The sequence below is a fragment of the Neoluteolibacter marinus genome (assembly GCF_014904755.1).
Taxonomy (GTDB): Bacteria; Verrucomicrobiota; Verrucomicrobiia; order Verrucomicrobiales; family Akkermansiaceae; genus Haloferula; species Haloferula marina.
The window spans coordinates 57,672-115,342 of the sequence record NZ_JACZFQ010000073.1 but is presented as its reverse complement, the minus strand read 5'-3'; the positions used below and the strand labels follow the sequence as shown (position 1 = coordinate 115,342).

Here is a 57,671-nt window from a genome sequence, read left to right as displayed (position 1 = left end):
CACGTCCGCCGGAAACAGCGCCCGTGGCACGTCGTAGGCCTTGGCGTCGCCGTCGGCATGAAGCCACCCATTCTCGGCGAGGTGGGCGCAAATATCATCTTCGAACTTCACCTCTTCATGAAGACTCATTCCTATTTCACGACTTGATTTTTTACTTGTCACATTCGACCGGCCAAGGTGGCGAACATTTGCCTTCCCCGGAATCTCACCTCAGCAGGCGAATAGACCGGGATTCTAGCGATCAAGGTAGATCGGGGTTTGTCCCCTGCCCGATTTCTTCCCAATCAGCGGGATGAAATCCGCCCACCCACGAACCGCAACACGAGCTGAAACCTGGACTCTAGCTCGGAGGATATCGATTGTGCTGGGGTACTCCATCCTGAGGTGCAACGGCAAATTCAGACTTAGCTCGTAACCTTTCGCCGGAATTCTAAAAGTCCAAATGGCACGGTCCTCGCCATTGTAGCCGGTGAGAACTGGTTGATCGAAAGTCTGCTCGGAGGCCGTTTCAGCGCCTAGGGTAGTCTTGAGTCCTATCCCCGGGATTGTAGCCTCAAATGCTGGCTTGAGGGCCTCTGTTAGCTTGACTTGATGCACCATGGCTCTGTCCGGCTGCACGGCGAGTATCTTGGCACCAGGCGACATATCAAGCGTAACGCCAAGCATCACCTGAACAAAGCGACAATCGGGATGCGCATGTGACTGAAACTGCAACTCTGCCTCTGCCAACCATCCGACGTTGTCATTTGCCTTCCTCAAGGCCCTTTTCTTGAAAAGACTCAGCCGGTTTTGCTTCGCGAGAAGGCGAATTTGGTCGCTAATCTCCAGAACTTTGCCCCGCTCGTGATTGGCATCGTGCAGCTCTCCTTCGTCGATCTCGAGCTGCTCTGAAAAAACGTCGTCACGTTGTTCGTCATCCGGCTGATCCATACCCCGAACTATTTCCAGTCTCCATGCAAAGTAAAGGCAGCCCATTGAGGCAAATTGGGAAAAATGCGACGAGTTTGAGCAATCGCGGAACGGAAGGCATCGGCCTTGGCCACGGGCTGAGGGCCGTGGAGCGCACCGTAGAACTGCTGCATCAACTCAGCGGTCGAGTCATCCGCGGCCTCCCACTGGCTGGCGAGCACGGATGATGCCCCAGAGTAGAGCAATGCTGGAATGAGCCCAAGCATCTCGTCGCCATCCCGGCGGCGGCTGCGGGCCGTGTGGCAGCCGGAAAGAGTGAATATGTCCGCATTCAATCGAGTCTGAAACAAATCACGAACAGTGAAAACGTTTCCGCCCCCCAACTGGAGCCCACTGTCCCAGCCCGATTCCGATTCTGTGGCATGACCGGCAAAATGCACTGCCCATGCGTCGGCGATAGCCTCACGAAAATCCTCGGGCGAAATTGCGTCTGCAATGAGTGGTGATGTCCCGAGAAGACTCCCGACGAAAGCTGCCTCTTGGTCCGCACGGAGCAGGCGAGGGAAACCTGCCCCTGGATTGGAACAGCCAACAGCAGCACTTTTCCCGCCTGGTTGCCCTTTCTGCCGCTGCCAGCAGACCATCAGAATGGCCGCGCTCGGAGCGAAACAGACTGCATTCCTCTCCGCCAAAGGCTGACCGTCGATGTGCAAGGCGTGAAGAGGCACGGAATGAAGCGGACCGTGGGGAATAAGCAACACGATGTCCCCCGGCTGAGTCCATTCGGCGAGTGGAGCGATCAGCGAAGCAAAGCGTCGGCACCACGCGGCGTCGCCGCCGGCCATCTTCAACCAAGTGGTCAGCGACGAACGTCCCGGTCCTTCAAAACATTGCTGTATGAACGATTCGACGTCATGGCACTTGGTCGAAACCTTTGCTATCCTCGGCAAGTCCCAGCCGCTGCAGCACGCAATGAGCTGGATAGATCCTGAAGTGTCCCCCTTGTTTCGGAGCCAGACGAAATGAATGGACAGCACTGCTCTTTGAGTGGCTTCGGGCCGAGTGCTTTGCTCCTTCAACGCCTGTTGCCACAGTGCCCAATCCACGCCCAGATTCTTACGAAGTGAAACGAAGGAAGCGGCTTCCGACGAACAGGCCGTCTCCTCTAACAAAAGCTCTTCTTCTTTCTGAAGTGTGCGAAGCTCTTGCCCCAAGAGCGTATTCTCCCTGTCCCTGACGTCTTTCTTAGAGCTCCCATTGAGATTGGAGGTCGACAGCGTGCTCTTCAATGCCGCTCTTTCACCCGCCCTCTTCTCTACTGCTGAATATTTGGCTTCCAGCACCAACCACTTCCTCAAGATACGCTTATCAAGGTTGACAGGTAGCAGTTGAAGCTTGCTTTGGTCTACCATCGAGGAAAGCAAACCCCTTGCCTTCAGTCGATCCAGCCATCGAAATGCTGCGGCTGGATCTGGCCTTACAACCAAGCATAATTTCAAATACTCGTCGTGGATGCTGACATTCTTACTCGCAAAATCGTCGAAACTCTTTTGGCGTTCACCTAAGACCGCCTCCATCCGCCCCTTGATCAGAAGGCATTCAATGGTCCCGGCCAATTCGTAATGTTGGAAAGCTTCGTCAAGGAGCTCATCTCGTCGCGTACCGGCAGCCAAATCCCCCGCTTCCCACGAGGCCGCGCCTGCGAGCCGCTCCATTCGGTGTTGCTCTCCCAGATGATCGAGCCGGAGAAAAAGACCCGCAGCCTCAACAAACCTCATTGAGGCTGCCTCGAAACTCTCCAAGGAGCGCATGCGCCGAGCAATCTGAAAAAGAACCAGACCCTGATGGCCAAGGGTGAAGGCGAGTTCAGACGCACGACCGGCTCTGCGAAAGCAACTCTCTGCTTCGGTGAAGTGTTTTCCAGTTTCTCCGATATCGTCATCCCGGAAGGCGACGATTCCTCGTCTTTGAGCAATGTTCCCGCGAAGAACGATCGTTTCGAGGTCGCGTCCGACCCCGGTCAAGTTTTCTGACTGCTGGAAAAGGTCCTCAACATTCCGACCGTCGGGCAAATGGATGGCGCTCCCAGATTGTGACAAGAACTCTGCCATATTCGCATAGCGCTGGGCCGCGGACTTCTTTAACCCGCATGCAATGTCATTGTTCGCCGCTTCCTCCCACAAGCGGAACCGTTCGCTTGATGCCGCCTGCACGGACCCCAGTTGAAACAATGCGTCGCCCAGCAGCGCACAAGGTTCAGCCCCACGCAGCAATGCCACGGCTTCCATCGCCGCACGCTCCGCATCTCCCAGCGCGCCACGTGAGGCCAAGGAATTGGCTTCGATCAGCAGCAGCGATGCCCGCTGTCCCGGTTCGAGGTCCGTGTTTCGTGAATCAGCTGAGATTTCAACCGCATCGGCAAAGTTGCCTCTAGCGAATTCCGCTTGGGAAAGCAGGATGCCAGAAGTTACGCTCGTGAGAGCACTCTCTATGGCGGGTCCCGCGGCGATCCTCTCCTCTAAGTCTCTTGCCTCCTCTGTATTGCCACGACGATAGTGCCAGAGATGGAGATCGCGCCAGGCGCCGTCGGCCTCCCCGCGATGTCCTGCCATTTCCCACGATTCGGCCGCAGCACGCAGATGCTCTGCACCCGCTTCAAATCCGTATTGCAACATCTTCCGGCCGGCTGCGGCTCGAACTTCCGCTTCTCCCGAAGCCATCCCAGCATCGAGATATTGATTCAGTGCATCGTCGAATCCAGCCAGAGCCATTCTTACTGCCGTGTCGTCGGGTTCTGCTTCTCGACCCATCGTCGCATCAAATTCCAGCTCGGCCAGCGCCAACGCGGCCCGAGCCGCGCTGGGAAGATCATGGTCAGTTCTAGCTTCGGCACGAATCCCTTCCAGAATCTCCCTCGCCTTCAGAATATCGCGCGAAGGTTCCTTCTGGACCTGTTCAGCCGCGCGGAGAAGCTCGCCCCGCGCCTCTGCAAAGAGGCCAGCCTCCCGAAAAAGTCGGGCAGCGTCCAGGAATCCACCAACAACCTCTGGCATTCGTGTGAGGGGCCGAACGAATAGAGCGATCTCCATGGCCAGAAGACGAATCTCCCAGTATTTCGCCATCGCTGTTGAATAGGCATCATCCAGCGCCTCGAGCTTCTGCATTTCGGACCTTACTTTCGCGCGTCCGTCCTCGCAGGGATGAAAGACCAACCATGCAAAGGCAGCCTGGGTCCTGAGAACCGCTTCCTCGGACCCGTCGCACCGAGTGGAGGCGGAGATTCCAAGGTCCGCAGCCTCTCGAAAGCGCCCCATCGCCATCAGTGATTGAACACCAATGATGGTCGCTTGCCCCAGCTCACCGTCTGCTAATTGCGCCTCCTTTGCCGCCTCGACCACCTCGGCGAGAAACCCCCTGCGATATAGGTCTTTGATCTCTTGAGGATTCACAGACGGCGCATGTAAGACTCCAAACGATCGGCGCCACGATTCATTTGGTGTCGGTGTCACATGGATTTTGGGGAGCCGAAATATGGCGCACGTCGATCTGCCCGGTGACGGCGGCGGAGATCAGGGCGGTGCGGCGTTCCTGGAGCAGGTCGATGGCGCGTTGGGCTTCGGCGGTGAGGGTGTCGAGCTTAGCAAGTTCTTGATTCAGGAAATCTGCAATCGCGGCCTGCTCGTCCAATGGGACGATCGGCAGGTCAACTTGCACAAAGTGTGAAAAGCGCAGGTCTTGGCCATCTCGGATCAGGTTTGCCGTGGATCGGAGTGCTTGGATGTACGCCGTGCTTTTGAACAAGTGAGCAAAGAACGGAGGGTGGACGTGCTTGATCGGCATCAGGACTACGTAATGAAACGTCACGGAACCCGCCAAGGTGCACCATTCGATCCCACCCTGAAAGCTTCTCAAGCTAATAATGAAGTCGTTTGGTTCCGCGTGCCTAAGGCTATCTTTGCCTTCAATGATCAGGACAACCTTTCGACCTTCCCGCTCCATGAATTCTGACTGAGGCAACATTCCATATTTTTGGGAGGCCGTAAGCTGCTGATCCGATTCGCGAGCAGGTTCGTTGCGAACCCGGAACAAGCGTCGGCTCTGCACCACCTCCCAATGCTCCGGCACGTTGCCGAGCCATTCGATGCCGGAAGGCTTCATGGGGGCGTCGGGGTTGAGGCCTTTGGTGACGGCGTGGGAGATGACAGCCTGCCGTTTTTCTTTCAGCAGTTCCATCAGCCGCCGCTGCTCCGCTACCAGTCCATCGATCTTCGCCGTCTCCCGGTCGAGGAAGGCGGCGATGGCGGTTTGTTCGGGTAGGGGCGGAAAGGCGAACCTAATTTTTCCCAATATGCTCCTACTGATCCGCTGCATAGTACTCCCCCTCCCGAGGTTATCAGTGTTTGCAAAGTGATGCTTTGAAGAAAGGAGATAGACGATAAACCGCCTATCGAATAACGGACCTGGCCGAAAGATGACGTTGTCAACGCAGGTCACGATCCTGCTTTCAAGATCCGGGACTATGCACGCTCTTCCGATTGGAAGGTTCAGTCTAGAGATCAAGATGTCACCGGGAAGCACTTCCGTGCAATTGAGGGCTTCAAAAGTAGCGGCAGTGATAAACCCCTGTCCTTGCTCCTTGTAAAATCCTGCTCCGACATTGCCTGATGTCAGATACCTAACACCCAAATCTGAAATGTCTTTGCTCTCAATCCAGTCACCATCAATGAAAATGGAATCTTCGGTCGAGGCCACAGATTGAAGGGAACGCTTTTCCCAATGCTCAGGCACCTCGCCGAGCCACTCGACGCCGCTGTCCTTGTATTTCGAGTACCGCGGGAAGCTCATTGCGACATTCCCTCGATCATGGTGACAATGCGATCGGTGCAGCCTTTGAGGTCAGCGTCGATCTCGGCCAGCGGGCGCGGCGGCTTGAAGACGTAGAAGTGGCGGTTGAAGGGGATCTCGTAGCCGACCTTGGTCTTGGACTCGTTGATCCAGGCGTCGGGGGCGTGGGGCAGGACCTCGCGCTCGAAATAGGCGTGCACGTCGTCCCGCAAGGGGACGTTCTCGGTGTCCCGCAGGCTGCTGTCAGCCACCGGCTTGCCCTTGGCCTTCCCTTTCTGGCCGAGCACGATCTTCCCCGCCTCGTCGCGCTGGGGACGCTCGACGGTGATGGTGCGGTAGCCGAAGTCCTCATTGGCAAAGATGCGGCTGATCGGCACGCCGTCACGGGTGACTTCCTCGAAGCTACCGAAGATCCGGGTGATGTCGTCGAGGTGCTCGGAACCGAGTTCCTTGCGCTTGCTGCCGAGGCTCTTGCGCATCTTTTGCCAGAAGCCGGAGGCGTCGATGAGCTGCACCTTGCCCTTCCTCGCCGCCGGCTTGCGGTTGCTGACGATCCAGACGTAGGTGCTGATGCCGGTGTTGTAGAACATGTCGGTGGGCAGGCCGATGATCGCCTCGACGAGGTCGTTCTCCAGCACGTGGCGGCGGATCTCGCTCTCGCCGGAGCCCGCGCCCCCGGTGAAGAGCGGCGAGCCATTGAGCACGATGCCGAAGCGGCTGCCGCCGTCCCGGGCGGGGCGCATTTTGGAAATGAGGTGGAGCAGGAACAGCAGCGAGCCATCGCTGACCCGTGGCAGCCCGGGACCGAAGCGGCCGTTGTAGCCCTGGTCGGTCGCCTCTTTGGTGATCTCCTTCTGGATCTTCTTCCACTCCACGCCGAAGGGCGGATTCGAGAGCATGTAGTCGAAGTGCTTCCCCGGCAGGCCATCGTCGGAAAGCGTGTTGCCCGCGACGATGTTCCCCACGTCCTGGCCCTTGATCAACATGTCGGCCTTGCAGATGGCGTAGGACTCGTCGTTCAGTTCCTGGCCGAACATGGTGAGCCGCGCGCCGGGATTGTGCTCGGAGAGGTATTCCTCCGCCGTGGAGAGCATCCCACCGGTGCCGGCGGTGGGGTCGTAGATGGTGCGCACCACCCCGGGCTTCGAGAGCGCCTCGTCGTCCTCAATGAAGAGCAGGTTGACCATCAGGCGGATCACCTCGCGCGGGGTGAAGTGCTCCCCGGCGGTCTCGTTGGAGATTTCGGCGAACTTGCGAATGAGTTCCTCGAAGACGTGGCCCATCGATTCGTTCGGCACCACGTCCGGATGCAGGTCGATGCCGGCGAACTTCTCGGTGATCAGGTAGAGGAGGCCGTTCTTGTGGAGCTTCTCGATCTGGGTGGCGAAGTCGAAGCGCTCGAAAATATCCCGCGCCGAAGCAGAGAACGCCTGGATGTAGGCATCGAGATTCTCCCGCAGATGGTCCTGATCGCCGAGCAGCGTCTTCAGGTCCAGCGGTGAGGTATTGTAGAAGCTCTGCCCGGACTTCCGCAGTAGGAAGGGCTCGGGATTCAACCCCGCGGCGGTCTTGGCTGCGAACTCGGCCAGTACGGACGCCTTCGTCGGCTCCAGCACACAGTCGAGCCGGCGGAGCACCGTGAAGGGCAAGATGACCTTGCCGTAGTCGGATTGGCGGTAGTCACCGCGCAAAAGATCGGCGACGGACCAGAGGAAGGTGGAGAGGGCTTGCGGGGTCATGAAAGTGGGCTCGTGACCGAGTGCCGGGTCACGTGGGAAGGATATTTGAGCCGCGAGCATCACGAAAAGGCGATTCCTCACTGATTCCAGGCACCCAATCGCCCGAGGAGCGACCAAATCAGGTGCAGCCGACCACCAGCAATCCGTTTGCGGGAGATCGGGAGGGCAATTGAAGAAATCCCTCCTATGGCATGTCGCCGACAAACGCCCGTTGCCTCGGGTTTGTGCACTGAAAGGGAAACGGGAGCATCCCCTTGCCCACGTGCCCATGTGGGAATCATGGTATCAATGGCCCTGAACAACAGCATCTGTAGGTTCACGGGCAACGCCATCATCATACGACCGAGATCCATCCCCGGCGAGGCGACCTTCAAAATCGATCCCTTTCCCGCGGATATGCAGATCAATGCCACCGGGTCTCAGAACAGGGAGAACCATGTGCTGATCCCTGACGGGAATCTGATACTGGAGACGAACCGCTGCATCAATTCCACGCCCCTATTCCCCGTCTTCGCGCATGATTAAACTGGAGAGGGATCTCAAACGAGCCACACGATGAAATCGGACCATTCCATGCGAGGCATTCAACCTGAGATCGATCAGGTTCTGATGAACGAGATCAGCAGGCACGATCGTCTCATCACGATGAGTTCGGTCGCGGCAGTTGCCGGGGGCTATCGAGGTCCCTATTGGCAGATTGACCGACGTCCCCAACCACTTCGCGGGCGTAGGTCCGCTCAACGTTTTGTGACTCTGCTGAGGAGAAAGGCGGTTACTCGCCTGAGGCTGCAAGGTTTGTCCTTCCGGCAGATCGGCCGAGAACTGGGAGTTTCTCAAGTCGCCGCATGGAAACTTTGGAAGCAGGTACTTCATGACGTTGCCGAAGTCGGGCGAAGGGAACGAACGGGATGGCAAAGGATCGCCGAAGCCCAGGCGCATCTCGAACACGGGGACACCAGTGCCATGGAACAGATTCTGCGAGAGGCCGCAGAGGTGCTTGGCCCTCGAGCCGTGGCCACATTGCTGAAACAGAAAGCCAGCACCGCGGGACAGGAGCGTCCCTAGCATGGTTAACGGATGTGGAGGAAAAACCCCTCGCCGGAGTGCAGGGAGGTTATTGGGAACGCGGTCGTCCGGTTCCGTTGCATGCAACGTATGGACGCCTTCGGCTAGACTACCCGCGTTGACTACCCGGGGCTCCTACCTGGGCGTTTTGGGACGCTGCAACTGGAGTCACCCGCGCGAGAATTGCCTACGTGCGCCTACGATCGCGGCTCAATTTGGCGAACTATGAGTCCCCTGCTCTAACCGCTGAGCTACAGGCCCCGGATCGCCTCGGAGGGCGACCACTTGTTGGACCCCGGGCAGGGAAATGGCAAGCCTCTAGCGGGTTGCTCCCTTGATTGCCCAAGCCCCACTTGCCCCACCTCCGCACGGCCTTGTCCCCGCTTTGGGGACTATGATCGAGAGGGACGGAACCGTAGATTCATCAAGGCTGGTCAAGGCATTCCTCGCAATTGCCCACAGCCGGCCGGCCGGTTCCTCGGCGGGCTCGACGCGATCTTATCGCGCGGGTCCGCCTGGTCCCCGGTCACGCGACAAAACCCGATCCCCGAAAATCTCCGGAATATGGGCCCGACCCAGCTTGCGGAGAGTCCTTGGAAACCCATGAACATCCCGCCCTGTCGATCCCGTCGACGTCATCGCCACGGCTTCGCCCTCGTCATCACGCTGTCACTGATGGTTCTCCTGACCTTGCTGGCAGTGGGGCTGCTTGGCTTGGCATCGATCGAATTGCGCTCCTCCCGCCACGGGGATGCGATGGCGACCGCCCGCACGAATGCCCGGCTGGCCTTGCAACTCGCCATCGGGGACCTCCAGAAACACGCCGGCCCCGACACGAGGATCAGTGCCACGTCCGGCAGCCTGGGTGAAGACCTTCCCCAGCCGCATCTCGCCGGAATCTGGAACTCGCGGGCGCTCGATCCGAATTCGCCGGATTCCGAATCCGACCAGACCGACGCTGCAAAGGCGGGAGACTTCCGGAAATGGCTGGTGTCCCACGGCGAACCGTCCGCCACCGAAGAACAGGACTTCGCCCGCTCGGCGGCACCCGACGGTCCGGTGCTACTGTCGAGGGAAACCACCGGGAACCCTGCGAGCGAGGTTCGCGCGAGCGCGGTGATGATCGACCGGCCGTCCCCGAAATCGACGGGAGGCAGCTTTTCTTACGTGGTCTTCGACGAAGGGGTGAAGGCCCGCGTCAATCTCGGCCACGCCACCCGCGAAGACAGCCTTGCCGCCCGCTCCTTTTCCCTGGGCGCCGGGCAAAGCCCGGGAACCGACCGCATCGACGGCCTTGAAACCCGGCCGCGGGAAGATTTCGACCTGAACACCAGCGAGGGCCGGTCGCTGGTCGCGCGGATGGTCAGCCTCGGCGAATCGGAGCTCGGCCACGAAATCAAGCCGCGTGGCACCGGACCGAGGTTCCACGACGTCACCGCCCATTCCACCGGACTGATGACGCGGGTCACCACCGGCGGTCTCAAGGAAGACATCAACCTCCTTGCCGGCATGGCTTCGTTGCCATCGACCTTCGACAGGAAAGGCATCTACCAGTCGACCTACGGCCTCAACGTGCCGTCGGACCCGGCTTGGAACCAGCTCCTCGAGTTCGCCGACCTCTATCAGCGGAACGACGCCCGGAGACGTCCTTACCTGACATCGAGTGACGGACTCCCGACCGTGCGCGCGACGGCACCCACCGACTGGAGCGCGGTGATTCCGAACGCCCGCGGCGCCGCCGAGCCCACGACCCGCACGCCCTCCGGACCGGTGCTGATGCCGGCCATCGCCAAGGTCCAGATGGTCTTCAGCCTGTTGGCACGGGATATCTACAACTATCCCCGCGGCCAATCCCCGACCGAGACCTCGTCCCAGCTTCACGGCCCGTGGGGCGACACGATGCGGGGATCCTCCTACGACTACCTCTTGCATCTCCTCTACACCCCGGTGGTCACGCTGCATAACCCGTACAACGTCGCGATCGAGTTCTCGAACCTGAAGGTGGAGTTCGTGAACCCCCCGTTCTCGCTGCAGATCTTCCGCAACGGCGTCGCCCAGTCCAGGGGCCTCGTTCCTCTCGGCCGGATGTTCGCACCCACCGAGCAAGGCGGCCAGACCAAGCGCTTCGGCATCACCCTGGCCGGCAAGAGCGCCTCCGGGGCCCCGACCGGCACGCCGATCCGGATGCTCCCGGGAGAGGTGAAGGTCTTCTCGCCCTACATCCCGCCCAACCTCACCTGGGCCTCCGAAGCCGGCAGCCAGGCGTATTTCTTCGACTGGCGGAACGAGAACGAAACCGAGGGCCGCAACGGCGGGGCCTTCGTCGATACCTCGCAGATCCGCGCGACGCCGGGCTGGCGCGGCGACGGCATCGGCTACGACCTCGACTGGTTCGCGCCATCCGGTTACCGGGTGACCGACTACGAGCGAGAGAATGGCAAGGATCACCATCGCGGCGGCTGCATCGCGCTCCGCCGCCAGGACCAAATCCACGTCGTCTTCGCCCCGCTTCCCGATCCGTCGCTGAGGGACAAGCGGTTCACGGTCGAGATGACCCTGGAGCGTTTCAACCGCGACCCCGCGGCCCGCACCACGGTGACCGACTTCGACTACGAAACCACAAACGGCCTCCAAACCACCCTGCTGGGGCCCAATGGCACCCTCCGCTACCCCAAGGATGGCACCGTCGGCACGATGCAGATGCACGACCATTCCACCACCCCGCTCAAGGACTACGTCAACCCCAAGCCCTTCGCCCTCTTCAGCGCCTACGCGAAAACCACCCACGGCGGCTTCGACAGTTCGCTAGACGACGGTTCCTACCCCGCGAAGCCCTGGGTCTTCCACAACCACACCGGGGTCGTGAGCACCCAGAAGGTGGTCAGTGACCACCCCTCCCATCACGCCCACGAAATCAACCTCACCGTCCTCCCCGGCCACACCGATGAGGTCATCGACATCCAGCCCGGAACGGATCGCGGCAACTTCATCACCGGCCACACCGTTTTCAACGGCCGCCGCTTCGGCACCCTTTTTGAAATCCCGCTCGGCCCCGCGCAGAGCCCGGTCTCCCTCAACGGGTCCAACCTCGCCGCGGGCTACTATCCGCCCCGTTTCACCGCGCCGATCGGCAGCTCCTACGCCCATCCGATGATGGCGAGTTCGGCCATCGTCGCGACGGGCACCAGCGGCACGCTGGTCGACCACTCCTATCTCCTCAACAGCGTGCTGTTCGACGGTTACTTCTGCTCGGGTCTCCAGACCCGTGGCGGAGCCTTCGGCGACGGTGAGACCACCGAATCGATTTCCCGTGACTTCTTTGAAAGTGCCGATCCGCTGATCGACCCGCGGCTCGTCGCCCACCTCGCCGACGGCGCGAACACGGAGGATGCGGTGGCGGATCTCACCGGCAGCAAGGGTTACCGCCACGCCGCCGCCTATCTGCTCGAGCAAGGTGCGTTCAACGTCAATTCCACCTCGGTCGAGGCCTGGAAGGCGATGCTCTCTTCGATGACCGGAGATCAAGCCGAGGTCTCCCAGATCCCCCTCGGCGGTTCCAATGCCGTTTCCGAATCCCTCGACGACCTCAAGGCAGCCGATGACGCCAAGGGTGCCCGCTTTTCCAGGTTCCGCCTGCCGAACAGCCAGCCCGAGGCCGGTGAACCCGACGCCTTCTGGCACGGCCCGCGCGACCTGACCGAGAAGGAACTGACGCGGCTCGCCGAGGAGATCGTGATCCAGGTCAGGGAGCGCGGTCCCTTCCTCTCGATGGGAGAATTCGTCAACCGCCAGCTCGGCAGCGCCGGCGAGAACACGCTGGCAGGAGCCCTGCAGGTCGCGATCGATCGCGCCGACCTCAACGAGGACGCCGAAATCGGCGGCTACGATATCGATAGTAGTCAACTCTCCGAACTGGAACTCACCAACCCCGACGCCCTGGCCGGTCCCAGCGCCCAGGGTGCCCCCGGCTACCTGACCCAAGCGGACATCCTCGGGGTCCTCGGAAATGCCGCCACGGTGCGCTCGGACACCTTCGTGATCCGCGCCTACGGGGATGCGCTTTCGAACGATGGCAGCGTCCAGGCCCGCGCCTGGTGCGAGGCCGTCGTGCAACGCTTCCCCGAATTCCTCGACGTCGCCGATAAGGCCACCACCGACCCGGGGGATCTCACCCGCGACGCGAACCGGACCTTCGGCCGTCGATTCGAAATCACCTCCTTCCGCTGGCTTTCGCCCGAGGAAATCTGAATGGTAGCCCAACCCATGATCCGACCATATCTCCTTTTGCTGCTCCTGGCGGGCAACCTTCACGCCGAAGGCACCACCGTGACCTGCCGCATCCTGTGCCTCAACCGGGCCAAGGATGCGCCCGAAAAGTTCGTCGCAAACGGCGCCGACGGAGCGATTGTCGATTGCCCGCTGCCGATCGACACCCCGTCCAATCCCGTGGTCCTGGCCGCCGACGGAGCGAAGCTCGGATTTTACGCGTCGGCCGGGGATCCTTCACCCGCAGTCACCGCGAAGATCCCTTCCGGCCTGTCCGACCTCCTGTTGATTTTCGTCCCCGGCGAGGAAGCCGGCGCCCCGCCCTATCGCGCGCTGGTGCTGGATCACTCGCCCAAGGGCTTTCCGGACGACGGGTGCCTGGTGGTGAATCTCTATCAGAAGGACATCCGCTTCGTCATCGGCGAGCACCGGGGCCTTCTCCCGGCGGGCAAGTCCTACCCGCTTGCCCGCCCGGCCAAGCGTGACGACTTCAACATGGCGGGGCTCGCCTTCCAGTTCCAAAGCGGAGAGAAGTGGCGCACGGCAGCCGAGACCATGGTGCGTTTCGCCGGCGGCCAGCGGCACCTCTTCGTCACCTTCGTCGACTCCAAGACGAAGCGGCCCCGGTTGAGGAGTTTCCGCGTCGCCCCCCGCTGATAGAGCGTCTCCCGGCAGGGCTGGGATGGGCGATTTCAAGGAGGCTGCGGAATTTGGCAACAAGGCGGCCAATCCCGCGCCCGGGGGTGTTTTCCCGCTTGTTCCAAGCGGCTTCCAGCGGACATTGAGGGCAACCCAAGCGCGTCGAACGCCACCCCCTTCGCGCAGCCGCTTGCCCGCGACGGACCAAGCAAACCTGTTCGCATAGACAAATCATGATCTTCCGGTCCGCCCAAACCGCCCTCCGCAACCCTTTCAAACTGGCCACGCTGATCTGGTGCAGCAGCCACCTGGCGGGAAATGCGCTGACCTACCATATCAGCTACCTCGAGGATGAGGGCAAGCGCGCCCAGATCACCCAGGTCATGGACGAGGCGGTGGCCGCCTACAACGCTACGAGCAACATCGACGTCGACATCAACGTCATCTACCACTCCGGCATTCCGACCGCCCAGGCCAACTACAACGGCGAGCTCGGCTTCGGCGGATCGATCAGCACCCAGGTCGCCATCCATGAAATCGCCCACTACCTCGGCAGCGGGACCACCACCCAGTGGGAAGACCGGTTCGGCGGTGGCAATGTCTGGAACGGCCCTGCCCTGAAGCGCTACGTCAAGCTCTTCGACGGCCCGCGTGCGGAGATCTACAAGTCGGGCGTCCACTACTACCCCTACGGCTTCAACTACGGCAACGAGGACAATCCCAACGCCCGCTACCGCATCGGCCGCATCCTGCGGGCAATGCGGATGGACATGGGCGGCCAGGACGGGGACGGCGACGGGATGCCCGACGAATGGGAACGCTACAAGTCCGGGACCACCGCGCTCAAGGTGGGCGGCGACACCGATGGCGACGGGATCTCCGACTTCGATGAATGGTGGACCGACAGCCACCCGATGTGGGCCTGTCCGGTCAAGGACGGCCACGTCTATCAGATCCGCTCGCGCCTCAGCCAAATGCTGATGGAAGCGGACAGCGGCAATCCCGCACCGGGCCAGGGCGCCAACGTGCGCCAGAACCCCGCCAACGGCAGCGACCTTCAGAAGTGGACCGCCAAATACGTTGAAGGCGGCTATTGGAAGTTCGTCAACGTCGCCAGCGGCAAGGCACTCGAGGTCATCGACTGGTCGATCGACGTCGGCGCCAACGTCGGCACCTGGGAGGAGTATCCGAACAACGCGAACCAGCAGTGGCGGATCTTTCCCGGTGCCAGTGGTGCCGCCTACTGGAAGATGGGCAATCGCAACGCCACCAACATGGTCATCGACGTCAACGGCGGCAACAACGCGACGGGACCGAACACCAACATCGGGCAGTACACCGACGACTTGAACGCCTTCAACCTGGAATGGATGTTCGACGACGTTACTCCCGGGGTGATGAGTGACGGGCTGGTCGCGAACTACAAGCTGGAGGGCAACCCGCGCGACTTCAGCGGCCGCAACTTCCACGGCACCACCAGCGGCGGCGTGAGCTACACCGCCGGCCGGGTCGACGGCCTGGCGGCCACTTTCAATGGCAGCAACGGCTCGATCCGCGTCCCGGCCATGGTGGAGCGGAACTTCTCCCTCGCCTGCTGGGTGAAGACCACCGCCACGGCCGGCGGCACGCAGTGGTACAACGGCATGGGCATCATCGACGGTGAGGTCCCCGGCGTGGCCAGGGACTTCGGCCTGGCCCTGGTCGGCAACAAGGCAGCCTTCGGTGTCGGTGCCGCCGACCTCACCCTCACGTCGTCCAACGCAATCAACGACGGGAATTGGCACCATCTCGCCGCGACCCTCAACACCGACACCGGGGCGATGAGCCTTTATGTTGATGGCATCCTCCGCGCATCCGGGACCGGTCCTGCAGGCGCTCGCAGCGCCCCCGCCTTCTTCCGTCTTGGCAGCATCAACGGCACCACGGGATTCCTCAACGGTTCCATCGACGAGGCGCGTCTCTACAACAAGGTCCTCGGTCCGCAGGAGATCTCCCGCCTCGCCAACACCGGGCAATCGCTCGTCGCCAGCTATGCCTTCGACGGCACCACCCGCGATGCCACGCTCTTCGGCAACCATGGCGACGGAATGGGTGTCACCTATGCTCCCGGCAAGGTCGGCAACCAGGCGGTCCAATTGAACGGCACCAGTAGTTTCGTAAAGCTCCCCGCGCCCGTCACCGCCGACTTCAGCGTCGCGTATTGGGTGAAAACCAGCGCCGTGGGAGGCAGCGGGCAATGGTATGCCGGCAAGTCGATGGTGGACGCCGATGTTCCCGGCGTCGCGAACGACTGGGGGATCTCCCTGGTCGGCAACCACGCCGCCTTCGGCGTCGGCAACACCGGTGCCGGCACCACCATCGAATCGACCACCAACATCAACGACGGCAACTGGCACCACGTCGTCGCCACCCGCGTGAATGCCACCGGCGCGATGAAGCTCTACGTCAACGGAGCCCTGCAGGGCAGCGCCACCGGGTCGACGTCCCTGCGCGATGCCCCGGGCGGCATCCGTGTCGGTAGTACGCTCTTCGGAGGTTCGTTCTTCGATGGCGCCATCGATGAACTGAAGATCTTCAACTACGCCGTGTCCGACAGCCAGGCCGCTGCTCTCGCCCAGCCACTGCCGGCACCGTGGGCAGCCGCGGACATCGGACAACCGGCGAGCGACGGCTACTCCGGATACTCGGCGGCCGGCGACGGGGTTTTCACGGTCACCGGCGGCGGCCTCGACATCGGCGGCACCAGCGACCAGTTCCAGTTCGTCAACTCGGTGCAAGCGGGTGACAAAACCCTGGTCGCCCGACTCACAGTCCTGCCCGTCAATGCTCGAGCCGGTTTGATGTTCCGCGAATCGACCGCCGCGGACTCGGCCTTCGTCGGCCTCGTCGTCGATCAATCCGCCGGCCTGCGGTTCATTCATCGCGACACGAGCGGCGGTACCTCCGGGCAAACCGGCAGCACGATTCCCATTGCCGTGCCGGTCTGGCTCAAGTTGGTCAGAGCCGGAGACTCTTTCACCGCCCTCTACTCGACCGGACCCACCGCGGACGGCGATTGGATCCCCCTCGGCTCCCACACGATCCAGCTCGCAGCGTCGCCCTTGGCCGGACTCGCCGTCACCTCGCGCATTGCCGGGCAGGTGGTCACGGCCAGTTTCACCGGCCTGAATGCCACTGAGACGTCTCCCGCGGCAATCTGGCGTCAGCAGGAGTTCGGCAGCATCCTCGCCACTGGCGATGCCGCCGACGACCAGGACCCGGACGGCGACACGCTGTCCAACATCATCGAACGGGCCCTCGGCACCGACCCGAATCTCCCCACCCCGCCGTCCGCCCGTCCTTCGGCCACCAGCGACGGCGGCTTCCTGGTGCTGACCTATACCCGCAGCCTCGCCGCCACCGACCTCACGGTCAGCGGATGGTGGTCGGAGAACCTCGGCGCGTGGTCGGATGCCGGCGTGACGGACGTGCTGATCTCCACCGACGGGTCCATTGAAACCCGCGCCGCCAAGGTTTCGCTCGACACCTTCGCGAACGGCCAGGGCTTCATGCGTCTCGACGTCCGCGAGTGATCGCGGGATGCTCCCGCCCATGGAGCCCGCCGACACCGGACGCCGCTACGACGCGATCGCGAAGTGGTGGCAGGAAAACACCCACGAGAACTACGGCATGCCCGGCCTCGAGCGCGCCCTGCGCTTCGCTCCCGCCCAGGGACACGCCCTCGATGTCGGCTGCGGCAGCCACGGGCGCTTCATCCGGCGACTGCTCGCCCATGGCTTCGAAGTCCACGGCGTGGACATTTCATCCCGGATGATCGAACTGGCCCGGCAACGCGACCCCGGTGCCACTTACCACGTCGCCGACATCTGCGACTGGACCCTGCCGCGACCGTTCGACTTCATCTCCGCCTGGGACAGCACCTTCCATCTGCCACTCCATTCACAAGAGCCGGTCCTGCAAAAACTGTGTGCCGGCCTGACACCCGGCGGCGTCCTGCTATTCACCTGCGGAGGAGGCGATGCGGGTGAGATCAGCGGCTCCTTCCAAGGTCACGATTTCGAATACAGCACCCTGGGCGTCGAAGCCTTTGTCCGCATCCTCGATGACTGCGGCTGCAACTGCCGCCACGTCGAATACGACCAGTATCCGGAGAACCACGTCGTCATCGTCGCGCAACGGAAATGAAACTCGACCGCCTCCTCGCGAAGCACGAGTCGATGGGCCGGACCCGGGCCCGGGCCGCGATCGTCTCCGGCACGGTCACGGTGGATGGCCGGGTCTCGCGCCGCATCGACCACGAGGTCGACCGTTTCATGCGGGTCGAATGGAGCGGCACGGTCATCCGTTCCGCCGAACGCAAAATCCACCTCATGCTGCACAAACCGGTCGGCGTGGTGAGTGCCACCTCCGATGCGGAACATCCGACGGTCATTGACCTGATTGACGATCCCGACCGGCACACCCTGCACCTGGTCGGCCGGCTCGACCGCAACACCTCCGGGCTGATGCTCCTGACCAACGACGGCCGCTGGTCGAAACAGCTCATGAACCCGGAGCGCAAGGTACCGAAGGTCTACCTGGTCGAAACCCGCGACCCGATCCCACCCGATGCGGTCGCCGCCTTCGCCGCAGGCTTCCACTTCCACACCGAGGACCTGGTGACCCGTCCCGTCTTGCTCGAAATTCTCGGCGAAAATTTGGCAAGGCTGACCCTCCACGAAGGTCGCTACCATCAGATCAAGCGGATGTTCCACCGCACCGGCAACCGGGTGGTGAAGCTGCACCGCGAACAGATCGGCCCCTTCAGGCTGCCTCCCGATCTCGGACCCGGCGAATGGCGCCACCTGGATCACGGGGAACTGTGATGGAGGCGGTGACTGCCTCCAGACACGCGAAGGGCGGCTCCCCGTGAGGAGAGCCGCCCGGTTTCCAACGAACTACAGTTGAAAACGGATTAGCGCAGGAAGGCCTCGTGGAGGCCGCCGTCGACCGTGACGACCTGGCCGGTGGTCTTGCTCAGGCGCTGCGACACGAGCAGGAAGTAGGCCTCCGCCTGGTCGGCCGGGGTGATCGGCGACTTGGTCAAAGTACGATCCGCATAGAACTGCGCCAGCTTGCTCACCAACGACTCGGTTTCCTCGTCCTCGGTGTAGGGGATGTCGTATTTCGCCAGCGAACCGATGACGCGGTCGCGCGGGAACATCGCGGAGCCCTGGACCACCGTTGCCGGGGCGACGCCGTTAACCCGGACCAGCGGGCTGAGTTCGATCGCCAGCTCGCGGACCAGGTGATTGGCGGCGGCCTTCGAGGTGTCGTAGGCCAGGCTGCCCTTCTTTGCCACCGCGGCGTTGGCGCTGGTGGTGAGCACCAGGTTGCCGCGCAGGCCCTGCTCCTTCCAGGTCTTGGCCGCCTCGTCGGCAACGAAGTAGGAACCGGTGACGTTGATGCCGAAGGTCAGCGCCCACTTGTCGTCCGGGATGTGGCCGGTGGTATCGCTCGGCACGAAGATGCCGGCGGTGACGCAGATGTGGTCGAAGCCACCGTAGGCCAGCGCGACCTGGTCGAGCATCGCGCGGATGCTGGCGCGGTCGGTGATGTTGGCGGCCAGCCCGATCGCCGGGCCGCAGCCGGAGATCCCGGAACCGGCGACGCCGATGCCAAGGCCATACTTGTCGGTGATCTCCTTGGCAGTGGCCTCGGCCGCATCCTGGTTCAGGTCGACGCAGACGATCTGCGCACCCTCCTTGACCAGGCGGTGGGCGGTTTCCTTGCCGATGCCGGAGCCGGCGCCGACGACCAGCACGATCTGGCGGGCGAGTTCCTTTTCGGCGGGCATCCGCTGCAGCTTCGCCTCCTCAAGCAGCCAGTATTCGATGTCGAAGGCCTCCTGCTGCGGCAGCGAGATGTATTCGTCGATCGCCTCGGCGCCGCGCATCACCTCGACCGCGCAGTTGTAAAACTCGGCGGTCACGCGGGATTCCGACTTGTCCTTGCCCCAAGCCACCATGCCGAGGCCCGGGATCAGGACGACCGTCGGATTCGGGTCACGCATCGCCGGGCTGTTGTCGTGCTTACAAGCGGCGTAGTAGGCGGCGTAGTCCTTGCGGTACTGCTCCAGGCCGGCGGCGAGCTTGGCCTTGAGCGCTGCGGCGTCCTCGGCCTGCGGGTTCCAGTCGACGTAGAGCGGCTTGATCTTGGTGCGCAGGAAGTGGTCCGGGCACGAGGTGCCGAGTTCCGCCAGGCGGGCGGCATCGGCGGAGTTGACGAAGCGAAGGATCTTCTCGTCGTCCTGGACCGTGCCGATGAAGCGCTTCTGTTGGGAAACCTGGCCGCGCAGCCAGGGCAGGATCGCGGCGAGCGTGGCATGGCGCTGCTCCTCGGGCAGCGTCTGGTATTTCGCACCGCCGAAGACCGTGGTGTCGCCGCCCTTGGCCTCGTATTTCTTCTCAATGTAGTCCGCCGCCTTCTCGATGAACTCGAGCGTGCGGGTGTAGCAGACCTTCTCGTCGTCGTCCCACGAGATGAAGCCGTGCTGGCCCATCATGATCGCCTTCACGTCGGGCTGGGCCTTGGCGATTTCCTGCATCGCCAGACCGAGTTCGAAGCCCGGGCGCATCCACGGCACGTAGGCCATTTCGCCGCCGAAGATCTCCTGGGTCAGCTTCTCGCAGTTCTTCGACGCGGCGATCGCGATGATCGCGTTCGGGTGCATGTGGTCGACGTGCTTGCCGGGCAGGAAGCTGTGCAGCGGGGTGTCGATCGACGAGGCGCGCGGGTTGAGGTTGAAGGTGGTGTGGAAATACATCGCCACCATGTCGTCCTCGGCCTGCGACTTGAGGCCCTTGTCGGGTCGCGCGGCGTAGAGGCCCTGCATGGCGATCAGCTTGTCCTGATAGAGCGAGGAGAAGTTCTCGCGCTGGCTGGTGCGCAGGTCACCTCCGGAACCCTTGACCCACAGAACTTCCGCTTCGCCACCGGTGAGCGGGTCCTTTTCCACGATCTTCGACGAGGTGTTGCCGCCGCCGGTGTTGGTGATGCGCTGGTCGGCACCGAGGATGTTGGAGCGATAGACGAGGCGACCGACGGGATCGAGCGTCGCGGCGTGCGCGTCGTCCCAGGAAAAATTCACGTGCTTGAAATCTTGGGCCATTGGGGTCTGAGGTTTGGGGTTGACGAGGCCGGGGTGTGCGGGACAAAACCCACGAAAGCAAGCAATTTCCAACATAAACCCACATGCTCGCCGCCGAACGACAACGCCAGATTCTCGACCGCGTCCGCCGCGATGGCAACGTCCGCACGGCTGAACTGGCCAAGGACCTCGCCGTCACCGAGGAGACCATCCGCCGCGATCTCGACTTCCTGGCCCGCCGCGGGCATGTCCGCCGCAGCCACGGCGGTGCCATGGATGCCAGCGCCCCGATCGGTGAACTCTCACAATCGGAGCGCGAGGGCCGCCACCTCGAACAGAAATTCGCGATTGCCCGCGATGCCGTCCGCCAGCTGGCTCCCGGCGAAACCATCCTGTTGGATGCGTCGACCACCGCGCTCCAGCTCGCCGGCCAGCTGCCCGAAAACCTGCCGCTGAAGGTCGTCACGTACTCGTTGGCTGTTGTCGAACGCCTGGCCGGGCGCGGCGACCTCGAGGTCATCCAGCTGGGAGGGACCTACGACCCGCGGGGCCGGCGCTTCTCCGGCATGCTCACCGAGTCCGCCCTGCGGCTGTTGAAGATCGACCGCTTCTTCTTCTCCGGTGCCGGGCTCGATCCCGTCCAGGGCGTCAGCGAACCCAACCCGGAACAGGCACGGCTCAAGCGGATGATGATCGAGCAGGCGGAGTGGTGCTGCGCCCTGATCGACCACTCGAAGCTGGGCGTGAAGGCGGACTATTTCTTCGCCACGCCGACCGACATCCAGATGATCATCACCGACTTCGAATCGAAGGCCTACGCAAAATCCTTGTTGAAGCATCGGCCCTACGAAATTCACTTCGCGCGCTGAACCCAAGTCCACCTCTCCATGCCCGTATTCCTTTCCATCGACCTCGGCGCCGGCAGCGGCCGGGTCATCGCCGGTATTTCCAACCAAGAGTCCTTCCGCCTCGAGGAAGTCCACCGCTTTGACAATCCTGGTACCGACCTGCCCGGAGGCTCCTTCTGGAACATCGTCGGCCTCTACCGCGACATCATCGACGGCCTGCGCCGGGCGGTTGAAGAGTATGGCAAGGACATCGTCGCCATCGGCATCGACACCTGGGGCTGCGACTTCGGGTTGATCGACGCCCACGGCCGCCTGCTCGGCATGCCCCATCAGTATCGCGACGCCCGTCACGAGGGCATGCCCGCGGTCATGCACCAGCGGATGGGCGAAGCGGAAATCTACGCCCAGACGGGTATCACCACGAATTTCTACAATTCTTCCCTCCACTTGCTGGCCGAGGAACAGCTCGGCTCCCCCGCCCTCGCGGCGGCCGACAAGCTGCTCTTCATTCCCGACCTGCTCGCCTACTGGCTGTGTGGCGTGCAGGCCGTCGAGCGCACCATCGCCTCGACCTCCCAACTCCTCGACGCGGCGACCGGCGACTGGGCTTGGGATGTCATCGGAGCACTCAAGCTCCCCGACAAGATGTTCGGCGGAATCGTCGCTCCAGGCACCGTCCTCGGTCCCATCCGCCAGGAGGTTGCCCGCGACATCGGCATGGAAGGGATCCCGGTGGTAGCCAGCGCCTCGCACGACACCGCCTCTGCCGTCGCCGGCATCCCGATGGAAGGCGACGATCCGCTCTGGCTCTCGTCCGGCACCTGGTCGATCATGGGCATCGAGACCCGCGAGCCGATCCGTTCGCCGGAAGCTTTCGCCGCCCGCTGCTGCAACGAGCTCGGCGTCGAGGGCAGCGTCCGCTTCCTCAAGAACATCGCCGGCCTGTGGCTGATCCAGGAGTGCAAGCGCCAGTGGTCGCTCGACGGGGACAAGCTGACCTTCGCAGAAATGGCAGCCCTTGCGGAGGCCGCGCCGAGCTTCTCGGCCTTCATCGATCCCGATGACCCGGTCTTCGCCGCGCCCGGCGAGATGCCGGCGAAGATCCAGGAATGGTGCCGCAAGACCGGCCAGGACGTTCCGCAGGACAAGGGCACCATCCTGCGGGTCGCCACCGAGTCGCTCGCGCTGAAATACCGGGTGGTCTTCGAGAACTTCTGCCGGCTCTCCGGCAAGCGCTTCACCCGGCTCCATGCCGGCGGTGGGGGCATCCAGAACGAATTCCTTGCGCAGGCCACGGCCGATGCCCTCGGCATCGAGGTCGTCGCCGGCCCGATCGAGGCGACCTCCTGCGGCAACCTGATCGTCCAGATGATCGCCGTCGGCCACGTTGCCGATCTGGCGGCAGGCCGCGAGCTGATCCGGACCTCCTTCGAATTCAATTCCTACCAGCCCCGGAACCACGAGTCCTGGGCCGGTGCCTTCGAACGCTTCCAGTCGGTCACCGGCAGCTGACCCGGGCTGATGGATTGACGCCCGGGCGGATCGCGGACCAGCGTTCCGGACCTTGCTGCTCTACCTGCACATTCCCTTCTGCCACCGCGTCTGCCCGTACTGCTCTTTCTACAAGCACACGCCGGGCGACACCCCGATCGGCGAGTTTGTCGACACGCTGCTGGTGGAAGCCCGCCAGCGGCTCGGCGGCTTGGAGGAGCCGCCCCGCACCCTGTATCTCGGCGGCGGGACGCCCTCGATGCTGTCGCCCACCCACCTCCGCAAGCTCTTCACCGGGCTGTCCGACATCCACGATCTCGGTCGCTTCGATGAGGTCACCCTGGAGGCCAACCCGGCCACCTTCGACGTCGCGAAAGCCCGGCTGTTCCGCGAACTCGGCGTCACCCGGGTTTCGCTCGGCATCCAGTCCTTCGCACCGCACGTCCTCAAGACGCTCGGCCGCGAGCACGATCCGGAGCAAGCCGCGGAGTCGGTCCGCGTCCTCCGCGAGGCGGAACTGCCGGCGGTGAACATCGACCTGATGTTTTCCATTCCCGGTCTCTCCCACGACGACTGGCGGGACACCCTCACCACGGCGATCTCGCTGCAGCCCGACCACATTTCCGCCTACAACCTCACCTACGAGGAAGACACCGCGTTTTTCGAAAGCCTCAACCGCGGCCAACTGGACCGCGACGAGGACCGCGACGCCACCCAGTTCCATCTCGCCCACGACTTGCTGACGGCGGCCGGCTACGAGCACTACGAGACCTCGAACTACGCCCGGCCCGGCTTCCGCTCCAGCCACAACCGCGGTTACTGGCGGGGCGAGGACTACCTCGGTCTCGGCCCCTCGGCCGTCTCCACCCTCGGCGGGACCCGCACCCGCAATATCCCCGACACCGCCGCCTATGTCCGAATGGTCAAAAGCCTGGGCAACGCGGTTTCCGAAAGCGAATCGCTCGATCCCGAGCAACGGCGGCTCGAGCGCCTCGCGCTGATGCTGAGAACGGATGAAGGCGTACCGCTTTCGCTGGTCCAGCTCCCCGACGCGACACGGCTGGTGGACCTCGGGCTTGCGGAAATCCGTGGCGAGCGCCTCGCCCTCACCGTGGCGGGTTCCGCGCTGGTGGACCCGATTGCGGCGGAGCTGGCCTGATTTCCCACCGCCGCCACGTGGATTCGCGGGATCTTTCCGATGTTCGGTGTTGGACGTCCGGCCGGCCTTGTTCACGTTCGCCGCGTGTCCGACGCCTACGATCTCGCCCGCTCCCTCCTGTTCCGCCTCGACGCTGAAACGGCGCACCACCTGAGCCTCCGCGGGCTCCGGATGGCGGAGAACTCGGGCTTGCTGAAGCTGCTCTTCCCGGCTCCCGAATGCATCGCCCCGGTCGAAGTGATGGGCCTCCGCTTTCCCAACCGCGTCGGTCTCGCCGCAGGACTCGACAAGGAGGGCAACACCATCGACGCCCTCGGCCGGCTGGGCTTCGGCTTCGTCGAGATCGGCACCATCACCCCGCGCCCCCAGGCCGGGAATCCCAAGCCGCGCCTGTTCCGGCTGGTCGAGCACGAGGCGATCATCAACCGCATGGGCTTCAACAACCCCGGGATCCAGGCCGGAGTCGAAAACGTCCGCCGATCGAAGGCCTTCGGCGGGGTCATCGGCTTCAACATCGGCAAGAACAAGGACACGCCCAACGAGAATGCCGCGGACGACTACCTCGCCTGCCTCAAGGCCGCCTACCCGGTCGCCGACTACATCGCCGTGAACCTTTCCTCGCCGAACACCCCCGGCCTGCGCGACCTGCAGGGCGAGGAGTCGTCGGCGCGCCTGCTCGAGCAGTTGAAGAAGGCGCAAGAGGCCCTGTCGAAGGAACATGGCAAGCACGTCCCCCTGCTCTTCAAGGTCGCCCCCGACCTCGACCCGCCGCATGTCGCCGCACTGGCAAGGGTCTTCCTCGAGGGCGGGCTCGACGGCCTGATCGCGACCAACACCACGCTCGACCGCGCCCCGGTGGCGGGACACCCGCGGGCCGGAGAGGCCGGCGGACTTTCCGGCCGCCCGCTGACCCAGCGCAGCACTGGGATCATCCGCGCCTTCGCCGGTGAGTTCGGCGGCCGCATCCCGATCATCGGGGTCGGGGGGATCAGCTCCGCCGGGGATGCCGTCAACAAGATCAACGCGGGCGCGAGCCTGGTACAGATCTACTCCTCCTTCATCTATCAGGGCCCACGCCTGGTCTCGGAATGCGTCCGCGCCCTCGACGGCATGCCGGTTGAATAAACGCTTCGCGGCCTGCGTCTCGCCCGGTGCCTTTCCGCTTGCGCGACCCGCATGCCGGCGGAAGTTGCCGCGCCAATCTGAATCAACCGAACCATGAAAACCACACTGACACTTCTCGCCCTTGGCTGCACCTTCCTCGGCACCAGCTGCCAGAATTACGGACCGAACGCCAACCGCGGGGCTGCCACCGGCGCCCTGATCGGAGCCGGGGCCGGAGCCATCATCGGCAACCAGTCCGGCCGCGCCCTTGAAGGCGCCGCGATTGGAGCCGCTGGCGGCGCTGTCGTCGGTGGGGCCTACGGAAATGCCCAGGACCAGGAGTACCGGGGCTACTGACGGGCAGCCACCCGCCACTTGATTTCAAATGCCGGACGGGCCATCACGGGCCCGCCGGCATTTTTTATCGGATGAAACCGGCATCTCGTGTCTCTTCCTGACCCACACTCCGCCGCTGCGACCATGCGATCATTGCAACTTCTCTTTGTCCCCCTGTTGACCCTGGCCCTCTCCTGCTTCGCACCGGCCCAGGAGGAAGCCATGCCGGGTTTCGCGGCCTTCGGCGAAAGTTCGAAGCCGGTCTCGGTCGCGACCTTGGTTCCAGAAAACACCTCCATCGCTCCCGGCAAGCCGTTCACCCTGGCGCTCAAGCTTGAACACCCCGATCCCTGGCACAGCTATTACCGGAACTCGGGGGGCATCGAGCAGTCGATCACTTTGGACTGGACCCTTCCCGACGGCTTCACGGCCGGCCCCATCCAGTGGCCGGTCCCGCACGTCATCGAGGGTGCTTTTGGCAAGAGCTTCAGCTACTCCGGCAGCCCGGTCCTGCTGGTGGAGATCACGCCCCCGTCCAGCCTGGCCGTCAACACGACCACCTCCCTAACGGCCAAGGCCGAGTGGCAGATTTGCACCGACAGCGGCTGCGAAAACGAATCCGCCGAGTTCAAGATCGAGCTCCCCGTCAAGTCGGCCGCCGAGCTCGATCCGTCCCAAGCCGATCTCTTTGCGACCGCCCGCGCCGGGCTGCCCAAGCCCGCCAGTGGTTGGCAGGTGCGGGCGGAGAGCGACGGCCCCGGGATCAAGCTCAGGCTCACCCCGCCCCATCCGCTGAAAATCCCCGCCGACCTGGATTTCATCCCGTCGGAGCCCTTCATTGCTTCTCTCAGTTCGGGCGGCACGATTGCCCTGGAGGGCGATGAATGGGTGCTGTCCCTGAAACGGGTCAAAGAAACGGTCATCGGCCCGGTCGAGCAGGGCTCCGCGTTTCACGGGATGCTCGTCTCCCACACGGTCATTGATGACAGCACCGGCGCCGAGGCCTTGCTGCTGCCGGAGGTGACCATCGAGCGCCCGGCGCCCCGCCCTCTCTCCCTCGCCGCCCTCCTGCCGATTCTCGGCGGCATGTTCATCGGCGGTCTCATCCTCAACCTGATGCCCTGCGTGTTCCCGGTGATCGGGCTCAAGATCATGGGCTTCGTCCAACAATCCGGCGAAGACCGGCGCAAGATCGTGCTGCACGGCCTCGCCTTCACGGCCGGCGTGTTGATCTCCTTCTGGGCCCTCAGCGGCCTGCTGTTCGCGCTGCGCTCCGCCGCCGGCCCCGGCCAGGAAATCGGCTGGGGCTATCAGCTCCAGAACCCCTGGACGGTTCTCGTCCTCATGCTGCTGATGTTCATTCTCGGCCTTGCGATGTACGGCGTGTTCGAGATCGGAGCCTCGGCCACCGGCGTGGGAGGAAAGCTCCAATCCAAACAAGGCGTCGGTGGTTCGTTCTTCTCCGGCATCCTCGCCACGGTCGTCGCCACCCCCTGCTCCGCGCCCTTCCTCGGTGCAGCCATCGGCGCGGCCATCGCGTTGCCACCGCTCCAGTTTTTCAGCGCCTTCACCGCCATGGCTCTCGGGCTTTCCCTGCCCTATCTCCTGCTCTCGTTGTTCCCTGCACTGGTCGACTACCTGCCGCGCCCCGGTGCATGGATGGAAAGCTTCAAGCAGGCCATGTCCTTCCTGCTCTTTGCCACCGCCGGATTCCTGCTGTGGGTCTACACCGGTCAGATCGGCCTGGAGAACATGCTCAATGTCGTGATCGGCCTGACCGCCGTTGCCATCGCCGCATGGGTGTTCGGACGCTGGCATTCGCCTGTCCGCAGCCGTCGCACCCGCACCATCGCGATTGCAACCTGCGTCGCCTTTGCCGCCGTTGGATTGAAACTTGCCATGCCGCCAGAGAAGTCCGGCCTCGTGTGGGAGAAATGGAGCGAGGACCGGGTGACCGAATTGTTGGAAGAAGGCACGCCGGTCTACGTCGACTTCACCGCCCAATGGTGCGCCACCTGCCAGCTCAACAAGAAGCGGGCCTACACCAAGGAAGTCGCCGACCTCATCGAGGCCCGCGGCATCGTTCTCCTCAAGGGAGACAAGACCAGCCCCGATCCTGCAATTGACGCCAAGCTCGAGGAACTCGGCCGCAGCGCCATCCCGGTCAATGTCCTCTATGTTCCAGGGAAGGACCCGCTCATCACCCCGGAGTTGCTCAGCCCCGACTACCTCAAGACGCTTTTCACCAACGAGGTGCCCATACCGGAAAAGGAATGAGCCCGGGAGGGGCGGGCGATTGAAGGAGACGTCACCACTCCTTGCTTCCCACTGGCACGATCCCCGCTCATGCTCGGCCGGTGAGCGAGCAACCAGTGCCAGTCAGCGAATTCCCCCGGATCGTCGTCGACGACCCTTGGCTGGAGCCCCACGCCGCCGAGATTTCGCGCCGCCTCGACCGCTTCGACGCGACGTTGGCAAGCATCGAAACGCGCCACGGCAGCCTCGCGGCCTACGCCAACGGGCACAAGCTCACCGGCATCCACCGCCAGGCCGACGGTCACTGGATCGTCCGCGAATGGCTGCCCAAGGCGAAGGCCGTCTCACTGGTCGGTGACTTCAACGGCTGGAACCGCGAGACCCACCCGCTCGCCCCCGCCAGCGGCGGCGTCTGGCAGCTGCGGCTCGACCCGGACACCCTCGCCCACGGCCAGCGGGTCAAACTCCATGTCACCGGTGCCGACGGCTCGGAACGGGACCGCATCCCCGCCTGCATCCTCCGCGTCGTGCAGGATCCCGAAAGCCACGACTTCTCCGGCCAGATCTGGGAACCCGGCACGGATTACCCGTGGCGGAACGACTTCGACCCGTCCTCGGTCAAGGTTCCGCTGATCTACGAGGCCCACGTCGGCATGTCGGGGGAGGAAGGCCGTGTGCACTCGTACCGCGAGTTCGCCAACGCCACCCTGCCCCGGATCAAGGAAGCCGGCTACAACGTCGTCCAGTTGATGGCAGTGCAGGAACATCCCTACTACGGGTCCTTCGGCTATCATGTCTCGTCGTTCTTCGCCCCGTCGTCCCGCTTCGGCACCCCGGAGGACCTCAAGTATCTTGTCGATACCGCCCATGGCCTCGGCCTCGCCGTCCTGCTCGACATCGTGCACTCCCACGCCGTGAAGAACCTCGCCGAGGGCCTCAACGACCTCGATGGCTCCGGCAACCTTTACTTCCACGCCGACAGCCGCGGCGAACACCCACAGTGGGATTCGAAGGTGTTCGACTACGGCCGCCCCGAAGTCCGGCAGTTCCTGCTCTCCAACATCCGCCATTGGCTCGAGGAGTTCCGCTTCGATGGCTTCCGCTTCGACGGCGTCACCTCCATGCTCTACTGGCACCGTGGTGCCTCATCGTTCGGCGACTACGGCAGCTACTTCGGTTCCGACGTCGACAATGACGCCATCCTCTACCTGCAGCTCGCCACCACCCTGGCGCAGCGCCTGAAACCCGGGGCACTTCTCATCGCCGAAGACATGTCCGGCATGCCCGGCCTCTGCCGGCCCGTCGATGAAGGCGGCGTCGGCTTCACCGGCCGCCTCGCCATGGGCATCCCCGACTTCTGGATCAAGCTACTCAAGCACTCCCGCGACGAGAATTGGGACATGGGAGAAATCTGGGGCACGCTCACCAACCGCCGCCACGGCGAGGCCAACATCGCCTACGCCGAATCCCACGACCAGGCCCTGGTCGGCGACAAGACCCTCGCCTTCTGGCTGATGGACGAGAAGATGTACTGGCACATGGGCAAGGACGACCCGGACCCGGTCGTCGAGCGCGGCATCGCCCTCCACAAGATCATCCGCCTCCTCACCTTCGCCCTCGGCGGCGAGGGCTGGTTGAACTTCATGGGCAACGAGTTCGGCCACCCTGAATGGCTCGATTTCCCGCGTGAAGGCAACGGCTGGTCCTATCACTACTGCCGCCGCCAGTGGTCGCTCGCCGACAACCCGGCGCTCAAGTACTGCTTCCTCGGAGCCTTCGACCGGGCGATGCTCGAGACCCTGAAAGCTCACGGCCTGCCCGCCTGCGAGCGCGCGGAACTGCTCAACCTCGACCACGTCAACAAGGTCATCTGCGCCCGCCGCGGCGAGTTGATCTTCGTCTTCAACCTCTCGATCAAGAGTTCCATCGCCGACTACCAGTTCCCGGTCCCCGCGTCCCCGCCGGCAAGCGGCAGGAAAAGGGCCTACCGCCTGATCCTCGACACCGACGCCGCCTGCTTCGGCGGCCACGACCGGCTCGACGCCACCATCAAGCATCCGGTGTCCAAGGACGGCAAGATCTCGATCTACACCCCGGCAAGGACCGCCATGGTCTTCGCGCCGGTCTGACTCAGAACCCTTCCGCCAGCCGCTTCTCGGAGACCTTGACCGCGGCACCCACATCGGGCGCAAACAGCGACAGGCGGAACTCCTCGAGCAACCAGCCGTAGTCCCAAAGCCGCGGATTCTCCGGTTCCTCGGCCCACGCGGCGTACCAGGGCTCCCAGTAGCAGCGCACGCGCTCCATCTTCTCCAGGTCCTTGACCAGCGGCAGGCTGGCGATCCGTCCCAACCGCGACCGGATTCCACGGAAATAGCGGTCATACCCCTTGATCCGCCCGAAGCCGCTGCGCCACACAAAACGCCGCCTCAGCAGCCAGCCCAGCTGCTCATCCAGGTCGGCGGCAATCCCGGCGTGGTTGCGGTCCCGCGAGTTGCCGTGGATCCAATCCCGGATCTCGCCGGTGACATCGAAGCAGGCACCCAACGAGGTCGAGATCGCTGCCGCCGCTTCGTACCAGCGCCCGCGCGCATCCTTGGCGGCGCTGGCAAAGTCATCCGGCCGGCCGATCCGCCGCGACCCCGCCGCACCTTCGCCCGCCAAGGCAATGAGGTCGTCCATCGGACAATCCAGACGTGGCAACTCGACCTTCGCCATCAATCCGAGCGGATACTTTTTCCGCAGGTAGGCGACCTGATCGGGCTGGGCCAACATCAACAAGCGCACCTGGCCGGCACGATGCGACTCGGCCGCTTCGAACGAATCGGAAAACGCCCTCACCCCGACCGCACTCCCCTCGTCGACCAAGGCCGGAAATGCCGGCCCCGCTTCGGTTTCGATCCGTTCCGGAACATCCCCATCGGTCCACGAGGTCATCCCGCTGCGCTCCCACTCGGCGTTCGCCGCCGCCTCGAAACGTTCCTTCACCACCGTCCCCAGCTGCGCGCGCAGACGCCCGACGTCCCGGCCGAAACCGATCTCGCGTTCGTCGTCGTCGCAAACCCAGACCTTCGTCACCAGTTCTTCGGGCAGCCGCCCGAGGTCGAAGTCGCCCGGCTTGATCCCGAATCCGGCGAAACCCGACAAATACTGCGCCAACCGTAGTTCCAGCGGACCGTCCGGCTCGTGGTCGCGCCATTCGCCGGCAAAACCGCGGGCCGCCTCGGCCACCGGCTGGCAGCCGCGGCGCAAATCCTTCGGCAAGGAGCGGATCATCCACTCCGTCCGCCATTCCAGGTCACCCGGCACCCCCCATCCCGGCAGCCACTCCGGCAGGCGCGGCAGCTGGTCGACGTGAACCCCGAGGGTGACGCCGTCGTCCCGCTCGCCGGGAGCAGCGTGGTAATAGAGCGCATACTCCTCGCCACCGTGGGCCAGCCAGTCCGGATAGCCGTCCAGGTCGAGGTCATCCAAGTCCTCCAGCACCACGTCGGATCGTCCGGCAATGATCCGTTCGCCGTTCGCGTCGTGCCACTTGTGGAAGGCCTTGGCGGTGCACATGCCATCCGGCAGCCGGCTTTCGAAAAACTCCAGCACCGCCTCCTCGCTCCACAACCCGCCCGGGCGCCGCAGCTTCTGCTCGATGCCCTCGATTTCCTCGCGCAGTTCCGCCAGCCGGGCCAGCGCCCGCGGCCGGCCTTTCAGGCCGCCCTGCAACAGCCCCTCGCGGACGAAGATCGTGCGCGCCGCCGCCGGGTCGATGCGGCCGAAGTGAACCCGCCGTCCGGCAACAATCGGCAGTCCGCCGCACAGCACCGTTTCCTTCGCGTAGACCGCCCCGTGGGCGACATCCCAATGGCCGCCGCCGTAGCGATGCGTGCACAAATGCGGTGCCACCTTCTCGACCCAGGCGGGGTCGATCCGTGCGATCCGCCGCGCCCACAGCCGGCTGGTGTCGACCAGCTCCATGGCCATCACCCACTCCCAGCGCTTGCCCCCGAACAGGCCCGAACCGGGAAACACCGCGAAGTGGCCGCCCGATGCGCTGCGATAAGCCCGTTCCTCGCGGTCCCAGAGACCGAACTGGCGCGGTGCTCCCGCCAGCAAGGCGCGGTGAAAGGCATCGTAGGGTGCCGACTTCTCGACGCTCTCAGCCAAGGCATTGACTTTCCAGCGCAGCTCCCTGGCGACCAGCTCCCGCAACTCGTCGTGGACGTTCGCCCACTCGGTCACCCGCCGGTAGTTGAGGAAGGCGCTGCCGCAGTATTTCCGCAGCTGGTTGCGCTGCCATCCCCTGCCCTTGCGGAAGCGCTGGACGTCGTGCCACAGCCGCAACATTCCGCGGAAATCGCTCTCGGGGTCCTTCCAGCGGGCGTGGGCGACGTCCGCTTCCTTGGTCTTCTCGGCGGGACGCTCGCGCGGGTCGTTCGACTCCAGCCCGGAAACCACCGGCAGGATCTCGGCGAGGCAATCCTCGTGCTTGGCCTCCAACAGCATCCTGGCCAGCCGGGGGTCGACCGGCATCCGCGCCATCGTCCGCCCGGATTCGGTGAGGTCCTTGTGCTTGTCGAGCGCCCCGACCTCGCGCAAAGTACGATAGCCCTCGGAGATTGCTTTGGGCGCCGGCGGATCGAGAAAGGGAAAACTCTCGATGTCCGGCAGGCCCAGCGACTTCATCCGCAGGATCACCCCGGCCAGCGAGCTCCGCCGGATCTCGGGATCGGTGAATTCCGGCCGCTCCGCGAGGTTCTCCTCGTCGTAAAGCCGCACGCAGACGCCCTCCCGCACCCGGCCGCAGCGGCCTTTCCGCTGGCGGGCGCTGGCTTGCGAGACTTCCTCGACCTGCAGCCGCTGCACCCCGCGCCCCGGGCTCCAGCGACTGACCCTGGCGAGACCGCTGTCAACCACGCTGACGATTCCCGGGATGGTCAGCGACGTTTCCGCGACGTTCGTTGCCAGGATGATCCGGCGCTTCGGGCCCGGCGTGAAAATCCGCTGCTGGTCGCCCAGTCCCAACCTCGCGAACAGGGGCAGGATCTCGGTGCTTCGGTAGTTCCTGCCTTCCAGCGAGTCGGCGCAGTCGCGGATCTCGCGCTCGCCAGGGAGGAACACCAGGACGTCCCCACGGGGATCGACGTCGGTTAACCAGTCGACCGCCCGCGGCACATGCCGGGACAGCTCCTCATCCTCGTCGGGCGGCAGGAAAAACTCCTCCACCGGGAAGGTCCGCCCCTCCGCCGTGATCACCGGGGCACCGTCGAAGAAGCTCGCGAAGGCCCCGGCGTCCAAGGTGGCCGAGGAAATGACCAGCTTCAGGTCCTTGCGCCGCTCCAGCAACCGCTTGAGGTAGCCGAGCAGGAAATCGATGTTCAGCGAACGCTCGTGGGCCTCGTCGAGAATCAGCGCATCGTACTGCTTCAAGTCGGGATCGCCCTGGGTTTCCGCCAGCAGGATGCCGTCGGTCATGAACTTGATCCGCGTCTGCCGCGAGGTTTTGTCCTCGAAGCGGACCTGGTAGCCGACGAAGTCGCCGATCTGCCCCTTCAGCTCTTCGGCCACCCGCCGGGCCACGCTGGCCGCCGCGATCCGCCGTGGCTGGGTGCAGCCGATCTTCCGGGTGCTGCCAGCCAGCGCCTCGGCGACCATCTTCGGAAGCTGCGTCGTCTTCCCCGAGCCCGTCTCGCTGACCACCACGACCACCGGATTGTCCCGGATCGCGGCCACGATCTCGCGCCGCATGCCGACCACCGGCAGGCTCTCGGGATAGTTCAAAGGCGGCAGCGCGTCCGTCATGGCGCGCGGGGAATAGCCCGGAGGGAGATCATCCTCAAGCACGGCGTTCCCGGGGCGTCCTCAGTACCGGACGCGGAAGTAACGCCGAGAGACGTCCGGTTTCCCCCGCAGGATCACACGCTCCCGCTCACCGTCGACCGCTTGGATAATCATTTCGATTTCCTCGTCGTCCTTCGCCGGCATCCAGAATTCCAGATCCGCGCTGGACTCGACCTCGAAGTCCGCGCTTCCCCCGATGGGGCGGAGATAGCTGAAGCTGTCAGCCGCGGCTCCGGATTCGGCGCGGATAGGTGGCTCGTTTTCCTGGATCCCGAGCTGGGCCAACAACCATCCCGGCAATCCGTTGCCAGCCCCGGCGAGACCGGCCGGAGCGACCGGGGATTCCGGTTCGATCCGGTCGGCCGGTGGCCATTCCTCCGTTCCCCAGCCGTAGCCGACCGACGGGGACACCCGGTACCGCAGGCGAAGGCGCGGCAGTGCCAGCGAGTCCGCAGGCAAATCGACCCACAGCGGGCCGTCCGTGGGAGGATGGACACGGCTTGCCCATCCGGCATGCCCGTCGCGCCAGCCGATGGCGGTCCAGATCCCCGGGCGCGTCTCCGCTTCCACCACCACCAGCACGTCCGGCGGAGGCTTCACCGCGGAATCGAGCTTGACCCGGCCGGCATCATGCGACGCGGTGGCAAAAGGTCGGGCGGGGTCCAAGCGGTTTGCCACGTAGTCGTCGAAATCCCCGGTCCCGTTCCCGTCGCGGTCTTCGTGGGGCGGCACGGCAGCCACGGATAGCCCTTGCAGCCAGCGCCACGTGCCGAAATCGCCCATGGCCGTGACCGGCCATTTCCGGATGGTACCGTCCGTGAGGGTGAAAACACTGTCCCGGAAGTGAACCACTTCGTGGAGGTTGCCATAGTAGGCGTTGTCGATGTCGGTGAAGAAGCGTGTCGCCCCGATCACTTTCCCGTCCTCCCTGTCCAGCAGGGTCAGGTCCCGCAAGTCATGGACGGTGACCACGCGCTCGCCGGTATCGACGGGGCCCATGTAGTCCATCAGGTTCCTGGCGAAGGGGACCTCCCACTTCATTTGCATTGTGGCTGTATCGTACAGCCGCAAATGGACGGGATTGGCGACCACCAGATCCGTGGCATCCGCGACCAGCACCCCGCTGGTTCCGGCAGGTACGGTCACGCGGCCCTTCCCGCCGATCCGGAACCCCTGGATCTTGCCCGCCGAGGGATTCGACCACCCGCCCTTTCTCCATCCTCCGGTGGCCGATACGAAGAGCGTGTCGCCGACAAAGGCCATGCCCGACCCAAACTCGCTGTTCTTCCCGCCGCCTTTGCGGAACGCGCGCTTGTAATCCGCCCAACGGTAGGCTTCCACCTGCGACCCGGCGGGTGCCCCCCGGTCGAGGCCAGGGGTGGCGATGGCAAAATAGGTCGGGTTCGAAGCGAGCACTTTCCCGAAATCAGGGAGCTTCTTGGTGTAGGGCAGCACCGCAAGCCGTGCGCCGCTGGAGATCGAGAAGATCTCAGCCGAACCGCTCTCGCCGCCGGCCGTGCGGGTGATCACGAGGAGCTTGTCGCCCTGAGCCGCGACGTTGATGCCGAAAACCCGGTACTGCGAGGGAGAGGGATCAGCGATGCTGCCGACAAGCTCCCCGGTGTCGGCGTCAAACACATCGACCCGTTGCCGCGTGTCTTGCGAAGTCCCCTGGATTGCTCCCGTGAAGGCGAGGATCTTGCCGTCGGACAGACGCATGCCCGCGTAGTTCGCGTTACTCTGGCCGCCGACGGGAGCCGAGGAAATCACCGTGGCTTGATGTGCGGGAGCCACCGGCACGCCCGACATCAGCGGAAGCCGGACGCCCCCGCCGAGGGGCGGTTCGCCGGAAGTCGAGATCTCCACGCTGAAGGCGACAACCGCCGGCGAAGGCGGACCACTCGTCGGCCGGATCCGGTAGGGCACCGTTCCAGCGCTTCCGTCCGATGGCAATGAAACGGCCGGCGTGATGATCCTCTGCGGCAGTTGGCCATACTCGGCCCGATCGAAGTAGCCCACGCGGACCCGAACGGGCACGTCGGTGACTTCCATCACACGGAACGAGAGAAACGAGCCGTCGTGTGCTTGCTCGGCCGATTGGTTGAGCAACTGGACTGCCGGCCGGCTCCGGTAGCTGGTCACGTGGTGAAACCACGTGCCGCGGGTATCCGCGGAATCCTCAAAAACGTCCTGCTTGCGAACGAGGATACCTCCCGTGCCCTCGACGGCGATCTGGTTCATGGCATCCGGCGCTTCGGCCAGGAATTCGTCGTGATCGATGCGGGCGCCGGTGGCCAGGTCATACGCGGCCGGATCGTATCCGCCCCCGTACCAGAAGGTGTCTCCCACCGCCCCCATGCCGTTCTCCGCGCGCCGCCGCCAGACCTGCTCGCGGGTCGTGAGGTCCATGGCGACCACGCTTTCCTCCGCGGAGAACAGGAGCAGGTCGCCCCGGATCGCCCGAGGAGACACACTCAGGAAATCCAATGACGTCACCTGCCACAGCGGGGCGAAGGTGGCGGGATCGAAAGCCCCGATCAGGCAGCCGGCTCCCACACCATGACTGTTCGTCTCTCCCTCCCAGGTCGCGATCAGGTGACGGCCGTCGCTGACGAACACCGGAGGGCGCCCCGGCGGGTGAGGCAGGTCGACAGGAAACAGCCTGCCTTCCACAGGGCCTCCGATCTCATAAAGCCGGTTCACCCGGGTGCCGGGGTAGCCCCCGAAGTCGTAGTTCATCAGGACCCTCCCTCCCCCCAGCAAGACGACATCCGAGATCCGGCCCGCCAGTTTCGGAAAGCGGCCCGATGAGAGGATGGCACCGTTTTGCCGGCTGACCCGGGAAAGGACAATCTCGGAGCCGTCCTCATGATACACGTCGATCGCCTCCGGGGTGGAAAGGAAGCGCGGGAACGGCGGATACCACTTTTCGGTCGGAATCCCGGGAATCGTCCCCAGCAGGCGGCCGCTGGAGTTTTCCCAGAGACAAACCTCGTCCGGCCCGCCGGAAGAAACGGAGCCGACACCGACGGTGACTTCCGGGTCCCTCATCCAGAGCTTCAGGTAGGACATCACCGGCTGGCCATCGGCCTGGAAGAACCTCACCGGCTGCAATTCCAAGCCGCTGGCCTCGATCACGATGCTGCCGCGCGTCACCGCCGGAAGGACAAGGCCGGCGGGCTCGGAAAAGATCAGCTCGATCGTCTCATTCGACTCCGGCACCCGGTCCTCCTGGATCTCCACCATCAAGGTGGCGGAACTCGCGCCGGCGGAAAAAGTCACCACCTCGTCGATGGGCTGGTAGTCATCCCCCGGGGTCGCGGTGCCCGCCCCGTGCCGGACCCGCACCGAAACGGGATCGGCAGCCGGACGATCGAGCTTCAGTTCCACCGACTGGTTCCCGCCACCGTCTTTCAGCCTGATGCCGGCAGGGATTTCCAGCACCGGCCGGGAGAGCGCGGGCGCGTAGAAGTCCACCACTCCCACCCCGTCCACCAGACATCCGCCTTCGACCGCCAGGAGCCCCCTGTAGCGGCTTCCCGATCGATCGGAGCGGTCCGCCCTGCCGCGGAATGCCATCTGCCAGGATCCGTCCGTCTCCTTGCGCCACATCTGCACCTCGGACCGGTTGGAGACCTGCGGGTCAGGGTACCCCTTGACCCAGAGTTCATCCCCGCGGGCTGAAATGGAGGTCGCTTCCTTGATCGCGCCTTCCACGCCGTCCCCGATGAAGAGGGACGCTCCAGTGTTCACGTCCATCGCCAGCACCTTGTGGGCGGTTCCAAGATAGAACTGGGTGTCCGCGCCGGAGGCTGCCATGAACGAAGAGGTCCACGCATCCCCTGTGCTCGCCGTCGCCTTCCTGACGTGGCTTCCTTCCTCGACCGAGAAGATCTCGTCGCGACCCTCCAGCCATTTGGATCCATGAAATGCCAGCCAGCCCTCGCCCGCCCCGGCGAACTTGAGGAAGCTGTAGCCACCCAGCGCAGTCGTATCCACGTTGAAGGGCGTGATCACCTGCCGCACGGCATCGAATCTCGCCAGCTTGGCGGCGCTGCCGGAGAGCGTTTCGGGGGCGACGGTGCAACCATGCTCGTCGCTGACGACGCGCATCCGAGAACCCGCCGGACTGGAATCGACCAGTTCCAGCGTATCCTCCCGCAGGACTTGGAACGCATCGGGAACCAAATCTCCATTCGCGTCCATGACGCCGTAGATGCATCCGCCAGCCACCCCGTGGGCCACGAAACCCGGCGGACACAGGACCGACGAAACCTCTCCGCGCCCCGGAACGGGGTGATGGAAGACTCTCATCCTCCGGTCGGCATCCGCGAACTTCGGGATGCGGTAAAAACCATCCCTCCCCTCACCGCCAAAGACCTGCTCCGCGTCCACCCGGACCGACCACTCCGGTGGATCGACCGGCGGCAATGCCGCGCCTCCCGGAGAGATCAGCAGGAAGAAGGCGGAAGCTGTTGATTTCGTCGCGGCGCTCCTGGCGGAAAAAATGGCAAGCATCGGTAATGTCGGTTCTCACGGCACCATCAACTCGGTCGCCCCACGACGAACCCCGAAAAGGGAATCTTCCGGAACGGAAGACATGTCTTCCCGAGTTGCCTGATGGATGTCGGTTTGGATGCACGGAAGACCAGCGGTTATGCGGGACGCTGTCGAGCCCGACCTTTCACCGAAATCGCGAGGGAACCCCCGCGCCGCGAGGCCATCGTGGCTACCTCCCCTCGTGCCGCTGCTTCCACCTCGTACGCAAGGCCGGCGGGGCGAGGTCGGGCTTGAACTTGAGCAGGAACCTTTCCTCCGCCTCGAGCGTGCCGACCAGCAGCAAGGTCCCGTCGGCTGGAAGCTCGGTCTCGGGTTCCAGGTTCACCAGCCGCTCGCCGTCCGTTTCCACCGCGATGATCGTGCATCCGGTCTCGCTGCGCACCGCGCAATCCATCAGGCGCCGGCCCTTCATCGAATCCGGCACCGGCGAGGGGAAAACGCACACGCCCTCGGCCAGCAGCAGGTTGTCGGTCTTGCGCAACAGGTTGAAGATCGTGTTCGCGCCCATCGAAGCCGACGACAGCACCAGGTCCGCTCCGGCGCGATGGAGGGTCCGGACATTCCGCTCCAAGGTGCAGCGCGAGATGATCTGCAGGTCCTCGCGCAGGCGACGGAAGAAGATCGTCAGGGAGATGTTCACGTCGTCGTCGTGGGTGGTGATGATCATCGTGGCCGCTTCGCGCGCTTTCGCGGCCTTCAGGGCGTCCATGTGGGTGGCGTCGCCGATCACCGCCTCGGGGTGCTCGCGGACCCGCTCGGCCAGCTTCTCGATGATCACCGGCTGCATCCCCGCTTCCTGCAGCGCCTCGCTGGCGATCCGCCCGACCCGGCCGCCCCCGACGATGATGACATGCCCGCGTTCCTCGCACTGGTGGCTGAAAGTCCGGTTGTAGCGGGCGATCTGTTCATCGGTCCCGGCCAGCACCAGCACCGACTGCCGGTCGATCCTGGTGTGGGCGTCCACGGTGGTCAGGCGCCCGTGATCCCATACACCGATCACACTCAGGCCCGTGCGGGGGCGGATCGCTGACTCCGCCAGGGTCAGCCCCTCGAGTTCGGTCCCCGCGGCATTGGCCTCGGCGATGAACAGGCTGCTCGCCTGGCCGATCACGTGGGCCGCGGCGTCCTTGCCTACCACCCGGCGTGCCAGCGCCTGGCCCATGGTCAATTCGGGTCGCAACACCAGCGTCGCACCCGCCAGCTCCAGCACGTCGCGGGCCGGATCCGATGACGCCGCGCCGACGATCGGCACCGTCTCGTTCAGCTCGCGGGCGGTGAAGGTGATGTTGGCATTGATCACATCGGATCGGGTCGCGACCAGCATCGCGGCATTGGCGACCCGCATCCGTTCGTAGGTCAGCGGATCGTCGAGCGCGCCGACTGCGACCCTCACCCCTTGTTCGTAGAGTTCCAGCGCCTCGGCGACATTCGGCGTGAGGATGACATAGGGATGCCCGTATTTCTCGAGCATTGGCACCAGGGCCACCGTGACCGGGTCATGGCAGGTGAAGATCACGTGGTTCCGGGTATTTTCCGGCAGTTCCCGCGGTGTGCGGGCGGAGGCCTGAGCCCGCATCCATGGCGAGTAGAAGAACTCGATGAAGGTGAACGGAAGGATCACCAACAGGAACATCACCCCGCTGATCAGTACCACCACCGAGAACATCCTTCCGATGTCGCCCTCGAAGGTGATGTCCCCGAAACCCAGCGTCGTCATCACCGTGAGCGTCCAGTAGAGGCCGGTCGCCCAGCTGTGCTTCTGCCCTTCCGCCTCCATCAGCACGTGGAACAGCACGCTGTAGATGGCTATCAGGGAAAACAGAACCACCAACAGGCGCAGCAAGGCCTTCAGGTTGGTGCGGCTGCTGCGATTCTCCAGAAAGGCGCTGAGAACGGCGACGAGGGATTTCATGAGGGGGCGGATTTCGCGAAGCTAACAGAGGGTAACCCGCATCGCATCCACCGACTACCCTGATTTCTCCGCACTCATCCAGGCGTAGAGCATCACCCACAGCGACAGCGCCAGGGAGAACAGCGGGATCTGCACCGGCTCCGGCAGGGTGTAGAGCACGATCACCACGGGAATCCACACGCCCCAGGTGGCGAACAAGGCGGGCACCACGTGGTCCCGGTAGTAGCCGGCGGTGAAAAATCCGCGGTTCATCCGGTAGCCGCGATTCTTCCAGTCATAGAGCCAGACCGTGACCGGCGCCGCGAACAAGGGGTTGTAAACGAACTGGTCGACCAGCACCTGCGGGATGACTACCGACGGAATGGCCTGGTCGCCAAACCATTCCGCCTGACGCCGGTAGAGCCAATCCACCACCAGCCCCATGCCGCCCCAGAACGGGATGGCAAAGAGCAGCTCGGTGAGATTCTTCCGCTCCGGCTTCCCTTTCTGGAACACCAGCAAGCGCAGCAGCTCCGGGACGAAGGCACCCGCCACAACCGCCGCCAGGGCGCTGTAGGCATAGCCCCACTCCGCTTTGATCTCCGCCAGCCGGTCCATCGCCGCACGGGTCGGTGGGTGCAGGTAGTAGCCGATCAGCAACGCGAGCATCATGCCCTGGAGCAGCAGGCCCGGCAGGATGTTCGCACGGGCGGCCCGCAGCCCGGCATGCCATGGCGCTTCGCGGCGTTCGTCCGGTTTTACCTTCTCCACCCGCCGGAAGCTGGACGCCGGGGAAAAAGTTCCAAGCCCGAACTTCCACGTCACCGGTCAGGGATCGGTCGCACCCGGGCCGTCATCGGCGGAGCCCGACGATGTGCCCAGGCCAGCCGCGACGATCAGCAGGATCGGCACGATCACCAGCATCAATCCGACGACGACGAATCCACCCGTCATGCTCGCAGACTCGTCCGGATCCCTCGCGTTCACCATTACGCGAAGACGGAGGCGTTGAATGAATCCGCGGCCTCAGCCGTCCTAACGGTATGATCTTCCACCGCGTCATTCCCCTCTTCCTGTCGGCGCTGTCCCCGTTGACGGCGGCGGAGTTTCCCATGGTCCCCGCGTCCGACCGCGTCCTCTCCGTTCCGGAGGTCAGGAACTTCTGGATTCGCTCCCTGAAGACCCAGCCGCTGCCGCCGAAACCAACCCGGCTCTACCCCGAAAAGGAGGCCGCCCGACAGCGGATGATCCAGGACCGGAGGATCCTGATCGAGGAAGTCCGCAGCGGGCGCCATGACATCGCCGCCAAGCTGGTGGCACTCAGCCACAACGTCGAGGCCTGGAACCGTCTCCGTGACGACAAGAAGGCGGAAGAAACCGAGCGCCGGCTTTACCGCCTCCGCGAGCATGTCGCCAAACTGGCGACCCTGGAGGCCCAGCGTGAGGCCGCCATCAAGGTCGGGGAATCCGCCGAGCGGATGGCCACGCTGTCCGATGAGATCCAGCGATTGAAAGCCATGCTGGCCGCGGTGGAGCCGAGCGGCTGACCGGCGCCCGCCTAATCGCTTGCGGGCAAGCGGAGATCGGCGGCCCGCTCGAAGAAGCGATCGAGGTCACCGTCGCAGTCCTTCAGCAGCTGCCGGAACACCGGGACCTGTTCCTGATAGGTGCTGAGCGAAACCAGGTCGGCATTGTTGATGTCCCGGGTCAGCCAGCCCTCCAGCCCCCGCCCGCCCCAGCGCCGGCGCAATTCACGGAAGCGATCCCGGAGATCCCCGAACAGCTCGGCTTTCCGTTTTCGCATGACCTCCTCCGCCATGCCTGAAGCGTAGAGCATCCGCAATGCGGCGCGGGTGTCGTCAATGCGCTGGTGGAACTCCGCCCGGCGCACCAACCGGGCTTCATAGTTCTCCAGGTCCTTCCGGCGGCCTTCGTGTTTCAACCAGCGCCGCACCCCCTCCTCGGCCACCGCATTCGCCAAGGACTCGTTGAAGGTAGTGTCGCCGCTGCGGAACAGGCGCCGGTGGGTGAGTTCGTGGAAGATCAATTCCGCGAGATCGATGTCCGACGCGCTGACAAAAGTGTTGAGCACGGGATCGTGGAACCAACCAAGCGTCGAATACGCGTCCACCCCGCCGACCTGGACGTCGAACCCCTCGGCCCGCAGCTTCGTGGCGAGCTTCTCTGCGTCCTCCTCCTTGAAGAACCCGCGGTAGTCGAGTCGGCCGAGCGTCGGATACCACCAGGACTTGGGCTCCAGCGAGAACTCCGGCGCCGCATACAGCACCCAGGTGACGTAATCCCTGCCGAGATCGGCATACTTCCCGTAGCTCTCGTCCCCGGGCAAGGTCAGGTGGTCGCTCGCGAACCGCCGGATCTCCTGGACGGATGTCAGCTGGCGCCTCAGGCCCTCGTCCGTCGCGGGATCCTCGACAATGGGCGGAATCGGGCGGCTCTTGCGGAGAATCTCCAGCTGCCCCCCGACCGCCTGCCGGTAAAAGGTCAGAGTCTGGCAGGAACATGCCAGCAGCGCGCAGGCAAGCGCCGGAATGAAGCGGATCGTCTTCATACCTTGCTGCTACTTCCACGCCTCCTTCCAAAGTCCCGGATGCCAGCGACCTTCATCCATTTCGATGATATCGAAGTCGGTCAGCAGGCGCCCGTCGTCCGGCAAGCCGTATTCCTTGATGGCCGCCGGAATGAAGACGTCGGTTTCGTCGTCGCGCCAGCCGCGCTTGCTCATGAAGCTGTTGAAAATGAGGATCTCCTCCGCATTGAGGCGACGCCCGTGGGAATAGCACCATTCGAGGACCTCCTCATTGCTGGCGCCGCCGAGAACCTGCCCTTTGACCTCCTCGTAGTTGACGCCCAGATAACGAACGGTCCGCCCGTCGAAGCCCTTGCCGAGCAATTCTTGATAGTCTTCCGGCAAGCGCTCTTCCGCATGGAGCCGGATCTTCGAACACATCCGGGCAAAGTAAAAGAGCCCGCCGGTCTTCTGGTAACAGCCTGAAATCCCTTCAATTCTCATGTTCTGACGACAAACTGCACCGAAGTCCGGCATCTGCCGAATCGAATTTTGCCCTACCCAAAATCACAAATCCCCTGCGGGTATCCGAATCGCCCGGCGAAAGACGGCCTGATACAAACGGGTAGCAGAACGACACCAACTCCATGAATTCCGACGAAAAAATGACCCTTCCAACCCAAGGACGCCGAAACTTTCTCAAGGCAATCGGCGGTGTCGGAGCCGCGATGTCCGGGATCCTCCATGCCCAGGACACCCCGTCGCGTCCATCCGGCGCCAAATACATGGGCGACTTCGCCGCGCCCAAGCTCGACAAGGTGAAAGTCGCCATCATCGGCGTGGGTGCCCGTGGCTCCGGTCACATTTCACAGCTCGCCGTGATCGAGGGCGTGGAAGTCGTCGGCATCTGCGACCTCGACGAGGGCCGGGTGAAGCGCTCCGTCGACAACGTCACCGCCAAGGGCCACCAGCCGAAATCCTACACCGGCGACGAGAACGCCTGGCGGAAAATGCTATCCGAGACCAAGCCCGATGCGGTGTTCATCGCCACCCCGTGGGAACTTCACGGTCCGCAGGCCGTCGCCGCGATGAAGTCCGGCGCGCACGCCTTCGTCGAGATCCCCATCGCGCTCACCGTCGAGGAGATGTGGGACATCGTGAACACCTCCGAGGCCACCGGCCGCCACTGCATGTTGATGGAGAACGTCAACTACGGCCGCGAGGAACTCCTCTACCTCAACATGGTTCGCCAGGGGGTGATCGGCGAGCTGCTGCACGGCGAAGCCGCCTACATCCACGAACTGCGCGGCCAGATGAACGGCGGCGACTCGACCGGCTCGTGGCGCACCTACCACTATGCCAAGCGCAACGGCAACCTCTACCCTTGCCACGGCCTCGGCCCGGTGGCGCAGTACATGAGCCTGGCGCGCGGCGAGGACAACTTCCGCCGCCTCGTTTCCTTCGGCTCGCCGGCCAAGGGCCGCCATCTCTTCGCCCAGAAGTCGACCAACCTCACCAAGCCGGAGTTCAAGACGCTCGATTACCAGTGCGCCGACATCAACACCTCGATCATCAAGACCCATCTCGGCCGCACCGTGCTGGTCCAGTGGGATGAAACCTCGCCGCGCCCATATTCCCGTCACAACCTGATCCAGGGCACGCTCGGCACGCTCAAGGGATTCCCGAACGGGATGGCGATCGAAGGAGTCACGAAGAACTACCATGCCTGGACCAGCAGCGAAGAGTTCGAGGAGATCGCCTCCAAATACGAACATCCGCTGTTCAAGCGCGTCGGCGAGATGGCCAGGAAGATGGGCGGCCACGGCGGGATGGATTTCCTGATGCTGTTCCGCATCATCGAATGCCTGCGCAACGGCGAGCCCCTCGACCAGAACGTCTACGAAGGCTGCTACTGGTCCTCGGTCGCTCCTCTCAGTGAAAAATCAGTGAAGGAAGACGGCATGCCCCAGGACTTCCCCGACTTCACCCGCGGTGGCTGGAAAACCACCAAGCCGCTGGCCGTGGTCTCCTGAAACTCCCCGCGGGATTTCCAATATGAGAGAGAAAAGGGCACGACCTTCCGGGGCCGTGTCCTTTTCATTTTCGTCAGGCCCGGCAACGCTCGAAATCGAGCCCGAACTTCGCCAGGTACTTCTTCAAGCGGTCGGCATCATTGGTCACCGCGCGCTTCTTGCGCGATATCGAGAAGAGCTCCCGCCCCGCCTCTGACAAGGTCCGCGAGCGCCGGCAAACGGCGACCACGTGGGCCAGCTGGACGCGATCGAAAGGATCGAGTTCAGCCTCAAGCAAGCCCTCCAGGTCGGCGCTCTCCGCGGCGACCTCCGGCGCGCCGGGCCGCTGCCAGCTTTCGCGCAAACGCTCGATCTCTTCCTCCACCTCCTCGGTCCGGATCCGCCCGCGCGGCGCCAGGGTCGCCATCCGCGTGACCGCGGCATTCAGGTCACGGAAGTTTCCCCGCCACGGCGTGTCCACCGCCTCGGCAAAGCGCAGGAATCTCTGCCGCGCCTCCTTGTTGAAACTCGCCTGCCGGCCGTGCGAGCGGCCGAAGCGCTCGAGTTCGAATTCCAGGTTCGGCGCGATGTCTTCCCGCCGCTCGCCCAACGACGGCAAGGAGAAGGTCCACAGGTGGATCCGCGCCAGCAGGTCTTCGCGGAACCGGCCCTCCGCCACCGACTCGCGCAAGTCGCGGTTGGTCCCGACGATCAACTGGAAATCGCTGCTCACCGGCCGGTCCGCCCCGACCGGCAGGAAGCTCTTGTCCTCGAGCGCACGCAGTAGCCTCGCCTGCTCGTCGAGACCGAGCTCGCCGATCTCATCGAGGAACAAGAGGCCGCCGTCGGCCTCGCGCATCAAGCCCGGCCGGTCCTTCTGGGCCCCGGTGAAGGAACCCTTCACATGCCCGAACAAGGCCGAGGCCGCGGTGTCTCCGGTGAGGGTCGCGCAGTTGACCTCGACGAAATTGCCCCGCATCCCGCCGCGCTGCCGGCGCAGCTCGTAGATCCGCCGCGCCAGGAGCGACTTGCCCGCCCCGGTCGGCCCGGTCAGCAGCACCGGCGCCTGCGAGCGCAGCGCGACCTGCTCGATCCGGTCGATCAGCCGGTTGAAGCCGGCATTGCGGGTCTTGATCCCGCTCTTGAGGAAGTCGGTGGTCTCCTCGGCCTCCTTCGCGAAGCGCGTACTAAGGGCATCGTATTTCGACAGGTCGAGGTCGATCAGCGCATAGCGGCCGGCGGGATCGGCCGCGCGCTTGGTCGTCCGCGGCGAGGTCTGGATCAGCTTGCCCGGCAGGTAGCCCGCCTCCACCAGGAGGAACAGCGAGATCTGCGCGATGTGGGTGCCGGTCGTGATGTGGACGAAATACTCCTCCCGCTCGGTGTCGACCGGATAGGCGCGGGCCCAGTCGTGCAAGGCCCCGTAGACCCGCTCGAGATCCCAGGGATCCTTGCCGAAATCCACCGTGTGCTCGCGCACTTCGGTTTCCGGCGAGATCTGCCGGATATCCTCCGCAACCCTCGTGCGCAGCTTTCCAAAGGGCAGCTCCGCGAGCAGCTCGAAGCGGTCGAACAATAGCTCCTCGTGCTGGAACAAGGACACGCTGGGCCGCCACCCCTCCCAGCGCCGGGGCTCAAAGCCACTGTCCAGCTTGGTTCCGAGCATGCCGATGACCACGCGCTTCATGGGCACCACTTCACTTTATCCCTTTGGATACTTCACGCTCTTTTTCGCTATTCTTGAACACCATCAACCCAGAAGTTTGAGCCTATCGAAAATCGCACCAAAAGTTTTTTATCACTCTCCACCCGCGAGTTACACCACCCAACACCATCGTCCAACCCCAGACTGGCACGCACCCTGCCATTACTCATCCCGTCCACACCAACGCAACGGACATTCACTCATGGCGAACAAGAACCTCTTCCAGTCCCACCGCGGTGCCCAGCTGCCCGCGGCCAACGTCCGCAACGACGCGGGTGCCCCGGCCTACGAGCTTTCGCCGCCGGCCACCCTCGCCCGGCTCGCGGCGACCGGATGCCTGACCCGCACCTTCTACGCTTCCGGCGAAGCCCAGCTCGACCGCGTGCTCGACCTCGCACAGCGGGTCGATCCCCGCTTCGTGGCCCAGACCGCCCTCTACGCCCGCCGCAAGGGCTACATGAAGGACATGCCCGCCCTGCTTTGCGCCGTGCTGGCCACCCGCGACCTCGACTTGCTGGCCGAGATCTTCCCCCAGGTCATCGACAACGGCAAGATGCTGCGGAACTTCGTCCAGATCCTGCGCTCCGGCGTTACCGGACGGAAGTCCCTCGGCTCCGCGCCCAAGCGGTTGGTCCGCCAGTGGCTCGAGCGGGCCGGCGAACGGCAGCTGCTCAACGCCTCGGTTGGCAACGATCCCTCGCTGGCGGACGTCGTGAAGATGGTCCACCCGCGCCCGGCCGATGCCTCCCGCGAGGCCTTCTACGCCTGGCTGGTCGGCAAGTCCTTCAACCCTGCCCGGCTGCCGGACCGCGTCCGCGCCTACGAGGTGTGGAAGGAAAGCCGCCGCGGCGAGGTGCCCGACGTGCCCTTCCAGATGCTCACCGCGCTCCCGCTCGGCGAGCGGGAATGGTCGGCGATCGCGGACCAGGCGAGCTGGCAGACCACCCGCATGAACCTCAACACCTTCGCCCGCCACGGAGTGTTCCGTGACCGTGCCCGGGTGAAGAAGCTCGCCGCGCGGCTAGCCGATCCCGAACAGGTCCGGCGCGCCCGGGTCTTCCCCTACCAGCTCCTGGCTGCCTACATGAATGCAGGCAAGGAGGTGCCGCGGGAACTCCGGGAAGCCCTCCAGGACGCGATGGAAACCGCCATCGGCCACGTCCCGGAAGTCGCCGGCAAGGTCGTGGTCTGTGCGGACGTCTCCGGATCGATGCACGCCCCGGTCACCGGCTACCGCAAGGGAGCTACTTCCGCGGTGCGCTGTGTCGATGTCGCCGGCCTGGTGGCTGCTGCCTTCCTGCGCAAGAACCGGCACGCCCGCGTCATCCCCTTCAAGGAGGACGTGGTCCGGCTGGAGCTCAACCCGCGGGACAGCGTCATGACCAACGCGACCAAGCTGGCCGGCCTGCCTCCGGGCGCAACCAATTGCTCGGCACCGCTGCGGCTGCTCAACGAGGAAAAGTCGACCCCCGACCTGGTGGTCTTCGTTTCCGACAACGAATCCTGGATCGATCCCAAGGCGCATCGCGGAACCGCGGTGATGGCCGAATGGGAACGGATCAAGAACCGCAACCCCAAGGCCCGGCTGGCCTGCATCGACATCGTGCCCAACACCACCGCCCAGGCCCCCGACCGCCGGGACATCCTCAACATCGGCGGCTTCAGTGACAGCGTCTTCGATCTCATCGCCGCCTTCGCGGCCGGAGCCGATGGCAGCGACCACTGGATTCGTGAAATCGAATCCCAACCACTTCGTGAAACCATCACCATGAAATGAAAGATCTGCCGGCACGGTGGATGCCAAGCGGGACTACAACGCACCAACTCGTTGGCCGGAAGGCCACCGTCCCGCCCCCACTCGCCATCGTGCCAGCAACCCCACCTCATCGCCGAATGCGGGAGAGATTCCATCAAACCGAAGGCAGGGGGTTCGACTCCCGCCTCCGCCACGCGCGGTGTGGAGCAACGGCAGCTCGTCGGTCATCCATCTCATCCACCCCTTGTCGGCACCCCTCTTCCGCGAATGCAGGAAGGACTACATTTAAGGCATTGGTCGTCGGTTCGAATCCGACCCCGCCCGTCGGGTAGCTCAGCCTGGTAGAGCAGTGAAAACGTCCTTCCATCCCTTGTCGCGGATTCCTTTCAAACGGAGCGCCGGCTTCAGCCGGCCCCACAGACTCCGGACTCGAAGCCAAGCCGGCTGAAGCCGGCGCTCCAACCCTCTTTCCGGCGAATGCCGGTGGAACTACATCATTGTTCATGACCAGGTCGCCGGTTCGAATCCGGCCCGGGCCGCTCCTGGCCCGGTAGCTCAGTGGTAGAGCAGGAACGTTTCACCAATCCTTGTCGCCGGTCCTTTCCAATCAACCATCCATCATCTCCCATCCACCATCTTTCCCATGACCATCCACAAAACCGACGAAGCCCTCGGCTTCCTCCCCCTCCCCAACGACGCCGGCAAGCCGATCACCGTGGTCGGGACCGACGCGATCCGCGACAACTTCGACGAGATGTGCCTCCAGCAGGCGCTCAACTCGCGGATGGCGCCCGGCGTCACCGACGTCGTGCTCAACCCCGACGGCCACGCCGGCTACGGCGCGCCGATCGGCTGCGTGATGGTCTCGCCCACCCACATCTACCCCGGCCCCGTCGGGGTCGACATCAAGTGCTCGATGTCGCTGCTGCAGATGGACATCCCCGAGGACGCGATCGTCGACAAGAAGACCCGCCGCGCGCTGATCAACGCGATCGTCGAGCGCACCCCGACCGGTGCCGGCCGCGGCCAGCGGACCGCCAGGAAGTCGCGCCGGGTCGACCGCGACCTCGGCGTGCTGGCAGTCACCGAGGGTGCCACTGCCCGCGTCTGCGAAGCCCTCGGCATCCCGCCCGAATGGGCCGACCGCTGCGAGGACTCGAGCCACCGCGGCCACGACGGGTCCTACGATACCCTTCGTAGCCGGCTCGAGTTCATCCTCGAGCAGGGACGGATCCGCAACTTCGCCGACAAGATCGGCCAGCTCGGTTCCTACGGCGGCGGCAACCACTTCGGCGAGTGCGAGATCACGCGCGTGACCGACCGGCCGTCGATGCGGCGGAATGCCGAGGTCTTCGGGCTCAAGGACGGCCACGTCTCCTTCCTCAGCCACTGCGGATCGCGCGGCTTCGGCAACCTGCTGGCGACCGGCCAGTTCAAGGACCTCGAGCGCAAGTTCGAGACCTGGAACACGCCCTACCCCGCCGGCGACAAGAAGCTGGTCTACGCGCCGCTCGGAACGCCGGAGGCCGACGCCTACATCGACGACATGTCGCTCGGCGCGAACTTCGCGACGGTCAACCACCTGTTGATCAACGCGCTGGTGCTTGAGGCCTTCCAGGAGATCCTCCCCGGAGCCACCGGCAAGCTCGTCTACTTCATCTCGCACAACATCGCGCGGGAAGAAGTGGTCGACGGCAAGAAGGCGTGGGTCCACCGCAAGGGCGCGACCCGGGCGATCCCCGGCGGGCACTTCTCGCTGGCCGGAACGCCCTTCGCCGAGAGCGGTCACCCGATCCTCCTGCCCGGCAACCCGCGCGACGGCTCGGTCGTGATGGTGGCCAAGAGCGGCGCCGAACGCACCGCTTGGTCGGTCAACCACGGCGCCGGCCGCCAGATGGGCCGCAAGCACGCGGCGCGGACGCTCGACCAGAAGGCGGTCGACGCCGAATTCGACGCCTCCGACATCCTCAGCAACTGCCGTCAGTATCCGATCGACGAGGCGCCCGATGCCTACAAGAACTTCCCCGAGGTTCTGCGCAGCGTCGAGTCGGCCGGACTGGCCGAAACGGTGGCCAAGCTGCAGGCCCGCTTCGTCATCAAGGACTCGGCGGCGGCGGACGATTGAAGGAAGTGCCGGGAGACCGGCCACCAGTGAAGATTGTTAGAATGAAATCACTCCAACTCGACGGTAGCGGTGGCGGTGGCCAGATGCTGCGCAGCGCCTTGTCACTGGCCATGCTGACCGGCCAGCCCTTCCGCATGACCCGGATCCGCGGCAAGCGCCCGAAGCCGGGCCTGATGCGCCAGCACCTGACCTGCGTCAAGGCGGCCTGCGAGATCAGCGGCGGCACCGCCGACGGCGCGGAGATCGGCTCCACCGAGCTGGTCTTCCGCGCCGGCACCCCGCGCGCCGGCGACTACCATTTCGCGATCGGCACCGCCGGCAGCACCGGCCTGCTGTTCCAGACCCTGTTGCCGGCACTGCTGGCGGCCGACGGGCCCAGCACCCTGCGCCTGGAAGGCGGCACCCACAATCCCCTCGCCCCGCCCTTCGAGTTCCTCGACCGGGTCTACCTCCCGGTCTTGCGCCGGATGGGGGCGGAGGTGGAGATCGAACTCCTCGCCAGCGGCTTCGCCCCCGCGGGCGGTGGCGCGATCGCATGCCGCATCCAGCCGCTCAAGGCCTGGCAGCCGCTGGACCTCGTCGAGCGCGGCGAGCGGACCGGTACTCGGATCCGGGTCCTGACCCGGCACCTGCCGCTGTCGATCGCCGGCCGGATGCTCGACTCAGCCCTCGAGTTGCTGCCCTGCAAAGACGCCACCGTGGAAAATCGCGAACCCGGGCCCGGCGCCGGCCTGTGCTGCCTGGTCGAAACGGAATTCGGCGATTTGCGGGAGATCACCAGCAGCTTCGGCGAGCGCGGGGTGACCGCCGAACGGCTCGGCCGCAACGCCGCCAAGCGGATGCAGGACTTCATCGGCTCCAGAGCCCCGGTCGGCCGCTGTCTTGCCGACCAGCTGCTGCTGCCCTTCGCCCTCGCGGGCCAAGGCCGCTTGCACACCATGGCCCTCGACGCCCACGTCCCGACCAACATCCACGTGATCGAGAAGTTCCTGCCGCTGCGCTTCACCATCGACAAGAGCGAGCGCGGGACCAACCGGATCGAAGTCGGGCCGCGCTGAGCGGGAGCGCTTGCACCCGCACCGGCGCTGGCCTTGGATCGCCGGGCGATGCTTCCCGGACTGATTTTCGATCTCGATGGCACCCTGGTCGATTCCCTGCCCGGAATCGCCGCCTCCCTCAACCGTGCCCTGGCGGCGCTCGGATTTCCGGGTCACGAGGAATCCGCCGTGCGCGGATTCATCGGAAATGGATCGCTCGAACTGGCCCGCCGGGCCCTGCCCGATGGCGCGGATCAAGCCGCGGCCGTCGAGGCCCTTTTCAAGGACGACTACGCCCTCACCTGGGCCTCCGGCACCTCCCCTTACCCCGGGATTCCGGAGTGTTTGAATGCGCTCCACGCCGCCGGTCATCCGCTCGCGGTGCTGTCCAACAAACCGCATCCCTTCACGGCCGAGATCGTCGCCCGATTGTTCCCAGGAATCCCCATTGATCCGGTGCTCGGCCAACGCCCGGAGATTCCCCGGAAACCCCACCCGGAAGCCGCGCTACAGATTGTCCGTCAATGGCAACGAACACCGGCACAGTGTTGCTTCATCGGCGATTCAACCGTCGATCTCGCGACGGCAAGAGCCGCCGGAATCCCCTCATTGGCAGTGACTTGGGGCTACCACGACGCAACGGATCTGCGCGCTGCGGAGCCGGCCTTCATGGTCGACTCAGTGGCCGCGCTCGCTACCATTCCGGCGCTCTCCTGAGCCCGCGACGGCTCGGCCATTACAATGCCCACACACGGGCAACCGGGGAGCATTTGACTGCAAGGGATGCCGCGATTTCCGCAAGAACAGGGTGGCCAAATCGCGACTTATGGTCCACCCTGCTAGGTGGATAAGGCGGATGAAACCGCCATCCATTCACCCCAAAACTAACAGGAGTATAAAATGCAAACTGCAAACGTGAACCTGCCCATTACGGTCACCGTCCGACATGAAGCCGTGACCGACTCGCTGCGCGAATACGCCCACAAGAAAATCGAAGGACTCCACCTCGATTACCCGCGCATCATTGAGGCCAAAGCGATTCTCGACGTCCAAAAAAACCGGCACATTGCCGAAATCATCCTCTTTTGTGCCAACCACATCACGATCGAGGCTCACACCGAAGGGCAGGACATGTACGCCGCCATCGACGAGACGATCGACAAGATCGCCCGCCGCATGCGCAAGCACAAGACGCGCCTCTTGAAAAAGAAGCGGCCGCACCGGAACGATTCGATCCGCCACCTGGACGAACGCTATTTCAACGAGGAGATCATCGATCACCCCGAGGAGTCCGAGCAGGATCCCGAGCCCTTCCTGGTCCATCCTGAGAAGTATCGCCTGCGGACCATGTACAAGGAGGACGCGGTGATGGAGCTTGAGCTCTCGGAACGTCCGTTCGTGCTCTACAAGAGCGCCCGCCGCGACTGCCTCACCATCCTCTATCGCCGCAAGGACGGCGAATACGGGGCGATCGACATCAAGGACTGACCTGACCGCCGGTCATTGCCACGCCCGCCCGGCCCCGCCGCGGCGGGCGTTTTCTTTTCGCCTAACGCCACATCTCGCAAGCGTGGGCGGCAAAGCCGGCCCCGAAGGCGGTCAGCCACCAGCGGCGGTCGCCGTTCGCACTGGCAAAGGCACGATCGAGCGCGAACAACACCGACGGGCTGCTCATGTTGCCATGATCCCTCAGTACCGCGCGCGTCTCCGGGAGGGCATGCGGGAGCACGGCTTCGAGTGCGTCGATGACATCCCTGCCTCCGGAGTGGGCGAGCACCCGTTCCGGTTCCGCCTTGCGCATGGCATAGAGCTCGGACACCGCAGCCGCAGCCAGTCCGGGCACCGCCTTGTCGAGCTGGTTGCGGAGTTTCCCGCCGGCATTGACGAAGCGAATCTTCTCGCGCTGTTCCGGCTTGTGAATCGTCGTGAAGTGGCCCGCCTGCCACTTTCCCGCTGCCGGGACATCCGACCAGATGGCCGCCGCTGCACCGTCGCCGAAAAGGCACAGCGAAACCAACACGCCGGGATCGTCGTCGGCATAGAATGCCGCCGAGCACACTTCGACCGCGACAGTGGCCACCCTGGCCCCGGGGTGGGCCGCCAGGAATCCGGCCGCCGAGCGCAACATCGGGATCGCCGCGCCGCAGCCGAGTCCGACGAGGTCTTGCAAGTAAGCGCTCCCTTTCAAACCGAGCCGCTCCGCCACATGGCTGGTGATCCCCGGACAAAGGTAACCGGTACAGGTGCAGATGAAGAGGGCATCGATGTCCTCCGGGCCCAATCCGGCCCGCTCCAACGCAGGCAGCAGCGCATCCGCAGCCAGCGAAGGGGCCTCCCGCTCGAACATCTCGTTCAATTCCTGGGCGTCTCTTCCCACCACCGGTGCGATCTCCGGCAAGCAGAAGCTCCGGGTCGCGATCCCGGACACCCCGTTGCCGAGAATCTTCTCCATCATCGCCCGCGAACGCGGCTTGAGCCGTGCGAAAGAAGGAGTTGCAACGAGTGCCTCCAAGCACTCTTGCTGGCGGTAGGAATGGGGAGGAACGGCGGTGGCAATGGATTCGAGGAACATCAGCGGACGAGGGCAAGGAGAGGGTGAAAGGGAAGCGCTCCGGACCGGGAAAGAAGCTCGATGAAGGCACCGCCCGCGCGACGAAGTATCACCGGATGCAGGGCTGCAGCCACTTTCAACCTGCGTTGGAAGCGCTCCCGCAGACCGCGGCGGATCTCCGACCTGCACTCCGGCCATGAACCGTCGCCCCGGCTCCAGCGCACCAGTGGCTCGATCGCAACCTCCGCCGACTGGAAAGCCATGCTCATGCCGTTGCCGGTGAACGGAGGAATGATGCACTCCGCGTCGCCGATCGTGCAAAGCCCGGGCTCCGCCACCTGCCGGCCGAGTTCAAAACCCGCCACCGCGGAAAACGACTCGTCGCGGCAGCAGGCCTGGCGCAGTCGCTGGACCAGCGCCGCGTTGCCAACTGCGGTCAGGTAGCGGTAGAGCAAGTCCACCCCACGGGCCCGCCGTGCGACATCCACTCTGAAAAGCCCGCAGGCGTTCACCTTGCCGTCTTCAATTCCCGCCAGCCCCAGATAGCCCCCGGAGCCGAGATGCATCTCCAGATCGGCATGCAGCTCCAGTCCTTCGAAATGGCACTTGAGACCGATCCACGATCCCGGCCGGGCAATCCGGCCCGCGGCCCAGACCATCCCGTCACGCGCTTCCCGGGCGATCCGTGAGCCTTCCTCGATCTCGCCGCCGAGCGCCAGAACCCGCTGCATCAGGCGCAGGTCGAGGCGCTGCCGTGAGATTCCCAGCGCCGGTACCGGCAAGGCACCGCGGAAAATCTCCCGCCCCTCGCGGAACCAGGCCACCGTATCGTGCTGGCGGGCGTCGTCGAGCGCACCCGCGATTCCCAGCGACTCCAGGGTCGTGCCTCCGACCCCCGAGATGAATTCACCGCAAACCCGGTGCCGCGGGTAGTGGCCCGCCTCATGGACCCTCACCGGAACCCCGCGCAGGCGTAGACCGGCGGCCAGGGACAAGCCTGCCAATCCTCCTCCCGCTATGATCACCGTTCCGCTCAAGCGCGGGAAGCTAGCACGCGCAGCCCGCCGCGCCACGAGGTTTCCTCGCGGACGTGCCACTCCCCGCGATCGAGCCCCAGCCGCTCCGGCAATTCACCGGGCAGGAACCCCGCCCGGATGCTGACCATCATGTCGTGCTTCGTCGCCCGGCCGACGAAAGGCAGGATGAAGCGGGCATCCATGACCGTTTGGGCCGTCCGGTAGGGCTCGTTGATGCAAATCACCTCGAACTTCCCCAACAAGTCCCGAAAGCGCTCCAGCTCGGGGTCTTCGAAATGATGGAGGAACAAGTTCGCCGCAAGGATGCCCCCCTCCGCCTCCGCGAGGCATTCGAAGACATCGCGTTGGTCCCAGATGATCCGCTCCGCCAATTTCGCCGGTCTCGGTGCGAGGTCGCACGCCCGCAGCGGGATCCCTTGATACTTCCGATCCAGCCGGTTCAGCAAGGTCCCCTCGCCCGCCCCAATCTCCAGCACGCCCTTCGCGCGGGCTGCGGGGAACACCCCGACCTGCCGCGCGATCCAGCGTTCGTTCCCCATCAGGAAATTGATCATCTTCAGGTCGACACGGCTGCGGACCACGTCCGGGTGGTCCGGTGGCAACTGATCGATCATTTCAGGCTCCACAACGCGCTGCATCGCGGTTAGAGCGTGGTTCCGGTTGTTCCGATGCGCAAGCTTGTCCCCCACTTCGCCAGATTTGCCGTCGCGATCGTTTGCCTGGCACTGTGTTCTTGCTTCGATGTCAGGGAGGAAATCTGGATTGCCCGGAACGGTTCCGGCCGGGCGGAGTTGACCTATCATGTGCCGTCGTCGGCGCTCCGCCTCGCGGGAGGCAGCGCCGGACTGGAAGACAGGATCCGCGCGCTCATTGCCTCCGAGCCAAAGCTGCGGACCGACCAGGTGGAAGTGACCGAGATCGGCGAAGACGCCTCGATCGTCGTGAGAATCTCCACGGATTCGATGCTTTCGCTGCTCGACCTGAAGGACAACGAGGAGTTCCAGTCATTACCGAAATCCGCCGGAGGCATCGCGGGCGAGATCAACTTCAAGTTGCGCGGGCTCGACGTCGACTTTACCCGCAGCGTCGATGTCGGCGGGGCGCTCGGGCTCGCGTCGCTGGCGGTCGGGGTCGAGGACCGGAAGAACCGCCACCTCACCTACATCATCCACCTGCCCAAGGCGCCCCGGGAAACCAATGCCACCTCGGTCCGTGACGGCGGCAAGACGCTCGTCTGGGAGGCCACCCTCGGCGAAGCGCTGCGCCGGCCCATCGTCACCCATTTCCGTGCCGCCATGCCGATCCCGTGGTTCGTCCACGCCGCGGCAGCCTTCGTCCTCGTCTGCCTCGCGGTGCTCGTACGGCGCCGCCTCAAGCGCGCGAAGCCATAGCCGCGGCGGACCAGTGGCGATGCGCCGTTTCCCGGCCCGCCTCGAAGAATTCCGGGAATTTGCCCCGATGAAGCAAGCGCGGCCACTCGTGCACCGTCTCGAGGAAGATCACCTGCTTCCCGGACTCCCCGGCGAGCCGGCGGCGGTGACCGAGCAACTCGCTGGCGGCAACCGTATGGCAGGCCCCCAGAACCGCGCCCGGCGACCGCCAACTCCCGTCCGCCGTCTCCGGGGCGTGGCGGATGCGGTGAACCAGGATGGTGTGGATGCCCGGGTCGTCGAGCCAATGCTCGAAGGGGGTCTCGTGGGCGACCCCGCCGTCGACGAATTCCTCGCCATCAATCCTTTGCGGCTTGAACAAAACCGGCATCGCGCAGCTCGCGATCATGAATTCGTTCAAAGGCCCGTGGTCACGGACCTCGCTGCGCTTGCGGGTCAGGTTGGCCACCGCCACCTCCAGTCGCGGTGCCTTCAGCTCCTCGATCCGCCTCGTGCCCAGATGCTTCGCCAGGTAGCGGCGAATCCTCACACCCGAAAGCAAACCGGACCCTGCGGTTCCGCTGAGGATCCCCGGCCATCGGTAAAAGGCCCCGAGATCGAAAAAGGCGCGGAGAAAGTGGAAATCGTAGATCACGCGGTCCAGCGCATCGCCGCGCAAGCCGCTCGCCCAAAGGCCGCCGGCCAGTGCGCCGGCGGATGCCCCGGAAATCCGCCCCGGCCGCAGTCCCGCTTCCTCGAGCCCGCTCAGCAGTCCGAGATGCGCGTAGTAGCCGAAAAATGACGACGACAGGCAAACCGCCAGCCCCGGATCATGACCGGCATCCGGAGGCATGCCGCTCATGCCTCCGCGTGGGTGGTTTCCTCGATCTGCTTCATCGACGTGCGATCCGACGGCCGCAGGAAAACAAATCCCCCGACAATCGCCCAGAACAAGGTGCCAGCGGCGAAGCCCACCAACGAACCCAGCACGGCGATCCCGGGATCCATCCCGGCCAAGTCCCCCATCAGGATTTTCAGGACCACCTCGCGCACCCCGATACCTGAAATCGACACCGGCATCGCGCTGGCGGCATCCACGACCGGCATCGCGGCGAATACCTGCATGAATCCCGAAGTGTCCCCCAGGAAGCGGACCCCGCACCAGAAAGTCGCGTAGTAGACGGGCAGCATCGCCAGCCCGGTCACGACGGACCCCACCACTTGGCGCCAGTTCCTACGATAAACGTCGAAGTTCTCCGGGACCCGGCGCATGCGTTGCATCAGCGGGCTCTTCGCGCGCCGGTGGATCCGCTCGTTCACCCAAGGAGAGGACATCACGAACAGCAGGAGAAAGAATGCAAGTCCCCCAGCGAAATAATACCAGCCGAACTTGATCGCCGCCGCGCCCAGCTTGCTCATCGTCTCGATCTCGCGGAAATGCCCCGCAGTGACCGCGAAGAAGGTCAGCGCCATGGCAGCCAG

Annotated in this window: 40 protein-coding genes (2 of these 40 cut by a window edge); 20 read left to right on the top strand and 20 right to left on the bottom strand. The window is 64.3% G+C overall.

Features of this window, described 5'->3' with window-relative positions; genetic code table 11:
• From IG178_RS14550 to IG178_RS14525, 6 genes are all read right to left on the bottom strand, one after another.
• Nucleotides 1-129 carry the start of a type I restriction endonuclease subunit R gene (locus IG178_RS14550; RefSeq protein ID WP_193213291.1) on the bottom strand. 2,991 nt of this gene lie to the left of the window's left edge, so the window shows 129 of its 3,120 coding nt (coding positions 1-129); the start codon lies at nt 127-129; the stop codon falls past the left edge of the window.
• Nucleotides 130-234: 105 nt separating this feature from the next.
• Nucleotides 235-930, bottom strand: coding sequence for a hypothetical protein (locus IG178_RS14545; RefSeq protein ID WP_193213290.1), 696 nt, complete (start codon nt 928-930; stop codon nt 235-237).
• 8 nt (nt 931-938) lie between these two features.
• Nucleotides 939-4,358 (bottom strand): CHAT domain-containing protein, encoded by a 3,420-nt coding sequence (locus tag IG178_RS26215; RefSeq protein ID WP_193213289.1) that lies wholly within the window; start codon nt 4,356-4,358, stop codon nt 939-941.
• A gap of 40 nt (nt 4,359-4,398) precedes the next feature.
• Nucleotides 4,399-5,754, bottom strand: coding sequence for a restriction endonuclease subunit S (locus tag IG178_RS14535; protein ID WP_193213288.1), 1,356 nt, complete (start codon nt 5,752-5,754; stop codon nt 4,399-4,401).
• Complete coding sequence (locus tag IG178_RS14530; RefSeq protein WP_193213287.1) at nt 5,751-7,493, bottom strand: type I restriction-modification system subunit M; 1,743 nt, start codon at nt 7,491-7,493, stop codon at nt 5,751-5,753. Before IG178_RS14530 ends, IG178_RS14535 begins: the two co-directional genes overlap by 4 nt.
• Before the next feature lie 498 nt (nt 7,494-7,991).
• On the bottom strand, nt 7,992-8,441 hold the full coding sequence (locus IG178_RS14525) for a hypothetical protein (protein WP_193213286.1): 450 nt from the start codon (nt 8,439-8,441) through the stop codon (nt 7,992-7,994).
• A 720-nt stretch (nt 8,442-9,161) separates the two neighbouring features.
• Here IG178_RS14525 and IG178_RS14520 point away from each other — a divergent pair.
• The 5 genes from IG178_RS14520 to IG178_RS14500 all read left to right on the top strand — a co-directional run bounded on the left by IG178_RS14520 (nt 9,162) and on the right by IG178_RS14500 (nt 18,328).
• Nucleotides 9,162-12,806 (top strand): hypothetical protein, encoded by a 3,645-nt coding sequence (locus IG178_RS14520; RefSeq protein ID WP_193213285.1) that lies wholly within the window; start codon nt 9,162-9,164, stop codon nt 12,804-12,806.
• 15 nt (nt 12,807-12,821) lie between these two features.
• On the top strand, nt 12,822-13,481 hold the full coding sequence (locus IG178_RS14515; protein WP_193213284.1) for a hypothetical protein: 660 nt from the start codon (nt 12,822-12,824) through the stop codon (nt 13,479-13,481).
• A gap of 215 nt (nt 13,482-13,696) precedes the next feature.
• Nucleotides 13,697-17,035: a LamG-like jellyroll fold domain-containing protein gene (locus IG178_RS14510; protein WP_193213283.1), complete on the top strand. Its 3,339-nt coding sequence runs from the start codon at nt 13,697-13,699 to the stop codon at nt 17,033-17,035.
• A gap of 19 nt (nt 17,036-17,054) precedes the next feature.
• A complete protein-coding gene (locus IG178_RS14505; RefSeq protein ID WP_193213282.1) occupies nt 17,055-17,648 on the top strand; it encodes a class I SAM-dependent methyltransferase in 594 nt (197 codons plus the stop codon).
• Entirely contained in the window at nt 17,645-18,328 is a 684-nt protein-coding gene (locus tag IG178_RS14500) for a pseudouridine synthase (protein WP_193213281.1), read from the top strand. The genes IG178_RS14505 and IG178_RS14500 overlap by 4 nt, the downstream gene beginning before the upstream one ends.
• Before the next feature lie 89 nt (nt 18,329-18,417).
• Here IG178_RS14500 and IG178_RS14495 read toward each other — a convergent pair whose 3' ends face one another.
• Nucleotides 18,418-20,613: a bifunctional rhamnulose-1-phosphate aldolase/short-chain dehydrogenase gene (locus tag IG178_RS14495; protein ID WP_193213280.1), complete on the bottom strand. Its 2,196-nt coding sequence runs from the start codon at nt 20,611-20,613 to the stop codon at nt 18,418-18,420.
• An 83-nt stretch (nt 20,614-20,696) separates the two neighbouring features.
• Here IG178_RS14495 and IG178_RS14490 point away from each other — a divergent pair, with 83 nt between their 5' ends.
• From IG178_RS14490 to IG178_RS14460, 7 genes are all read left to right on the top strand, one after another.
• The gene (locus IG178_RS14490) at nt 20,697-21,461 is read left to right on the top strand and encodes a DeoR/GlpR family DNA-binding transcription regulator (RefSeq protein ID WP_193213279.1); all 765 of its coding nucleotides are present in this window, start codon (nt 20,697-20,699) and stop codon (nt 21,459-21,461) included.
• An 18-nt stretch (nt 21,462-21,479) separates the two neighbouring features.
• A complete protein-coding gene (locus IG178_RS14485) occupies nt 21,480-22,952 on the top strand; it encodes a rhamnulokinase (RefSeq protein ID WP_193213278.1) in 1,473 nt (490 codons plus the stop codon).
• Between the two features lie 52 nt (nt 22,953-23,004).
• Complete coding sequence (hemW, locus tag IG178_RS14480; protein WP_226895449.1) at nt 23,005-24,090, top strand: radical SAM family heme chaperone HemW; 1,086 nt, start codon at nt 23,005-23,007, stop codon at nt 24,088-24,090.
• Nucleotides 24,091-24,129: 39 nt separating this feature from the next.
• Nucleotides 24,130-25,215, top strand: coding sequence for a quinone-dependent dihydroorotate dehydrogenase (locus IG178_RS14475; RefSeq protein ID WP_193213277.1), 1,086 nt, complete (start codon nt 24,130-24,132; stop codon nt 25,213-25,215).
• A gap of 93 nt (nt 25,216-25,308) precedes the next feature.
• Entirely contained in the window at nt 25,309-25,551 is a 243-nt protein-coding gene (locus IG178_RS14470) for a YMGG-like glycine zipper-containing protein (protein ID WP_193213276.1), read from the top strand.
• 123 nt (nt 25,552-25,674) lie between these two features.
• Complete coding sequence (locus IG178_RS14465; protein WP_193213275.1) at nt 25,675-27,807, top strand: protein-disulfide reductase DsbD family protein; 2,133 nt, start codon at nt 25,675-25,677, stop codon at nt 27,805-27,807.
• A gap of 80 nt (nt 27,808-27,887) precedes the next feature.
• Entirely contained in the window at nt 27,888-29,915 is a 2,028-nt protein-coding gene (locus tag IG178_RS14460) for an alpha-amylase family glycosyl hydrolase (RefSeq protein WP_343225978.1), read from the top strand.
• Between the two features lies 1 nt (nt 29,916).
• On the opposite strand, the gene hrpA is transcribed toward IG178_RS14460, so the two are convergent.
• From hrpA to IG178_RS14435, 5 genes are all read right to left on the bottom strand, one after another.
• Nucleotides 29,917-33,579 carry an ATP-dependent RNA helicase HrpA gene (hrpA, locus tag IG178_RS14455; RefSeq protein ID WP_193213274.1) on the bottom strand — a complete coding sequence of 1,221 codons (3,663 nt, stop codon included), beginning with the start codon at nt 33,577-33,579 and terminating at the stop codon, nt 29,917-29,919.
• 60 nt (nt 33,580-33,639) lie between these two features.
• Nucleotides 33,640-38,136 carry a Calx-beta domain-containing protein gene (locus IG178_RS14450; protein ID WP_193213273.1) on the bottom strand — a complete coding sequence of 1,499 codons (4,497 nt, stop codon included), beginning with the start codon at nt 38,134-38,136 and terminating at the stop codon, nt 33,640-33,642.
• A gap of 211 nt (nt 38,137-38,347) precedes the next feature.
• Nucleotides 38,348-40,090, bottom strand: a complete 1,743-nt coding sequence (locus IG178_RS14445; protein WP_193213272.1) for a potassium channel family protein — start codon at nt 40,088-40,090, stop codon at nt 38,348-38,350.
• A 54-nt stretch (nt 40,091-40,144) separates the two neighbouring features.
• Nucleotides 40,145-40,894 carry a hypothetical protein gene (locus IG178_RS14440; protein ID WP_193213271.1) on the bottom strand — a complete coding sequence of 250 codons (750 nt, stop codon included), beginning with the start codon at nt 40,892-40,894 and terminating at the stop codon, nt 40,145-40,147.
• 3 nt (nt 40,895-40,897) lie between these two features.
• Nucleotides 40,898-41,059, bottom strand: coding sequence for a hypothetical protein (locus IG178_RS14435; protein WP_193213270.1), 162 nt, complete (start codon nt 41,057-41,059; stop codon nt 40,898-40,900).
• A 53-nt stretch (nt 41,060-41,112) separates the two neighbouring features.
• Here IG178_RS14435 and IG178_RS14430 point away from each other — a divergent pair, with 53 nt between their 5' ends.
• Nucleotides 41,113-41,616, top strand: coding sequence for a hypothetical protein (locus tag IG178_RS14430; protein WP_193213269.1), 504 nt, complete (start codon nt 41,113-41,115; stop codon nt 41,614-41,616).
• Between the two features lie 11 nt (nt 41,617-41,627).
• On the opposite strand, the gene IG178_RS14425 is transcribed toward IG178_RS14430, so the two are convergent.
• Entirely contained in the window at nt 41,628-42,638 is a 1,011-nt protein-coding gene (locus IG178_RS14425) for an aminopeptidase (protein ID WP_193213268.1), read from the bottom strand.
• 9 nt (nt 42,639-42,647) lie between these two features.
• Nucleotides 42,648-43,100, bottom strand: coding sequence for a DUF5069 domain-containing protein (locus tag IG178_RS14420; protein ID WP_193213267.1), 453 nt, complete (start codon nt 43,098-43,100; stop codon nt 42,648-42,650).
• 143 nt (nt 43,101-43,243) lie between these two features.
• On the opposite strand from IG178_RS14420, the gene IG178_RS14415 reads away from it, so the two are divergent.
• The gene (locus tag IG178_RS14415; protein ID WP_226895448.1) at nt 43,244-44,629 is read left to right on the top strand and encodes a Gfo/Idh/MocA family protein; all 1,386 of its coding nucleotides are present in this window, start codon (nt 43,244-43,246) and stop codon (nt 44,627-44,629) included.
• Between the two features lie 73 nt (nt 44,630-44,702).
• Here the strand turns inward: IG178_RS14415 and rtcR are convergent, their stop codons facing one another.
• Nucleotides 44,703-46,295, bottom strand: coding sequence for an RNA repair transcriptional activator RtcR (rtcR, locus tag IG178_RS14410; protein ID WP_193213266.1), 1,593 nt, complete (start codon nt 46,293-46,295; stop codon nt 44,703-44,705).
• A 220-nt stretch (nt 46,296-46,515) separates the two neighbouring features.
• On the opposite strand from rtcR, the gene IG178_RS14405 reads away from it, so the two are divergent.
• The 5 genes from IG178_RS14405 to hpf all read left to right on the top strand — a co-directional run bounded on the left by IG178_RS14405 (nt 46,516) and on the right by hpf (nt 52,719).
• Nucleotides 46,516-48,090 carry a vWA domain-containing protein gene (locus IG178_RS14405; protein ID WP_193213265.1) on the top strand — a complete coding sequence of 525 codons (1,575 nt, stop codon included), beginning with the start codon at nt 46,516-46,518 and terminating at the stop codon, nt 48,088-48,090.
• Nucleotides 48,091-48,712: 622 nt separating this feature from the next.
• Nucleotides 48,713-50,194 carry an RtcB family protein gene (locus IG178_RS14400; RefSeq protein ID WP_193213264.1) on the top strand — a complete coding sequence of 494 codons (1,482 nt, stop codon included), beginning with the start codon at nt 48,713-48,715 and terminating at the stop codon, nt 50,192-50,194.
• A 41-nt stretch (nt 50,195-50,235) separates the two neighbouring features.
• On the top strand, nt 50,236-51,252 hold the full coding sequence (rtcA, locus tag IG178_RS14395; RefSeq protein WP_193213263.1) for an RNA 3'-terminal phosphate cyclase: 1,017 nt from the start codon (nt 50,236-50,238) through the stop codon (nt 51,250-51,252).
• 48 nt (nt 51,253-51,300) lie between these two features.
• A complete protein-coding gene (locus IG178_RS14390; RefSeq protein ID WP_193213262.1) occupies nt 51,301-51,948 on the top strand; it encodes an HAD family hydrolase in 648 nt (215 codons plus the stop codon).
• A 198-nt stretch (nt 51,949-52,146) separates the two neighbouring features.
• Nucleotides 52,147-52,719 carry a ribosome hibernation-promoting factor, HPF/YfiA family gene (gene hpf, locus IG178_RS14385; protein WP_343225977.1) on the top strand — a complete coding sequence of 191 codons (573 nt, stop codon included), beginning with the start codon at nt 52,147-52,149 and terminating at the stop codon, nt 52,717-52,719.
• Nucleotides 52,720-52,780: 61 nt separating this feature from the next.
• Here hpf and IG178_RS14380 read toward each other — a convergent pair whose 3' ends face one another.
• Genes IG178_RS14380 through IG178_RS14370 form a run of 3 tightly spaced genes read right to left on the bottom strand, consistent with a single transcriptional unit; the run spans nt 52,781 to nt 55,457 of the window.
• A complete protein-coding gene (locus IG178_RS14380; RefSeq protein WP_193213260.1) occupies nt 52,781-53,803 on the bottom strand; it encodes a type III polyketide synthase in 1,023 nt (340 codons plus the stop codon).
• Nucleotides 53,803-54,819 carry an FAD-dependent oxidoreductase gene (locus tag IG178_RS14375; RefSeq protein ID WP_226895447.1) on the bottom strand — a complete coding sequence of 339 codons (1,017 nt, stop codon included), beginning with the start codon at nt 54,817-54,819 and terminating at the stop codon, nt 53,803-53,805. Before IG178_RS14375 ends, IG178_RS14380 begins: the two co-directional genes overlap by 1 nt.
• Entirely contained in the window at nt 54,816-55,457 is a 642-nt protein-coding gene (locus IG178_RS14370; protein WP_193213258.1) for a class I SAM-dependent methyltransferase, read from the bottom strand. The genes IG178_RS14375 and IG178_RS14370 overlap by 4 nt, the downstream gene beginning before the upstream one ends.
• A 30-nt stretch (nt 55,458-55,487) precedes the next feature.
• Between IG178_RS14370 and IG178_RS14365 the strand changes: the two genes are divergently transcribed.
• Nucleotides 55,488-56,210, top strand: coding sequence for a hypothetical protein (locus tag IG178_RS14365; RefSeq protein ID WP_193213257.1), 723 nt, complete (start codon nt 55,488-55,490; stop codon nt 56,208-56,210).
• Here the strand turns inward: IG178_RS14365 and IG178_RS14360 are convergent.
• Together IG178_RS14360 and IG178_RS14355 are read right to left on the bottom strand one after the other, a co-directional pair.
• Entirely contained in the window at nt 56,191-57,051 is an 861-nt protein-coding gene (locus IG178_RS14360) for a patatin-like phospholipase family protein (protein WP_193213256.1), read from the bottom strand. The two genes, IG178_RS14365 and IG178_RS14360, sit on opposite strands and share 20 nt — an antisense overlap.
• On the bottom strand, nt 57,048-57,671 hold the 3' portion of the coding sequence (locus IG178_RS14355; protein ID WP_193213255.1) for a lysylphosphatidylglycerol synthase transmembrane domain-containing protein. It continues 381 nt past the right edge of the window; only the last 624 of its 1,005 coding nucleotides appear in the window; its start codon lies off the right edge, out of view; it ends in the stop codon at nt 57,048-57,050. Before IG178_RS14355 ends, IG178_RS14360 begins: the two co-directional genes overlap by 4 nt.

Bases quoted from the DNA above. Each gene is read 5' to 3' on its own strand.
- IG178_RS14500 (WP_193213281.1), top strand. From the start codon at position 17,645: ATGAAACTCGACCGCCTCCTCGCGAAGCACGAGTCGATGGGCCGGACC.
- IG178_RS14405 (WP_193213265.1), top strand. From the start codon at position 46,516: ATGGCGAACAAGAACCTCTTCCAGTCCCACCGCGGTGCCCAGCTGCCC.
- IG178_RS14495 (WP_193213280.1), bottom strand. From the start codon at position 20,613: ATGGCCCAAGATTTCAAGCACGTGAATTTTTCCTGGGACGACGCGCAC.
- rtcA (WP_193213263.1), top strand. From the start codon at position 50,236: ATGAAATCACTCCAACTCGACGGTAGCGGTGGCGGTGGCCAGATGCTG.
- IG178_RS14420 (WP_193213267.1), bottom strand. From the start codon at position 43,100: ATGAGAATTGAAGGGATTTCAGGCTGTTACCAGAAGACCGGCGGGCTC.
- IG178_RS14520 (WP_193213285.1), top strand. From the start codon at position 9,162: ATGAACATCCCGCCCTGTCGATCCCGTCGACGTCATCGCCACGGCTTC.
- IG178_RS14485 (WP_193213278.1), top strand. From the start codon at position 21,480: ATGCCCGTATTCCTTTCCATCGACCTCGGCGCCGGCAGCGGCCGGGTC.
- IG178_RS14475 (WP_193213277.1), top strand. From the start codon at position 24,130: ATGTTCGGTGTTGGACGTCCGGCCGGCCTTGTTCACGTTCGCCGCGTG.
- IG178_RS14370 (WP_193213258.1), bottom strand. From the start codon at position 55,457: ATGCAGCGCGTTGTGGAGCCTGAAATGATCGATCAGTTGCCACCGGAC.
- IG178_RS14415 (WP_226895448.1), top strand. From the start codon at position 43,244: ATGAATTCCGACGAAAAAATGACCCTTCCAACCCAAGGACGCCGAAAC.
- IG178_RS14450 (WP_193213273.1), bottom strand. From the start codon at position 38,136: ATGCTTGCCATTTTTTCCGCCAGGAGCGCCGCGACGAAATCAACAGCT.
- IG178_RS14425 (WP_193213268.1), bottom strand. From the start codon at position 42,638: ATGAAGACGATCCGCTTCATTCCGGCGCTTGCCTGCGCGCTGCTGGCA.
- IG178_RS14530 (WP_193213287.1), bottom strand. From the start codon at position 7,493: ATGACCCCGCAAGCCCTCTCCACCTTCCTCTGGTCCGTCGCCGATCTT.
- IG178_RS14515 (WP_193213284.1), top strand. From the start codon at position 12,822: ATGATCCGACCATATCTCCTTTTGCTGCTCCTGGCGGGCAACCTTCAC.
- rtcR (WP_193213266.1), bottom strand. From the start codon at position 46,295: ATGAAGCGCGTGGTCATCGGCATGCTCGGAACCAAGCTGGACAGTGGC.
- IG178_RS14445 (WP_193213272.1), bottom strand. From the start codon at position 40,090: ATGAAATCCCTCGTCGCCGTTCTCAGCGCCTTTCTGGAGAATCGCAGC.
- hrpA (WP_193213274.1), bottom strand. From the start codon at position 33,579: ATGACGGACGCGCTGCCGCCTTTGAACTATCCCGAGAGCCTGCCGGTG.
- IG178_RS14435 (WP_193213270.1), bottom strand. From the start codon at position 41,059: ATGGTGAACGCGAGGGATCCGGACGAGTCTGCGAGCATGACGGGTGGA.
- IG178_RS14390 (WP_193213262.1), top strand. From the start codon at position 51,301: ATGCTTCCCGGACTGATTTTCGATCTCGATGGCACCCTGGTCGATTCC.
- IG178_RS14505 (WP_193213282.1), top strand. From the start codon at position 17,055: ATGGAGCCCGCCGACACCGGACGCCGCTACGACGCGATCGCGAAGTGG.
- IG178_RS14490 (WP_193213279.1), top strand. From the start codon at position 20,697: ATGCTCGCCGCCGAACGACAACGCCAGATTCTCGACCGCGTCCGCCGC.
- IG178_RS14545 (WP_193213290.1), bottom strand. From the start codon at position 930: ATGGATCAGCCGGATGACGAACAACGTGACGACGTTTTTTCAGAGCAG.
- IG178_RS14470 (WP_193213276.1), top strand. From the start codon at position 25,309: ATGAAAACCACACTGACACTTCTCGCCCTTGGCTGCACCTTCCTCGGC.
- IG178_RS14365 (WP_193213257.1), top strand. From the start codon at position 55,488: ATGCGCAAGCTTGTCCCCCACTTCGCCAGATTTGCCGTCGCGATCGTT.
- IG178_RS14380 (WP_193213260.1), bottom strand. From the start codon at position 53,803: ATGTTCCTCGAATCCATTGCCACCGCCGTTCCTCCCCATTCCTACCGC.
- IG178_RS14360 (WP_193213256.1), bottom strand. From the start codon at position 57,051: ATGAGCGGCATGCCTCCGGATGCCGGTCATGATCCGGGGCTGGCGGTT.
- IG178_RS14465 (WP_193213275.1), top strand. From the start codon at position 25,675: ATGCGATCATTGCAACTTCTCTTTGTCCCCCTGTTGACCCTGGCCCTC.
- IG178_RS14400 (WP_193213264.1), top strand. From the start codon at position 48,713: ATGACCATCCACAAAACCGACGAAGCCCTCGGCTTCCTCCCCCTCCCC.
- IG178_RS14535 (WP_193213288.1), bottom strand. From the start codon at position 5,754: ATGAGCTTCCCGCGGTACTCGAAATACAAGGACAGCGGCGTCGAGTGG.
- IG178_RS14510 (WP_193213283.1), top strand. From the start codon at position 13,697: ATGATCTTCCGGTCCGCCCAAACCGCCCTCCGCAACCCTTTCAAACTG.
- IG178_RS14430 (WP_193213269.1), top strand. From the start codon at position 41,113: ATGATCTTCCACCGCGTCATTCCCCTCTTCCTGTCGGCGCTGTCCCCG.